Here is a 53896-nt window from a genome sequence, read left to right on the forward strand (position 1 = left end):
TTCCAGGCGCACCACCTCGACCTGCATGCCCGGGATGGTCTGGGCGCGCGCCCAGGACTCCATCAGCTTGACCGCGTCGTCCATGTAGCCGTGCTGGACCCAGTCCGCGTCGAACATCGGCGATTTGTTGGGAATACGAATGTATTCAACCAGTTGCGGGACGATTTCGTCGTCCCATTTTTCGCCGACGTAGCGGTCGACCTTGCTGGCGTCCATCGAAGGGCCTCGAGCTGGGGGTGAGACCCGCAAGTTTACGCCTCCCGGCCCTGTAGGACTTTTCCTACCCTGCGACGCGGCATCCGCTGGCTTTTTCCGCAAGGCCGCGGCGATACGCTGACCCCATCGAGTCGCGGAGACCGAATCCCCCGGCGGACCCTCCCACCGCCCGGTATCGGAACGGAATCCACTCCATGGAGCTGAACAAGATGAACGTCCTCGCGCTCGCCCTCCGCGCGCTGCTGCTGTCGCTGCTGTTCGCCGGCAGCGCCCTGGCCGCCGAACAGGTCAATATCAACAGCGCCGACGTCGCCACCTTGGACCGCGTCCTGCTCAATGTCGGCGCCTCCAAGGCCGAGGCCATCGTCGCCTACCGCAAGGCCAACGGCGCCTTCCGCAGCCCCGAACAGCTGGCCCTGGTCAAGGGCATCGGCCTGAAGACCGTGGAAAAGAATCGCGACCGCATCGTCATCGGCGAGGCAGCACCGGCGCGCAAGCCCGCTGCGCCGGCCGTCGGCGGCGGCAGCGCACAGCGCGCGGCCAACCGCCGCTGAGGAACCGTCGGTCCCGCATGGATGCGGTGGCTGACAACGCACGGGCAGGACGCCCGACGAATGCAGGGGGAGAGCCCTGGACAAGGATGTGAGCCGCCCGTCCACGGAAGGATCCGTGGGCGGCGGCGCTATTTGTGGCGCGCCGCCGCGGTGGCGCGCCGTAAGCGGCCCGGTCGCGGTGCCGGCTCTCGCTCGAAATCGTCGACAGGGCCTGCCGCGGCCCGCGCGCGGTCGCCGTGCTGGTTAGACTCTGCGCCATCCAGGCCGACCACAGCGATGGCGATGACAGACGAAACGGATACCGCCCAGGGCGGGCGTTGTTGGGCGATCCCGGCCAACGAATACCGGCGCGAACGCTGGCGCAACCAACTCGGCTGGACCCGCGAAATCCTGCGCCTGGATGCGGCAGCGCGCCCGGCGGACGGCGAGGACTGGGATTGGCGGCTGTCGATCGCCGAAATCGAGCGCGACGCCGCGTTCTCGGCGTTTCCGGGCATCGACCGCGAACTGGTGCTGCTCAGCGGCAACGGCCTGCGCCTGCGCTTCGACGACGGCGAGCTGCACGAACTGCTGCCGCCGCACGACAAGCTGCGCTTCGCCGGCGAGCGCGTCGTGCACGGCGAACTGATCGACGGCACCACCCACGATTTCAACCTGATGTGGCGGCGCGAGCGCGTGCAGGCGCAGCTCTGGCATCGCCCGCTGGTCGGGCCGATGGTGATCTTCGCCGAGCCCGGCCAGACCTGGGCCGTGCACCTGATCGCGGGGCAAGCCCGCTTCGCCGACGACACCGGCCTGCCGCCGCTGGCGGCGGGCGATACCGCGGTGCTGGCGGCGGGCGCTGCGCGTTTGCGCGCGGTGCTGGAGGGCGGTGGCGAGGTGTTGCTGGTGCGGGTGGCGCGGGTTGTCGAGTGATGCGTTCGCTTGGTGCGCTGCCTGAGCTGTTCGTGATGAGTTAGTCGAGCCTTGAGTGGCGAAGCTGCGCGGTTTTAAGAGCAAATCCCCCTCAATCCCCCTTTTCCAAAGGGGGAGGAAACGCGGGGCGGCGTAATGAGACGAGCCATGCAACGACACGAGTGGCGCAACGTCACGAGCCGTTGGTGGTGAGCTAGTCGAACCATGGCCGGCGATCCGCGCGAACCGCACGACCCCAGTAGCCAACAAGCGGCGCGCCACTCCACCGGGTTAGGCGCCTGAGCGACTCAGTACACGTCGCGCCTGTAACGCCCATCCAGCGCCATCGCTTCCAACGCCTCCAATCCCACGATCTCGCGCAGCACCGCATCCACCGCCGGCGCCATGCCTTCCAGGCTGCCGCAGACGTAAACCGCGGCCCCATCGTCCAGCCATTCGCGCGCGCGCGCGCTGTGCTCGCGCAGGCGCTGCTGCACGTACACGCGTTCGCTGCCGTCGCGCGAGAACGCCAGGTCGATGCGTTCGATGGCGCCATCGCGCAGCCAGGCTTCGAGCTCGTCGCGGTAGTGGTAGTCGTGCGCCGCGCTGCGTTCGCCGAACAGCAGCCAGTTGCGCGTATGCCCGGCGGCGACGCGGGCCTTCAGCAGCGCACGCAGGCCGGCGATGCCGGTGCCGTTGCCGATCAGGATCAGCGGCCGCGCATCGGCCGGCGCGTGGAAGGAGGGATTGGCGCGGATGCGTAGGTCGATACGTTCGTCGATGCCTGCGTGGGCGGTCAGCCAGCCGCTACCGCTGCCCAGGCGTCCGTCGGGCTGGCGCATCTGCCGCACTAGCAACTGCAGGCTGCCGTCGGCGGGCAACGAGGCGATCGAATACTCGCGATGCGGCAAGGCCTGCAGCGCGTCAGCGACGGCCTGCGGCGCCAGCGCCTGCATAGCGATCGCGTCCGGCAGGCGCGAGCGCCGCAACAGCGCGGCCAGCGTGTCGGCTTCGCCGTCCGCGTCGACCGTGACCGTGCCGTCCTGATTTGCGGCGAGCAGCCACGCGGCGACATCGGCCTCGCCGTTGCGCGGACCGATCTCGGCGATATCGCCGGCCTGCCATCGCAGATCGGCGGCGTGTTCCGGCGTGAGCGCGAGATGGAAAGCGGGCCCGCCGAGGCTGCCGGGATTGAGCTGCGTGCGCGCGCTCAGTCGCCACGGCCGGTAGGCGGGCGCGCTCCAGTCCGGCAGTTCGGTATGCCCCGCGAGCAGGCCCAGATGATGCTGCCAATGACGCAGCGCGCCGGGGTCGCCGTCGTCGACTTCGACCAAGTCGAACATCGGCTCGGCGCCGGCATGGCGCAGCCAATGGTCGAGGCGGTGGCCGAAACTGCAGAACTGCTCGTACTGACGGTCGCCCAGCGCCAGCACGCCGTAGCGCAGGCCTGTCAGGGCGGCGTGGGTACCCAGCACGAGGCGTACGAAGCGCGCGGCGGTGTCCGGCGCGTCGCCTTCGCCGGTGGTGCTGACCACGAACAAGACCTGGCGGTAGCGCGCGAGCGCGGCCGCATCCAAGCCGCCCAGCATGCGGATATCGGCGCCGACGCCGCTGTCGGCCAGGGTCTGCCAACTGCGGCGCGCCAGGAATTCGGCATGGCCGGTCTGGCTGGCGAACGCGATCAACCACTCATGGGCGGCGTGCGCGGAGGCCTGCGGCAGCGCTTGCGCACGCGCGCGACGCGCGCGCGCCCAAGCGACGCCACCGACGAAGGCCGCATACGCCGTCGCCAATCCCGCCGCCCACAGCAGACGCGTGCGCTCCGGCGCGAGCCAACGCACCGGCTCGGCCTGCCAGCGCAGCAGCAGATACGCCAGCACGATCAGGGCCAGCAGCACCAGCGCATTGCCGACGGTGCTGGCGTCGATACGCCTTGCGGTGGACGAGGATTCGGAAACAGACATAGGCGATTCGTGCGCGCTCAAGCCGCGCGCTGGCGCGCGATGAAGGCCGGCGTCATCCGGGTCAGGAAACCGTCGCCGTCGTGCAGCACGAACATCGCCGCGAGCTGGCGACGGTTGGCGTAGGCCATGCCGGCCTGCGGGCCCAGTACCGCGAGCACGGTGGCCAGGCCATCGGCCTGCATGCACTGCGGATGCAACACGCTGACCGAGGCCAGCGCATGCGTCACCGGCCGGCCGCTGCGCGGATCGACGGTGTGCGAGTAACGACGGCCATCGTGATCGAAGTAGCGCCGATAATCGCCCGAGGTCGCGATCGCGAAACCGTCCAGCGCCAGCACCGCGGTACCCTCGTCGCCGGCGTCGTCGTCGGGGCGTTCGACTGCGATCCGCCAGGCGCTGCCGTCGGGCTTGCGGCCGCGGCCGTAGAGTTCGCCGCCGACCTCGACCAGAAACGCGTCGATGCCGCGCTCGCCCAGCCACTGCGCCACGCGATCGACACCGTAGCCCTTGGCGATCGAAGAGAAATCCAGATAGCTGCCGCCGGCCTGGGTGGCGGTGCGCGCGTGCGGATCGAAGCCGACCCGTTGCCAGCCCACGCGAGCCTGCGCCTGGGCGATCTCGGCGTCCGACGGCGCGGACTCACGTCCGCCGTCGGGGCCGAAGCCCCACAGATTGACCAGCGGCCCGATCGTGGGGTCGTAGGCGCCGCCGCTGTCGGCGGCGAGTTTCAGCGCCGCGTCCAGCACCGCGTGGAAACCGTCGGGCAGGGGCTGCACGGTGCCGGCCTCGGCGCGGTTGTAGCGGCTGAGGTCCGAGTCCGCTTCCCAGGTGCTCATCTGGGCCACGACTTCGTCCAGACGGGCCTGGATGCCGCGCTCCAGTTCCGGCAGCGCGGCGGCATCGGCCACCAGCTTCACCGACCATTGCGTGCCCATGCTGTGGCCCGCGAGCGCGTGCACGGCGCGCGCGGCCGGCGCGCTGCCGCCCCAGCTCGTGCCGCTCCAGCTCATGCGGATCTCAGGCGGTTGCACGTCGGCCGATTTACTGCGACAGCACTTCGAACACGGCGACGTAGCTCAGACGGCGCTGCTTGGCGTCCGGCAGCGTGGTCTTGGCGTCCTCGCTGGCGGTCTCCAGCCAGTACATGCCGGCCTGCGGCCAGTTCACTTCGAACTTGCCGTCGGCGCCGCTGGTCAGGTGGATCTCGTTCTGCTGATCGCGGTAGCGGGTCGCGCCCGGCACGACTTCGATCTTCAGGCCCGCGGCCGGCTTGCCGTCCACCAGCAGTTGGAAAGTGGCCTTCTCGCCCGCGAACAAGTCGTTCGGGTGGGTCACCGGCACCAGCTCGATGCCCTTGCCGCTGGCCTTGAACACGGTGGTGGTCGGCGAGCCGACGGTGGCGAAGGTCTCGACCCGGCCCAGGCTTTCCGAGGCGCTGATTTCGGTCGCGCCGGCCGGGATGCCGGCTTTGTAGTCCTCGGCCTTGCCGCGCCAGCGCTTGGCTTCGCCGCCGAGCTTGTAGCTGGCGAACATGCCCTCGTTGACCATCGCGATCTTATAGGTGCCTTCCTGCGCCAGCTCGACGTCGAACACGCTGCGCAGCTTGCCGGTGGACGCGTTCTGCGCCTGCACCGCGCTGCCGTCCGGCGCGGTGATGCGCAGACGTTCCAGCGGCAGCGGCACGTGGTTGAAGTAAAACAGGTCGTTGGACACGGCCGCGTCGACCGTGAGCCAGGCGCCCTTGTCGGAGAACACGGTCTGCGACGGCTGCAGCCAGGCCTTGTGCGCCTGCGCCGAGGTGGCGAAACCGAGCGCGGCAATCGCGGCGGCGGCGATGAGTTTGATTTTCATGGTTGAAATCCGGGATTGGAGATTGGGGATTCGGGATTCGTAACAGCGATGGCGTGGAATGCGGGTCGAAACCGGGGACGCGATTTAGCGCTTACGCGAATCCCGAATCTCGAATCCCGAATCTCAAGGCTTAACCGCCAGACGCACCGCGCCCAGCTCGGTCTTGCCCTGCGCCGACAGGGTCTGCGCGCCGCCCTTGGCCGGCCACTGGAACGGAATGCTCAGCAGTTCGCGGCCGCCGACTTCGCGGGCGGCTTCGACCACCAGGGTGTACTGGCCCGGCGCGAGACCGGCCAGCGGCTTGCTGCCGCCCTTGAAATTCAGGCTGTGCTGACCGACCGCGCGGGTCGCGCCGCTGACGCCGTCGACCGGCATCTTCAGGCTGCGGCCGCTGCGCCGCCACCACTGGCGGATGTCCTTCAGCCACTTGGTGCCTTCGCCGTTCTTCATGTCCACGTCGTACCAGACCGCCAGGTCGGCGGCGACGCTGTTGTCGGGACGTTCGATCCAGGCCGCAACGTAGGGACGGTGGTACTCGGCGACCTTCAGGCGCGGGATTTCGATGCTGAGGTCGAGGTCGGCGGCGAACGCCGACACCGGCATCGCCAGGGCGACGATCAGTGCGGTGCGGGGCAACAACTTCATCGCGGTCTCCAGGGGTTCAATGCATGAAAAGGACGATCAGCAGCGCCGGTATCGCCACGCCCGCGGCGACCAGCGGCCAGGTCTTGCCGCGCTGGCGCGCATGCAGCTGCAGCAGCCACAGGCCGGTGAGCGCGAACAGCAGGCAGGCGACCGCGAACAGATCGATGAACCAGCGCCAGACCGCGCCGGTGTTGCGGCCCTTGTGCAGGTCGTTGAGCCAGGCGATCCAGCCGCGGCGAGTGACTTCGTATTCGATCGCACCGCTTTCGCGGTCGATGCTGAGCCAGGCGTCGCCGCCGGGACGCGGCAGCGAGACGTAGACCTCGCCGTCCGACCATTCCACGCTGCGGCCTTCGGTATTCACGCCCAGCTGCGCCTCGATCCAGTCGCGCGCGCCGGCCGGCAGCGGCGCATCGGCCGCGCGCTCGCCTTGCAGACCGCGCAGGGCGCTGGCCGGCAGGGTGTCCTTGACCGTGACCACCTGCGGCTCGGCTTCGATCTGGGCGGCATGGTTGAGGGTGATGCCGGTGGCGGCGAAGATCAGCAGCGCGAACAGGCTCAGCGCCGCGCTGATCCAGTGCCAGCGGTGCAGGATCTTGAGCCAGTACGCGCGCCGGTTCGGATCGCCGGCCTTGGCCGCGGAGTCGCGGGCGCGCGCGGTGGCGTCGTTGGCGATCAAGGCTCGCTCCAGCGACGCAGCAGGTTGTGGTACACGCCGGTCAGCTGCACCAGCGCCGGATGCTCGGGCACGTCGGCGGTGAGGCGGCGGATCGAGACGTCGAGTTCGAACATCAGCCGGCGTTGCGCGTCCTCGCGCAGCAGGCTCTGGATCCAGAAGAACGAGGCCAGGCGCGCGCCGCGCGTGACCGGGGTGACCTTGTGCAGGCTGGTGCCGGGGTAGAGCACCAGATCGCCGGCTGCCAGCTTGATGCTGTGGCTGCCGTAGGTGTCCTCGATCACCAGCTCGCCGCCGTCGTATTCCTCCGGCGCGCTCAGGAACAGAGTCGCCGACAGATCGGTGCGCACGGTGTCCATGCCGCCGCGGCTGCGGTCGTAGCGGATGGCGTTGTCGACGTGGAAGCCGAAGGCCTGGCCGCCTTCGTAGCGGTTGAACAGCGGCGGGAACACCCGCTGCGGCAGGGCTGCGGAAAAGAAGGTCGGGTTCTTGGCCAGTGCGTCGAGGATGATCGCGCCCAGCTCGCGCGCGACCGGGTCGTTCTCCGGCAGCTGCGCGTTGTCCTTGGCCTTGGCCGACTGGTAGCCGGCGGTGATGCGACCGTCGGCCCAGCCGGCCTGCGCCAGCCGCTCGCGGCAGTGCGCGACCTGTTCGGGGCTGAGGACTTTGGGCACGTGCAGCAGCATGGTCTTCCTCAATGCGGCCGCCCGGGAGGTCCCGGGCGGCGCGCGCGGACTATGGAAGTCCGGATTAGAACGTGAAGTTGGCGCTCAATACCACCTGGCGCGCCTCGCCCGGCGTCGCCCAGCCGTTGTTGCGGATGCGGGTGTAGTACTCCTCGTCGGCCAGATTGCTGACGTTGAGCTGGAGGGCGGCGTTGCGGTTGATCTTGTAATTGACCATCGCACGGTGGGTCCAATAGCTGTCCGCGGTCACCAGCGGGCCGTTGAGGTTGGTCGCGCTGTGCTGGGTCAGCCAGATCTTGCCCTGGTAGGTCGCGCCGTAGCCGATCTGCCACTTCGGCGACAGGTCGTAGGTGGTCCACAGACTGAAGGAGTGCTCCGGCACGTTCAACAGGCGATCGCCCTGGGTGTAGTCCAGGCCCAGGCCGGCCTGACGGTCGGACACGCCCTGCAGCACTTCGCTGTCCAGGTAGGCGTAGTTGGCGTAGACCGCCCAATGGTCGGTGAGCAGGCCGGACACGCCCAGCATCGCGCCGTCGACGCGCGCGCGGCCGTCGAGCTGCTGCGCGCCGGTCGGATTGTTCGGGTTGCCCGGGTCGGAGACCTTGTAGTTCTCGCGGTCGTTGCGGAACAGCGAACCGGTCAGCGCCAGACGACCCTCGAACAGATCCCACTTGGCGCCGATTTCGTAGTTGACCGCGGTTTCCGGATCGACCGTGCAGTTGGCGGTGCCGGTGGTGCTGGTCAGGGTGCAGGAACCGTTGACCGAGGCCTTGGACGGGGTCTTGGAGTTGCCGTAGGCGGCGTACACGCTGACGTTCTCGACCGGCTTGTAGACCAGGCCGGCGCGGTAGGAGAACAGGTCGTCGGTGTTCTTGGCCGGCACGCCGTAGCCGGTGACAGTGCCGATCGGCTGCGCCGGCAGCGGCGCGCCCACGGTGGTCGGCGCCAGTACCACGGTGGCGGTGTTGGTCTTGCCTTCGTTGTGCTCGTAGCGCGCGCCCAGGCTCAGCAGCCACTGCTCGCTGAACTTGATCGTATCGAAGACGTAGACGGCCTGGTTGTCGAGTTCGCCTTCGGTGCGGCCGGTCAGGGTGCGGTTGATCGGGCCGCGGTAGACGTTGTCCGGATGGAACATGTCCATCGTCGGCAAGCCGTTGATGTACGGGTTGGTGCCGTTGGCGTTGCGGAAATCGCTGGTGGTGTCGAGGTCGAAGCTCTCGTGCATCACCGAGAAGCCCGCGACCAGGGTGTGCTGCACCGAACCGGTGTTGAACTCGGTGGTCAGGTCGGTCTGGGTGTACAGGGTGGTATTGCGGGTGTCGCGGCCGAAACCGCGCGGGCCGCTGGGCAGGTAGCGGCCCGGGGCCACGCCGGCCGGGCAGGCGACGCCGAGCGGAGTCAGGCCGTTGGGCATGCACCAGGTGCCCTGCACCGCGTCCACCAGCGAGAACTGGTCGACCTGCTGCCAGCGCGTCAGGTTGCGCACCTTCATGGTGTCGCTGAAGCGGTGCTCCAGGATCGAGGTCAGCGAGTCGTACTCGATTTCCTGCTGATCGATGTTCTTGTAGCCGTAGTAGGTCGACGGATCGACGCCGGGCAACGGGCCGCCGTTGAAGAACGGCACGCCGTATTCGGGGACGTTGTCGTCTTCCTGGTGGACGTAGTTCAAGGTCCAGGTGGTGTCGCTGCCCAGGCCGAAGCTCAGCGAGGGCGCGATGCCCCAACGCTCGTTGCGCTCGACGTCGCGGCCCGGGATGTCGTTCTGGTGCGCCATCACGTTGATGCGGAACGCGCTGCTTTCGCCCAGCAGGAAGTTGCTGTCGGCGGTGACGCGGGCGTAGTCGTCGGTGCCGGCGGCGATGCTGGCGCGGTTGAATTCGGTCGCGCCGGCGGACTTGCTGACCAGGTTGATGGTGCCGGCCACCGAGCCCGCACCCGAGTAGACCGAGTTGGCGCCGTTGATGACTTCCACCGATTCCAGGTTGAACGGATCGGTGCGGCTGTACAGACCGCTGTCGCGCACGCCGTCGACGGTGATGTCGTTGCTGGCGTCGAAGCCGCGCAGGTTGATCTTGTCGCCGAAGCCGCCGCCGCCTTCGCCGGCGCCGAAGGTGATGCCGGGCAGGGTCGCGAGGATGTCCTGCAGCGACAGCAGGTTCTGGCCGTCGATGGTGCTGCGGTCGATCACGGTGATCGTCTGCGGGGTGTCGCGCAGCGGCGCGGTGTACTTGCCCGAGCTGGCCTTGAGCACCTTCACGCCACGGACTTCGACGCCGTCCAGATCCTTGGCTTGGGGATCCGGCGCCGGCGCCGCGATGGCGGGAACGCTGAGGGCGAGGGCAAGTGCACCGGCGAGCGGCGACACGACGAACTTCGTGGTCGACATGGGGGGTCCAGGGCTGACGATGGGGGAGCGGGCCAAGCAGGTCCGCGTTAACCGGGAATATTAATGAGATCGATTCGCATTTGCAACGAAAAGTGAATGCGGCGCTCGCAATTTGCGTGTGCGCTGGACGGGAACGGCGCAGCGGGCGCGGCGGGACGACCGCAGGCGGGCCTTGGGGCCGTCGGGGATCGGTCGCTCGCGCGAGGCCGCGCGGGCGGCCGTTGGACAGGGGATTGGGGCGCTGCTCAGGGCGAGGAAAGCGCCCTACGCCGCCTTAGGCGCGGTCGTCGCGGGTCCAGACCCCGTCGTTCTCGACCTTGACCGGGAACTTGGTCACCGGGCTGTAGGCGGGCGCGCACAGCGGGCGGCCGTCGCGGATGTCGAACTTGGCCCCGTGCAGCACGCACTCGACCGTGGCTTCCTCGCCGTCGTAGTTGCCGGCCGAGAGCTCGAAGTCCTCGTGCGAGCACTTGTCTTCCAGCGCGTAGTAATCGCCGTCGTAGTTGCAGACCAGGATAGGCGTGTCGCCGTCCCAGGCCACGGTGGATTCGCCCGGCAGCAATTGCGAGGTAGCGCAAACGAAGACCCAGTCGCCCATGGTTTCAAATCCGAGATTGGGGATTCGGGATTCGGGATTGGAAAGAGCGGCTCTTGCGAATCTCTAATCCCCAATCCCAGTTCTTAAAACAATTTTTCCAGAACTTCGAAACGCAGATCGTCGCGCTTGGGCAAGCCGAAGCGCGCGTCGCCGTAGGGGAACGGCTTGATGATGCCGGTGCGGCGGTAGCCGCGGCGCACGTAGTACGCGATCAGTTCCTCGCGGGCGTCGATCACGGTCATGCGCATCGCCGGCAGCTTCCAGTCCTCGCGCGCGATGCGCTCGGCCTCGTTGAGTACGATCTTGCCGATGCCGCCGCCCTGCAGGTTCGGGCGCACCGAGAACAGGCCGAAGTAGCCGGCGCCATCCTCGACCGCGACATGCGCGCAAGCCAGCAGCTCCGGCGTGCCGCCGTCGGCGCTGGCGCGCTCGGCGATCAGCAGCACGCTGTGCGCGCGGTCGATGCACTCGGAAATGTCGTCGGCGCCGGTGCGGCGGCCGCCGAGCAGGTCGGCCTCGGTGGTCCAGCCGACCCGGCTGCTGTCGCCGCGATAGGCGGACTCGACCAGCGCGATCAGGGCGTCGGTATCGGCATGGGTGGCGGGGCGGAAACTCAGGGGCGTGTCGTTCATGCGAGCAGCGTGCGTACCTTGTTCAAAGCGGCGACGAAGGCGTCGACTTCGTCGAACGTATTGTAGTAAGCCAGCGAGGCGCGGCAGGTCGCCGGCACCCCGAAATGATGCATCAGCGGGTGGGCGCAGTGGTGGCCGGAACGGATCGCCACGCCTTCCAGGTCGAGCAGGGTGGCCAGGTCGTGCGCGTGCGCGCCCTCGACCAGGAAACTGATCACCGCCGCCTTCTCCGGCGCGCGGCCGAAAATGCGCAGGCCGGGCACCTCCGACAGCGCGCGGGTGGCGTAGTCGAGCAGGGCCTGCTCGCGCGCTTCGATGTGGTTCATGCCCAGCGCCGACAGGTAGTCCACCGCCGCGCCGAGGCCGACGAAGCCGGCGATGTTGGGGGTGCCGGCCTCGAACTTGTGCGGCGCATCGTTGAACACCGTGCCTTCGAAGCGCACTTCCTTGATCATCTCGCCGCCGCCGAGGAAGGGCGGCATCTGCGCCAGGTGCTCGCGGCGCGCCCACAGCGCGCCGGTGCCGGTGGGGCCGTTCATCTTGTGACCGGTGATCGCGTAGAAATCGCAGCCGATCGCGGCGATGTCTAGCGCGCGGTGCGGCGCGGCCTGCGAGCCGTCGATCACGCTGACGATGCCACGCTTGCGCGCCTCGCGGCAGATTTCGCGCACCGGATTGACCGTGCCCAGCACGTTGGAGACGTGGGTCAGGGCCAGCAGCTTCACTTCCGGGGTCAGCAGCGAATACAGCTGGGGCAGGTCCAGCTGGCCGAGCTCGTCGATCTCGGCGACCTTGATGGTGGCGCCGGTGCGCTGGGCGACCAACTGCCAGGGCACGATGTTGGCGTGGTGCTCCATGCGCGTGAGCACGATCGCGTCGCCGGGCCGCAGCCGCGGCAGTGCCCAGGAATAGGCGACCAGGTTCAGCGCGAAGGTGGTGCCGCTGCACAGCACCAGCTCGTCGGCGCGCACGTTGAGGAACTTGGCCAGCTTGGTGCGGGCGCCCTCGTAGGCCTCGGTGGCCTCGGTGCCCAGCGCGTGCACGGCGCGGCTGACGTTGGCGTTGTGGCGGCGGTAGAAGTCGTCGACCGCCGCGATCACCGCTTCGGGTTTCTGGCCGGTGTTGGCCGAGTCGAGGTAGATCAACGGCTTGCCGTGGACTTCGCGCGTGAGCAGCGGGAAGTCGGCGCGTACGGCGTTCCAGTCGATGGCGACGGCGGGGGCGTTCATGCGGCAGCGCCCTCGTCCAGGCCGTTCAGGGCCGCGTCCAGACGCGTTTCCAGGGCGGCGCGTAGCTCGGCGTCGTCGAACACGGACAGGGTTTCGCGACAGAACGCCGCCGTCAGCAGGGAGCGCGCCTGCTCGGCGGGCAGGCCGCGCGAGCGCAGATAGAACAGGGCGTTGGCGTCGAGCTGGCCGACGGTCGCGCCGTGCGCGGCCTGGACCTCGTCGGCATGGATCTCCAGCACCGGCTGGGTGTCGATCTCGGCGCCCTCGGACAGCAGCAGGTTCTTGTTCGACAGCATCGCGGCGGTGCCGTCGGCGCCTTCGCGGATCAGGATGCCGCCATGGAAGGCGGCGCGCGAACGGCCGGCGGCCATGCCGCGCCAGACCAGGTCGCAGCGGCTGTCGCGGCCGACGTGGTCGATGCCCAGGCGGGTATCGAGGTGACGCTTGCCGGTCGCCAGCAGCACGCCGTTGGCATGCAGCTGCGCGGCTTCGCCGTGCAGGGCGACGTTGAGTTCGTGACGCGACAGCGCCGCGCCCAGTTCCAGATCGAGGCGGCGATAGACCGACTCGCGCGAGAGCACGGCGTCGGTGCGCGCGATCGACACGGCGCCAGTGGCTTCGTCCTGCACCCGCGCATGCGCGAGCGTCGCGCGCGGCGACAGATGCACGTGACTGAGGCTGTTGCCCAGGTGGCTATGCTCGCCGCCGCCGAGCTGATGCTCGATCACGCTCAGCGAAGCGCCTTCCTGCAGTTCGATCAAGTTGCGCAGATGCCAGGCCGCGTCGCCGCCTTGCGCCGGCGCGCCCACGAAGACCAGCCGTACCGTGCCGCCTTGCGCACCGCTAGCGACCTTGAGCACGGCGCCGTCTTCGGCCAGTGCGGCATTCACGCGGGCGAAGACTTCTTCCGGACGTTCGTAGCGGCGTTCAAGAAAGTTGGAGGCGCGCGCGTCCTCGTCCGCGAGCAATTGCGACAGCGGCTGCAGCGAGACCCCGGCGGCCAGACCGCTCAGGTCGGACAGCGCGTCGTCGTAGCGGCCGTTGTTGAACACCAGGCGCGGCGCCGGAATCGTCGCCAGCAGGGCGGCATCGAAGACGCCGGGCTGCGGTGCGGCATAGCGACGGCGCTCCAGGTTGCGCAGCGGGGTGTACTTCCAGGCTTCGCTGCGCGCATGCGGCAGGCCGGCTTGCAGCGCGGCTTCCATCGCCTGCACGCGGCGCAGGCCGTGGTACTGCTGGCGCGCCAGCAGCGGCGTCAGAGCGTCGGAGAAGGAGTCGAGCAGGGCGCTCATGTCAGGCCACCGCGGTCGGCGCGATGCGGTCCTTGAGCCAGGCGTAGCCGTGCGCCTCCAGCTCCAGCGCCAGCTCCGGCCCGCCGCTCTCGACGATGCGGCCGTCGGCGAGCACATGCACCACGTCGGGCTTGATGTAGTCCAACAGGCGCTGGTAGTGGGTGATCACCAGGAAGGCGCGGTCGGGCGCGCGCAGGGCGTTGACGCCCTCGGCCACGTTCTTGAGGGCGTCGATGTCCAGGCCGGAGTCGGTTTCGTCCAGGATCGCCAGCTTGGGCTCCAGCACCGCCATCTGGAAGATCTCGTTGCGCTTCTTCTCGCCGCCGCTGAAGCCTTCGTTGACGCCGCGGTTGAGCAGTTCGTCCTTCAGGTGCAGCACGGCCAGCTTCTGGCGCACCAGCTTGAGGAACTGGATCGAGTCCAGCTCGGTCTCGCCGCGGGCCTTGCGCTGGGCGTTGAGCGCGGCGCGCAGGAAATAGGTGTTGTTGACGCCGGCGATCTCGACCGGGTACTGGAAAGCCAGGAACACGCCTGCGGCGGCGCGCTCTTCCGGCTCCAGCGCCAGCAGGTCGCGGCCCTGGAAGGTGACCGAGCCCTCGACCACCTCGTAGCCCTCGCGCCCGGCAATGACGTTGCCCAGGGTCGACTTGCCGGCGCCGTTGGGGCCCATGACCGCATGCACCTGGCCCGGCTGCAATTCCAGCGAGAGGCCCTTGAGGATGTCCTTGCCGGCGACGCGGACGTGGAGGTTTTCGATCTTCAGCATCTTTTCGTATCCAGTGGTTGAGCGGCGCCCCGATTGCCGAGAGGCCGCTTTTAGCCCCTCTCCCGCTTGCGGGAGAGGGGTTGGGGTGAGGGCCGCGGGGTCCGCTTGCCCTCATCCGCCCTTCGGGCACCTTCTACCGCGGGCGGGAGAAGGGCAAAGCAACATCGTCAGCCGACCGAGCCTTCCAGGCTCACTTCCAACAACTTCTTGGCCTCCACCGCGAACTCCATCGGCAGTTCCTTGAACACCGACTTGCAGAAGCCGTCGACGATCATCGAGACCGCGTCTTCCTCGCCGATGCCGCGGCTGCGGCAATAGAACAACTGGTCGTCGCTGATCTTGGAGGTGGTGGCCTCATGCTCGACGGTGGCGTTGGGGTGGCGCACCTCGATGTAGGGGAAGGTGTGCGCGCCGCACTTCTTGCCGATCAGCAGGCTGTCGCATTGGGTGTGGTTGCGCGCGCCCTCGGCGCTGCGCTCTACCTTGACCAGGCCGCGGTAGGTGTTCTGGCCGCGGCCGGCGCTGATGCCCTTGCTGACGATCTTGGACTTGGTGCGCTTGCCGACGTGGATCATCTTGGTGCCGGTGTCGGCCTGCTGGCGGTGGTGGGTCAGCGCGACCGAATAGAACTCGCCGCTGGAGTCGTCGCCCAGCAGCACGCAGGACGGGTACTTCCAGGTGATCGCCGAACCGGTTTCGACCTGGGTCCAGCTGATCTTGCTGCGCGCGCCGCGGCATTCGCCGCGCTTGGTGACGAAGTTGTAGATGCCGCCGACGCCGTTCTCGTCGCCCGGGTACCAGTTCTGCACCGTGGAATACTTGATCTCGGCGTCTTCCAGCGCGACCAGCTCGACCACCGCCGCGTGCAGCTGGTTCTCGTCGCGCATCGGCGCGGTGCAGCCTTCCAGGTAGCTGACGTAGCTCTTGTCCTCGGCCACGATCAGGGTGCGCTCGAACTGGCCGGTGCCCATGGCGTTGATGCGGAAGTAGGTGCTCAGTTCCATCGGGCAGCGCACGCCCTTGGGGATGAACACGAAGCTGCCGTCGGAGAACACCGCCGAGTTGAGCGCGGCGAAATAGTTGTCGTGGGTGGGGACCACGCTGCCCAGGTACTTGCGGACCAGGTCCGGGTACTCGCGGATGGCTTCGGACATCGAGCAGAACACGATGCCCTTGTCGGCCAGTTCCTTGCGGTAGGTGGTGCCGACCGAGACCGAGTCGAACACCGCGTCCACCGCGACACCGGCCAGCTTGGCGCGCTCGTGCAGCGGCACGCCGAGCTTGTCGTAGGTGTCGATCAGCTCCTGCGGCACCTCGTCCAGCGAGGCGTACTTGGCCTTGGGCGCGGAGTAGTAGCTCACGCCCTGGAAGTCGATAGGGGCGATGTTGAGCTTGGCCCAGTGCGGCATCGGCATGGTCAGCCAGTGCCGGTACGCGGCCAGGCGCCATTCGGTCATCCACTCCGGTTCGTCCTTCTTGGCCGAAAGCGCGCGGATGATGTCCTCGTTCAGGCCCGGCGGCAGGCTGTCGGATTCGATGTCGGTGACGAAACCGGCCTCGTAGCGGCGGCCCAGCTGCTCGTGGATCTCGCGGTTGGCGAGATCCGCTGCGGCGGGCGCGACGGAGGTCTGTTCGATGATGTCGGTGGCCATGGGGGCTGCCTACTGTCTATGCGTTGGCCAGGCGCAAAGCGATGCGCCTGGTGTCGGGTTCGGGCGGGGGCACGGGCGGGGCCAGCATCTGCGCCAGGGTCACGCTGCGCAGGGCCTCGACCACGACGTCGTTGATGCGGCGCCAGTTGGCGCGCACGCCGCACTGCTGTTCGATGCCGCAATTGCCGGCGTGGACGCTGCACTCGGTCATGCCGAGCGGACCTTCCATGGCCTCGACGATTTCGATCAGGCCGATCTGCTCGGCCGGGCGGGCCAGGCGGTAGCCGCCGTTGGCGCCGCGGAAGCCTTCGACCAGGCCGGCCTGGGCCAGCGGCTTGAGCAGCTTGCTCACCGTCGGCGTCTCCAGGCCGGCGCGCTCGGCCAGCTCGGAAGCGCTGAGCACGGCATCGGGCACGCCGTCCAATTGGGCGGCGAGCACGGTCAGAACGACCGTCGCGTAGTCGGTGAGCTTGGTGACGCGGAGCATCGGCGTGGGTGTCGGTTTAATCCGTACCGGAATTGTACGGTTTCCGGCCCGACGGGGCCAGCGCCCGCATTCAGGCGGTTCAGGGGCGGGGGCGCGCCCCTTGCCGGACGGGGCGTTGGGGCGCTCCGGGCGGGCAGACCGGTTTGGGCGGGTTGCAGCGGGGCGGGACGTGGCGGGGCGAGGGGCGATGGAGCGGCGCTGGGACGGAGATCCGTTCGCGCCAGGTAGGGCGGCAAGCGCGCGTCGAGGCGGCGCAGCCGGGGCTTGCGGCGGCCTTGGGGATATCGACCTGGTCGACGCGACGCGGCATCCCGTGCAGGAGGCGACTCCACGGGGCCGCGCAATGCGGCTCGCGTCGCGTTCGCGCACGCGTCCGCGACCACGATGGCCGCGGACGCGCGTTTGCGGTCAAAATGCGCGGACGTCTCTTCTGGATTACCGCATGCCGCGCAAGATCGCCGCCCGTCGTTCCGCCATCCACGGCAACGGCGTATTCGCCGTCACCCCGATCGCCAAGGGCGAACGCGTAATCGAATACAAAGGCCGCCGCCGCACCCACGAGGAGGTCGACGCGGGCGATTCCGGCGACACCGACTCCGGCCACACCTTTCTGTTCACGCTCAACGACGAGTACGTGATCGACGCCAACTTCGAAGGCAACAGCGCGCGCTGGATCAACCACAGCTGCGCGCCCAACTGCGAAGCCGTGCTGGACGAGGACGAGGGCGACGACCGCCGCCAGGACCGGGTCTTCATCGAGGCCATCCGCGCGATCGCGCCGGGCGAGGAGCTGTCCTACAACTACGGCATCACCCTGGCCGAGAAGCACACCAAGCGCCTGAAGCAGATCTGGGAGTGCCGCTGCGGCTCGGAGAACTGCACCGGCACGATGCTGCAGCCGAAGAAGGACAAGAAAGACAAGAAGAAAAAGAAGAAGGACAAGGACAAGAAGAAAAAGAAGGACAAGAAGAAGTCCAAGAAGGATTGAGTGGGGCGCGCGTCAGCACGGTAGTGCCTGCTTTGGGGTAGGAGCGGCGTCCCACAGGGATTTCCTTGGGTCATGAGCCGCGACCGCGCCTCCTGACCAGCGACGAAGGCGCGATGTCGCGCCGGCACCCATGCCTGCGACGCGTTCGCGGTGTCGCGATCGCGGCTCACGCCGCTCCCACAGGAAGCGCGCTCGCCTGGCGCCGCTCCCACAGGAAGCGCGTTCGCCTGGCGCCGCTCCTGTAGAAAGCGGGCCTCGTTCCTGCGCCGGACACGTCCGCGGCGCGGGGCCGGCCGGCTGGTACCAATGGCCGATGGCCGCCCGCGCCGCGCTCGCGGGACACTGCGGTCCCGCGCCGCAACGCCGCGATAACGCAGGGCGGCGACAATGGCCGCTTTCGCGTCCGCTGCCGGCGCGCCCCCATCCGCATTCCCAGGAGTCGTCATGAGTTCGATCCAAGGCCAGGTCGCCGTCGTCACCGGAGCCGCCAGCGGCATCGGCAAGGAAATCGCCCATGAGCTGGCCCGCGCCGGCGCCGCGATCGCGATCGCCGACCTCAACCAGGCCGGTGCCCAAGCCGTGGCCGACGAGATCGTCGCCGCCGGCGGCCGCGCGATCGGCGTGGCCATGGACGTCACCGACGAGGCCGCGGTCGACGCCGGCATCGCGCGCGTGGTCGCCGAACTGGGCGGCGTCGATATCCTGATTTCCAACGCCGGCATCCAGATCGTCAATCCGATCGAGAACTACGCCTTCGGCGACTGGAAGAAGATGCTGGCGATCCACCTCGACGGCGCCTTCCTGACCACCAAGGCGGTGCTGCCGCACATGTACCGGGGCGACAAGGGCGGCATCGTGATCTACATGGGCTCGGTGCATTCGCACGAGGCCTCGCCGCTGAAGTCGGCCTACGTCACCGCCAAGCACGGCCTGCTCGGGCTGGCGCGGGTGCTGGCCAAGGAAGGCGCCAAGCACGGCGTGCGCAGCCACGTGGTCTGCCCCGGCTTCGTGCGCACTCCGCTGGTCGACAAGCAGATCCCGGAGCAGGCCAAGGAGCTGGGCATCAGCGAGGACGAGGTGATCCGCAAGGTGATGCTGGGCAACACCGTCGACGGCGTGTTCACCACCGTCGAGGACGTGGCCAAGACCGTGCGCTTCCTGTCCGAGTTCCCGAGCGCGGCCCTGACCGGGCAGAGCATCGTGGTCAGCCACGGCTGGTACATGCAGTAAGGTCGCCCGATGGCGAGTCCCCCGGGCAAGCGTTCCTCTTCGGCGCCGCGCAAGACGGCGTCGCGCAAGCGCGCGGCAAAGCCGGCCGGGCTGCCGCCGCCGCAACGCCGCCCCGAACGCACCGCTCTGGTGCTGCAGGGCGGCGGCGCCTTGGGCGCCTACCAGGCCGGGGTCTATCAGGGCCTGGACGAGGCCGGCATCGCGCCTGACTGGCTGGCCGGCATCTCGATCGGCGCGTTCAACACCGCGATCGTGGCCGGCAATCCGCCCGGGCGGCGGGTCCAGGCGCTGCGCGAGTTCTGGGACACGATCTCGCAGCCGACCCTGCTGCCGGCGACCACCTTGGGCCAGGAGGCACGCTACGCCGGTCTCGGCGACGACCTGCGCGCCTGGCTGGACACCTGGGAAGCCTGGCGCGCGCTGGTCGAGGGCCAGCGCGGCTTCTACCGGCCGCGCGGCTGGGATCCGTTGGCGGCCTCAGGTCCGGCCACGGCCAGCTGGTACGACACCGCGCCGATGATCGCGACGCTGGAGCGCATGGTCGATTTCGACCGTCTCAACGACGGCGGCATCCGGGTGTCGGTGGGCGCGGTCAACGTGCGCACCGGCAACCTGGAGTACTTCGATAACACCCAGATGCGCCTGGACGCCCGGCACATCCTGGCCTCGGGCGCGCTACCGCCGGCGTTTCCGGCGGTGGAGATCGACGGCGAGTACTACTGGGACGGCGGCCTGGTCTCGAACACGCCGCTGTCGCAGGTGCTGGCCAGCGAGCCGCGCCGCGACACCCTGGTGTTCCAGGTCGACCTGTGGAGCGCGCAGGGCGAGCTGCCGCAGACCCTGCTGGACGTGGCCGAGCGGCAGAAGGAGATCCAGTACTCCAGCCGTACCCGCCTGATCACCGACATCCAACGCGTGCAGCAGCATTACCGCCGGCTGTTGCGCGAGCTGCTGGAGGAGATCCCCGAGGACGTGCGCCGCCGCAACCCCTGGGCGCTGTACGCGGCCGAACTGGCCTGCGACCGCCGCTACAGCGTGATCCACCTGATCTATCGCGAACGCGCGCGCATCGGCCACTTCAAGGACTATCAGTTCGGCCGGGTCGCGATGCGTGAACACTGGCTGTCTGGTCAAGCCGACATCGCGCGTGCGTTGGCGCATCCGGAATGGCTGGAACTGCCGACCGGCGAGGTCGCGTTCGTATCCCACGACGCCACCGCGCCTTGAAACAAGCGCCCGCGCTCGCGCGCACCGCGACGAGGCAGGATCCGTGCCAACGACGGATGCGCAAACCCTGCCGATGGTTGCCATGACTTTTGCCATGCGGTAACCCGGCGCACGCCGTCTAGGCTTCGCCACGCTCGGGCTGCGCAACCGCCAGGGCCAGCACCACACGCAACCTTTCGGCAGGCGTTCGCATCCCATCGATGCCCGACGCCCGCGCTGCGGTTTGCGGCGGCCAACCCCATCAGTATCGAGGCATCCGCCATGCGCGCACCCCTGACCCTGGCCATCCTCGCCGCGCTCGCCGGCGCCGCGCCACTGGCGCAGGCGGTCGAAATCGACGGCCGCCTCGATCCCGCCGAGTGGGAGGGCGCGCAGCGCATCACCGACTTCCGCCTGACCCAGCCCTTGTCGCGCGCGCCCGCGCCGCAGCCGACCGAGGCGCTGCTGCTGGCCACCCCCGAGGGCCTGGCGATCGGCTTCCGCAACACCCAGCCCAGCAGCATTCCGCGCCGGCGCCAGTTCGCCCAACGCGACCAGGGCGGGCCGATGGACCGGGTCAACCTGTACGTCGATTTCGACGGCGACGGCCGCAACGGCTACAACTTCACCGTGCTGCTGTCCAACAGCATCATCGACACCACCCTCACCAACGAGAACCAGTTCAACGACGACTGGGACGGCGACTGGCGTCACGCCACCAGCGAGGACGACCAGGGCTGGTACGCCGAGATGCTGATCCCCTGGCATATCGCGCCGATGCGCGCGCCCAGCGACGGCAAGCGCACGATCGGCGTGTCGCTGGATCGCGTGATCGGCGCCACCGGCGAGCGCGCCTCGTGGCCGGCGGTGGGCTACACCGAAAGCCGCTTCCTGAGCGCGTTCGAGCGCGTCGAGGTGCCGGCCTACAGCCAGTCCCTGCTCGCGATCACGCCCTACGTGTCCGGCGTCTACGACGCGGTCGGCAAGGGCAGCGATTTCGACGGCGGTGTCGATCTGTTCTGGAAACCCAACGGCCGCTTCCAGCTCAGCGCCACGCTCAATCCCGACTTCGGCCAGGTCGAGAGCGACGAGCTCACGGTCAACTTCAGCGCCACCGAGACCTTCTTCAGCGACAAGCGCCCGTTCTTCACCGAGAACCAGGGCTTCTTCGACGTGCCCTTCGGTTCGCTCAACAACAACAGCCGTCTGATCTACACCCGTCGCGTCGGCGGCCGCAACGACGACGGCGTCGGTTCCGGCGACGTCACCGCCGCGATCAAGGTCAACGGCAGCGCCGGCGGCTTCAACTACGGCGTGTTCGCGGCCAACGAGGCCGACGAGGTCGGGCGCGACTTCTATGCGGTGCGCGCCACCCGCGACTTCGCCGAACAAGGCGTGGGCGCGATGGTCACGCGCGTGAACCGGCCCTTCCTGGACCGCGAAGCGACGGTGTACGAGTTCGACCACCGCTGGACCCCGAATTCGCAGTGGTCGATCCGCAGCACCCTGGTCGGCTCCAACGTCGATCAGGGCGGCGTCGGCGTGCGCGACAGCGGCGCCCAGTTGCGCATGGATTACGACATGGGCAATAGCTGGCGCCACCAGCTGTACATGGTGCACCTGGGGCGCGACCTGCAGCTCAACGACTTCGGCTATCTCGAGCGCAACAACTTCAACTACCTGCGCTACGACCTCGGCCGGCGCGTGACCGACCTGCCGGCCTCGTCGCCGTACGCCGGCCACGACTGGCACTACGCGGTCTCGCGCCGCTACAACGACCAAGGCGTGCACATCGCCGACGCCGGCGCGATCAACCGCCGCAGCGATCTGCGCGACGGCGGCAACCAGTTCGTCGAGATCGCGGCCTGGAGCGCCGGTCACGACGACCTGATCACGCGCGGCAACGGCGTGGTCGACGTGCCCTCCAAGCTGTACCTGTACTTCGAACGCTTCCGCCCGCGTCAGAACGACGGGCGCTGGGCCTTCTACGGCGAAGCCCAGTACGCGGCCGAGGGCCTGGGCGGCATGGACGAGGGCAAGTCGCGGCTGTACTTCGAGCCGCGCTATCACGTCAACGACCGCCTGAGCTTCTTCAGCGGCATGGAGATCTCGCACAACCCGGACTGGCTGCTGTGGCGCGGCGGCAATCTGCTCGGCAGCTTCCGCTCCGACATGATTTCGCTGAACGCCGGTTCGGTGTGGCTGATCGACGACAAGCAGGAACTGCGCGTGCGCCTGGAGGCGATCGGCCTGGACGCGCACAGCCGCCAGGCCTATCGCGTCGCCGCCGACGGCCGCCCGCTCAAGGTCAACGAGTCGATTCCGAACTTCAACCTGCGCAATCTGGGCTTCCAGATCCGCTACCGCTACGAGCTGGCGCCGCTGTCGCACCTGTACATCGCCTACGTGCGCGGCGGCGATCTGTTCGAGGAAGGCCTGAATCTGCAGGGCAGCGCCGGCAGCGAGTTCGGCGACGCCTTCGACCTGCGCGACAGCGAGCAGTTGCTGATCAAGCTGTCGTACCGCTTCGAGATCTGAGGCCCCGTCCTCAGGGCGCGGGTGCGACCGGCACCGGCTTCACCCGCAAAGCCCACAGCACGCCGGCGATCAACAGACCGATGCCCGCCAGGGTCAGCGGGCGCGGCATCGCGCCGCGCAGGATGAAGGCGTAGGCCAGCGCGAACAGGGTTTCGAACACGATCAGCTGCCCGGCCAGCGCGGTCGGCAGGCGTTGGCTGGCTTCGTTCCAGCACAAGGTGCCGACCCAGGACGCGAGCAAACCGATCGCGACCATCAGGCCGATGAAGAACGCCGGCCGCGGGCCGAACGGCATCGCGAAGTCGCTGCCGAGCGCCGCGCTGCCGCCCCACAGCGCGGCGTAACCCAGCAAGGCCAGGGGCAGGGTCGCCAGGCCCTGCGCGGTCGCCCAGGTGCGTGGGTTGCGGCCCGGATGCGCGCGCAGCCAGTCGGCGTTGCGCAGCGGGTACCAGGTCCAGCAGATCAGCGCGCCGATCGCGAGCAGGCCGCCGCTGAGATAGCGCGTGAGGTCGGCGTCCGCATCGTTGAGCAGTGCGTCGAGTTCGACCTGGTTGACGCAGGCGATGCCGGCGCCGATCAGCAGCAGCGACGGCGCCAGCCGCGCCCACGGCAGGCGGCCGTCGCGTTGCGCGTTGCGGCGATTGGCGGCGATCGCGATCACCACCGGCAAGGTGCCGATGATCATGGTCGGCAAGGGGCCGCCGGCGCGCTGGATCGCGCTGGCCAGGCACAGGTAGTAGAGCAGGTTGCCGACCGCGCACAGCTTGAGCGCCTCGATCCAGTCGGCGCGGCCGAGCTGACGCAGGGCGGCGCGGTCGAACCAGGCCAGCGGCAGGGCGATCAGGCCGAAGGCCAGATAGCGGCCGACCGACTGCAGGGCGGCCGGGTACTCCGGCAGCAGCAGCGGGCCGACGAAGACCAGGCCCCAGATCAGGCCGGCCAACAGCGCGTAGAGGGTTCCGATCAGCATGGCCGCAGCATGGCGCGCGCGGGCCGGCGATTCTTGTACGAGATTGCGGCCGCGCTCAGCCGCGCAGTTGCCTGCGATAGCGCGCTGGAGTGATGCCGTAGCGGCGCACGAAGGCGCGGGTCAGATGGGCCTGGTCGGCCAGACCGGTTTCGGCGGCGACCTGGGCCGGCGCGATGTTGTCGGCGAGCCGGCGCTTGGCCTGGTGCAGGCGCAGCGCCATCAGCATCTGCTGCGGGGTGACGTGGTAGTGGTCGCGGAAGCGGCGCAGGAAGTGGAAGGGGCTGAGGCCGGCGACGGCGGCCAGTTGTTCCAGGCTCAGGCGTTCGGCCAGATGGCAGCGCAGGTAATCCAGCACCGGCGCGAAACGCGGTGCGGCCTCGGCGCGCTCGCGTTGCGGCACCCGCGCGTGCGCGCGGAACTCGTCCAGCAGGGCCGCCAGCTGGCTGTCGAAGGCCAGCGGCTCGCGCGCCTGCCATAACGCGTCCAGGCGCGCGCCGATGCGGCGCGCGCGGGCGGGGTCGTGGCGCACCGCCTCGTCGAACCACCAGCCGCTCTCGCCGGTGACCTCCGCGGCCAGGTCGGGATCGACATAGGCCATGCGGTAACGCCAGCCGCCCTCGGTTTCGGCGCGGCCGGTGTGCAGCACGTCGGGGTTCATCAGCACCAGCGAATCCGGCGGCGCCAGGTGATCGCTGCCGCGGTAGCGGAAACGCTCCACGCCCGACTCGATCGCGCCCAGGCCGTAGGCTTCGTGGGTATGCGGCTCGAAGGCGTGGCGGACGATGTGGGCGCGGTACAGCTCGATGCCGCGGCGATGCGCGGGCTGCCGGAACTCGGCGGCGTCGTGGGCGTGGACGAATTGCTCGGGTACGCCTTGCATGGGCCGAGTATCGCATGCGCCGTCGCGCCGGCGCGTGGCGGTCGCGCGGCTAGGCGCGCGCGCTGCGGAACGCGTCCACCCCGGCCCAGGCCTGCGGCGTCATGATCTCGAACAGGCCGGCGCGCGCGTTGCGACGGCCGAGCACGGTCAGCGCATGGTCGCGGCTGAGCAGGCAGCTGGCATCGGCGGCGTACGCGAGTTCGAGGAACTTCTGATCGTCCGGGTCGGCGCAGCGCGGCAGCGCGCGCTCGGGCGGCGGGCGCCGCTCGCTGTCGGCCAGAACGCGCACCACGGCGTCGTAGGCGCGCAGTGCGTCCGCCTGCGTCTGCGCATCCAGGCCGAGCTGGGGATAGGCGAGCACGCGCTGCCATTCGTCGCGGCAGTCGGCGTCGCTGACCGCCTCGACGCGGCCGCTGGCGAGCGCGTCGGCGAGCGCGGCCGCGTGCGGGTCGCGGAACACGAACAGATCGAGGCAGACGTTGGTGTCCAACACCAGCCGCGGTCGCGGCGCCGTCATCGCGTGCGCCACCGCTTACAGATCGTCTTCGCCCGGGAACGAGACCGACAGTTCCGAGATCACGATCCACTGGCCCTGCTCGGGGTACTTGGGATCGTCGCTGGAATACGTGCCTTCGCCGACCGGCGTCTTGCCCTGCGGCACGCCCTGATCGCCGTTGTCGCGCAGGCCCAGGCTGGCGCTGCGGCCGACCTGTTCGTCCTTGCGCGCATCGAGCTTGCCGCCGTGGTAATCGACGATGGTGCCGCCGTAGTCCCACTCCAGCCCGTAGAACGAAATCGGTTTGCCGTTGAGGGCGACCATTTCGGGCAGCGGCATGCCCACGCGCAGGCCGTTGTCCAGCGTCCACTTCGATTGCGGACCGAACACGCGCACCAGCGACAGGCCCTGCAGGCTCTGCTCGTTCTGGAAGTACAGATAGGCGCGACGGGTCGGATCGTCGGGGAACAGGATCACGCCGGAGAATCCCTCGCCCTCGGCGCCGGCCACCTTGCCCAGGCGCACGTTGGCGGCGCCATAGCGCTTGCGCAGTTCGTCGGGGCCGGTGTCGGGCGCGAAATCGCCGGGCAGCACGAAGTCGGCGGCGGTGGCGCTGTCGGCCGCTGCGCTCGCGGCTTGTCCGCTCGCGGGCGCGGCCGCGGCCGGCGCGGGCTTCGCGTCGGCCTGCGCCGCGGGCGCGTTCGCGGTCGGCGCGGCACGCTCGCAAGCGCTCAGCGCCACCAGCAGCAAGGACGGGACCAGCAAGGTGCGCAGCTTCATGGCTTCACTTCCCTCAGATCGGCGCTGCCGATGCGCCAGGCGCGTTGCTCCGGGCCCGCGCCGTCGACCACGGCGCGGCGCAGTACATAGGCGCCGACATACTTGCGCTGGCTGCCGTCGCGCTGGCTCGCGGTCAGCGCCACCGGCACTTCCAGATACCGCGAGCCGGCGGCGGCATCGACACGGCCCGGCGGCAGGATCTCGACCGATACGCCGGTGGTGTCGGCGAAACCGTCGGCGAACTGCTGCGGCGACTGGCCGCTGGCGCGGCCGCCATCGGACCACAGCGCATAGGCGCGGGCGTAACTGCGTGCGTTGATCGCGGCGTAGTAGTCGCGCACCACGGCGACCGCGTCCTGCGGTGTGGGTTCGCCGGGCACGGCGGTGCCGTCCTCGACCAGCGGCGTGCCGTCGTCGGCGATCGGCAGGCTGCCGTCTTCGGGCGTGGCCGGCAGGATCGGGTTGCCGTTCTCGTCCAGCACCGGCTCCTCGACGATGGCGGCGCTGGGCGGGCCGACCTGGCCCGGTCCCGGCTGCGAGGGCATGCCGGTGACGCCGCCGCTGGCGCCCTGCGGCGCCGGCAACAGCTCGCCGGCCTCGCCGTTGGCGGTGCCGGCCTGGGGATCGTCGTGCTTGCCGCAGGCGCCTAGCGCGAATACGAGCAGGCAGGCGGCGAGCAGGCGGTGGTGGCGGGATGCGCGCATGTCAGCGATCGAGGTGGACGACGACGCGGCCGTGTTCGATCTGGGTGCTGCCGATGCGGCGCGAACCCAGCTTGTCGAGCAGGCTGTTGTCGAAGCGGTAGACGGGTTCCTGGCGCGCATAGTCGCCGAGCCAGGCGTTGAGCAGTTCGCGCGAGGCGCCGGTCATCACGCCGCCCAGCTGCGGCACGTCGACGTAGTCGATGCGCGGGTCGCGCAGGTGCAGGCCCTGGGTGGCGGCGTCGTAGCGCAGGGCGCTGGTCAGGGTGAAACGCCCGGATGGGCGCTGCGAGGAACCGCTGCCGAGCGCGGCCAGGCCGATGTCGAAGTCCAGGCGCAGGCGGTCGCCGTCGTCGGGAATCGACAGGCGCGGATTCATCAGGGTCACCGCCACCAGGCCGCCCAGCTTCTCGTAGCGCTTGGGGAAATTGCGGTTCAGGGACTGCTGCAGTTGCGGCGCGGTGAACGCGACCTCGTTGCCGAGGTAGGCGCTGACCGCATTGAGCGTGGAGCAGGCCGCCAGCGTCAGCAGCGCGGCGGCCAGCAGCAGGGAGCGCACTAGAGTGGGGCGGAGGCGGGCTCGGGCGGACATCGGCAAGTTCCGTGGGCGATGCGCGCACGATACCCGGACCGCATGAACGGCGACACAGGGGGATGGCGTGGCCCATCCCCACCCCCGGGTAGGAGCGACGCAAGCCGGCGCCGCTTGCGTTGGCGACGCAGGCGCTCGGTCGCGGCTTGCGCCGCTCCTACCCCAGGGTCTCGAGGCTCAGCCCTCGCGCGCGTCCTGCAACTGCGCTTCCAGGCGCGCCTTGAGGGCGTCGTCGATCTTGAGCTGGCGCGCCAGCTCGTCCAGGTAGGCGCGTTCCATGAAGCTCTGCTCGTCGGCCGCGAGCAGGCTGGCCAGATACATTTCCGAGGCCATCTCCGGGGAGGTGGCGGCACGCGCCACTTCGGCCGGATCCAGCGGCTTTTCGAGCTCGGCGTGCAGCCACTGACGCAGGTTCGGGTCGTTGTCGATGCGGGTGAACTCGCCTTCGATCACTTCGCGTTCGCGCGCGTCGATATGGCCGTCGGCCTTGGCCGCGGCGACCAGGGCCTGGAGGATGGCCTGGCTGTGCAGCTCGGCCTGCGGCGGCGGCAGACGGTCCACGGTCTGCGGTTCGGCGGTGCTGCCGTCCTGTTGCTTGCGGTACTCGCCGTAGGCCTTGTAGGCCAGCACGCCGACCGCGGCCACGCCGCCATACAGGGCCAGCTTGCCGCCCATCTTGCGCATCTTCTTGTTGCCCAGCAGCAGGCCGAGCGCGCCGCCGGCGAGCGCGCCCTTGCCGAAATCCGCATTCAATAGGCCACGCTTTTCTTCCTTGCCCTCGTAACGCGCCGGCGCTTTGCCGCCGCCCAGCAGACTCTCGAGCCCACCGCCGCCAAGGCTGCTCTGGGCGGTCTTCAGCAGCTGGTCGAGCAAGCCCTGGGTTTTCATGCGCGCAACTCCGTCGTTAAGGTCGTGAATTCACGACCTGAGGGCGCAGGGTGCGGGCTTCAAGCGCGCCGGCGGCGGCCGGCGCGGCGCGGTTCACCTCAGCCGCGTTGCTGCACCGCCAGGCGCAGGCCCAGGGCGATGAACACGCTGCCGGTCACGCGCTGCTTCCAGCGCCCGGCGCCGGTGGAGAATCGTCGGCCGAAGCGGCCGACCGCGAAGCTCAGCATCAGGCTGTGGCTGAAGCCGATCAGCGACAACAACGCGCCCAGCACCAGGAACTGCAGCCAGACGTAGCCGCGCTCGGGGTGCACGAACTGCGGCAGGAAGGCCAGGAAGAACAGCGCGACCTTGGGGTTGAGCACGCCGGTGATCACCGAGCGCAGGTAGATGTTGGGCTCGGCTACCGCCGGCGCATCGCTGTCGGCCGCGGGCGCGGTCTCCGCCGGCGCGCGCCAGGCCTTGATGCCCAGCCAGATCAGATAAGCGGCGCCGGCGTACTTGAGCACCTCGAAGGCCATCGCCGAGGTCGCCAGCAGCGCCGACAGGCCCAGGCTCGCGGCCAGGGCGTGGATCAGGGTGGCGGTCTCCAGCCCGAACGCGGCGCGCACGCCGCGCGCGGTGCCGCCGGTCGCCGCCTGAGTCAGGATCCAGGCCGTGCCCGGGCCGGGAATCAGCACCAGCACGGCGGCGGCGACCAGGTAAGCGGCGAGGGTGGCGGTGTCGAACATGGCGGCGGCGTTGCGGGGCGGAATCGCAGTCTGCGCTGTGCGTGGGCGCGCGCCAAGTGCGCGCGGCGGCTTGACGCAGGACTCAGCGTTGCGCACGCCGTACGTCTGTGGGGTAGGAGCGGCGTAAGCCGCGACCATGCGAGCCAGCGCAGGTTCGGTAGCAGACGTAGGTTCGTGGTCGCGGCTTACGCCGCTCCTACCCCAAAGCGGGTGCGGCTAGCCGGTGGCGGCGGTGGGTTCGGCCGCGCGCTGCTTCTCGATCGCCGCGACGAAGGCGTCGGACCCCGGCCATTGGCCGATGCGCCCCAATTTCCTAGCGCCGCGGAACACCAGGAAGGCGGGGACGCCATGCAGGCCGAAGCGCGTGCCCATCTGCGGGTCTTCGTAGACGTTGTCGTGCAGCCACTCGATATCCGGCCAACGGAAACGCTCGGGCGCCAGCAGGATCTGGCCCTTGGCGATATCGCAGTTCGGGCAGTCCTTGCCCCACAGGAACAGGATGCGCAGGCGTTCGTCCTCGGCCAGCGCTTCGTCCAACCGCGCCTCGCGCACCAGCCGCATCGGGAAGGTCCAGAAGAAGCGCGGGATGGTGGTGTCGCTCACGGGCTCATCCTACTCCCGGAATCCGACCCGCGCGCCCCCGCCTAGGGCACCGCCAGTTCGATGCCCTGGGCGCGGAATTCGGCCAGGGTGGCGTCGTAGATGTCCGACAGCAGGGCGTGCTGGCCGTTCTCGATGTCGGCGATCCACAGCTGCGCTTCCAGCACGATGCCCTTGTCGGTGACGGTGCTGACGTAGACCCCGGGTTCGGGCGTGCGCAGCACGCGCGGCTGGGCGGCGACCGCGCGCAGGAAAATGGTGCGCGCGGCCACGGTGTCGGTATCGCCCTTGACCAGCAGGGTCGAGGTCAGACGCACGTTGCGGTCCGACCACGACTGATTGAGGATGGTGTTGCCGGTCAGGGTGTCGTTGGGAACGATCGCTTCCAGGCCTTCGCGGGTGCGGATCACGGTGTAGCGCACAGTCATGCGCGTGACCTTGCCGGTCACGCCGCCCACGGACACGTTGTCGCCTACCCGCACCGACTGCTCGAACAGGACGATCAAGCCGCTGACGTAGCTGGCCGCCAGCTTCTGCAGGCCCAGGCCCAGGCCGATGCCGAGGGCGCCGCCGAACGCGGCCAGCGCGGCCAGATTGATGCCGCTGACGCTGAATATCAGCATCAGCGCGACCAGCCACACCAGCACGCCGGCGATGCGCGACAGCGCCAGGATGTGGTTGGGCGCCAGGTGCGGACTGCGCTGGATGGCCTTGTCCAGGGTCCGCGTGGCCCAGTACGAAACGATCACGATGATCACGCCGACCACCAGGCCGCTGACCACGTCCTCGGTGCTCAGCGTGATGTTGCCCAGCGTGAGCTTGGAGGCGAACAGCTTGGCGACCAGCGGGTAGCGCGCACCGAACACCGCCAGCATGGTCATGGCCCAGGCCAGCACCGTGGCCACTCGCATCAGGACCTTGAGCAAGGGCGTCGGCCGGAACAGCAACTCGACCAGGGCGCCGGGGATGCGCACCAGCACGAATACGCCCAGGGCCAGGAACACCAGCGAGATCGCGGCGCGGCCGAATTCGTTGACGATGCCCAGCGGCCCGGGGATGGCCAGCAGCAACAGCGCCAGCGTGGGCGTGAACAGATAGTCCAGCAGGATGCGCAGGCGCGGCCGCTCGCTCAGGCGCGGGCGCAGGCGCTGTTTCAGGTAGTGGGACAGCAGCAGCGCCGCGATCACCAGCGCCAGCGCGATCACCGCCTCGACCGGGTGCGCGGTCACGGACAGGGCCGTGTCCAAGGTCTTTTCGAGCTCTGGATCGACCGCCGCGGCGGGGGTGTCGGGCTTCATGCGCAGGCTCGGCTGGGGGAGGGGGCCGCGCGCGAGGCAGCGCGCGGCCTGCGGCGATTGTGAACATCGCCAGCGTCCCGCGCCAGCGCGCGGGAACGCCAGGGGGAACGCGCGCTCAGTCCTCCTCGGCCCGCGGTTTGAAGGCCTCGACCAGCTTCTGCTGCACGTTCGCCGGTACCGGCTCGTAGTGGCTGAAATCCAGCGAGTAGCGCCCGCGCCCGGCGGTCACCGATTTCAGCTCGGCCGCGTAGCCTTCCAGTTCCGACAGCGGCACCTGCGCCTTGACGATGATCTCCTGGCCGCGCGCGGCATCCGTGCCGTTGATGCGCGCGCGCTTGCTGGCCAGGCCGCCGCTGATGTCGCCCATGTGCTGCTCGGGTGCGTTGACCTCCAGGTCGACGATGGGCTCCAGCACTTGCGGGCGGGCCTTGCCGATGGCGTCGAGGAAGGCCTTCTTGCCGGCGGCCACGAACGCGACCTCCTTGCTGTCGACCGGATGGTGCTTGCCGTCGTAGACGATCACGCGCACGTCCTGCATCGGATAGCCGGCCAGCGCGCCCTGGTGCAGCACCTGGCGCACGCCTTTCTCCACCGCCGGCAGGAACTGGCCGGGGATGGTGCCGCCCTTGACCTCGTCGACGAACTCGAAGCCGCCGCCGCGCGGCAGCGGTTCGACGCGCAGGAAGACTTCGCCGAACTGGCCGGCGCCGCCGGTCTGTTTCTTGTGGCGGTGATGGCCCTCAGCCTTGCCGCTCACGGTTTCACGGTAGGCGATGCGCGGCGGGCGCGACTTCACTTCCACGCCGTACTTGTCCTTCAGGCGGTCGATGTTGATGCGCAGGTGCAGGTCGGACAGGCCGCGGATCACGGTTTCGTTGGTCTCGGTCTCGTGCTCGACGTGGAAGCAGGGGTCCTCTTCCGACAGCTTGTGCAGCGAGGTCGCCAGCTTCTGCTCCTGGCCCTTGCTGGCCGCTTCCACCGCCAGGCCGAACATGGGCTTGGGGAAGTTCAGTGGGGCCAGATGGATATGGTCCTCGTCGTGGCTGTCGTGCAGCACCGCGTCGAAGTGCAGTTCCTCGACCTTGGCCACCGCGGCGATGTCGCCGGGGATGGCCTGCTCGATCTCGACGTGGTCCTTGCCCTTGAGCTTGAACAGATGCCCGACCTTGAACGGCTTCTTGCCGTCGTCGACGAACAGCTGGGTGTCGCGCTTGAGCGTGCCCTGATAGACGCGGAACACGCCGAGCTTGCCGACGAAGGGGTCGTTGACGATCTTGAACACGTCGGCGATCACGTGCGCCTTGGGATCGGGCGCGGCCACGATCGGCTGTGCGTCCTCGCCCACGCCTTTTACGAACGGCGGCGGATTGGCCTCGGCCGGATTCGGGAACAGCGCCTCGGCCGCGTCCAGCAGTTCCTTGACCCCGACCCCGCTGCGCGCCGAACAGAACAGCACCGGCACCAGATGGCCTTCGCGCAGGCATTGCTCGAAGGCGTCGTGCAGCTCCGCGCTGCTCAGGCCGCTTTCGCCCAGGTCCAGGTAATGCTCCATCACCGTTTCGTTGATCTCCACCACCTGGTCGATGATCTTCTGGTGCCAGTCGCCGACGCTGCCCAGGTCGCTGCCCTCGGCGCTGCCGGCCGCGGAGGCGGCGTAGCAGTCGAGCACGCGCTGGCCGCGGTCGGCGGACAGGTTCAGGGGCAGGCATTCGGGGCCGAAGCTCTCGCGCAGGTCCTCGAGCACGCGCGCCGCATCGGCGCCTTCGTGGTCGATCTTGTTGACCACCAGCACCCGGCAGAGGTTGCGCGCCTTGGCGTGCTCCATCATCCGGCGGGTGCCGTACTCGACCCCGGTGTCGGCGTCGACCACGATCGCGACCGTCTCCACCGCCGCCAGCGCCGACAGAGTCGGGCCGCGGAAGTCGGGATAGCCGGGGGTGTCGATCAGGTTGACGTGGATGCCCGCGTGATCGGTGCTGGCGATGGCGGCGTCCAGCGAATGGCCGCGCTGTTTCTCGATCGGATCGAAGTCGGAGACGGTGCTGCCGCGTTCGATGCTGCCTGCCGTCTGGAGTGCGCCGCCGGCCTGCAGCAGGGCTTCGAAGAGCGTTGTTTTGCCGGCGCCGGGGTGGCCTGCCAAGGCCACGTTGCGGATGGATTGAGTGCTGTAGGACATGAGCGGACTTCTCCCTGGGTGAGGGTGGGAAGGCCGTCATGGCTGTCCGCGCTGCGCGCCCGAGCGTGGAGCGCTCGGCGGGCGGTCATGGCGGGTGCCGGCTTTCGGGGGGCCGGGAATCAAGACTCCCGCAGGCGAGGGGGCGGGTCAAGCCCGGCTTGGGTTGCGTTGCAACATGGGTCGCAGAAGCAAATCCCCTCGATCCATCCGGCCAGCGGGCACAGCCCGCTGGCGCTCAGTCGCGCACGAACCTGCGGTTCATAGGCCGCGCGCCCTCATTCCAAAGGGGGAAGACCCGCCGTTGCAAGGCAGATCAGTCTCCCCACTTCGTTGCTGGCTGTTCCCCCCTTTGCAAAGGGGGGCTAGGGAGAATTTGCTCTTAGCCGCAATACAGAACTAACACCCCCGCAGTTACCCTGACCGCCCTTCATCCTCCGGAGTCCACTCATGGGTATTTCGCGACACGCCACCGCGCATTGGGAAGGCGATCTCAAAAGCGGACAGGGCCGTCTCAGCAGCCAGAGCGGCGTGCTGGACAACACCCGCTATGCCTTCAACACCCGCTTCGGCGACGAGAAGGGCACCAACCCGGAAGAGTTGATCGCGGCCGCGCACGCGGGCTGCTTCACCATGGCGCTGTCGGCCAAGCTGACCGAGGCCGGGCATCCGCCGGCGCGCCTGGACACCCGCGCCGAAGTCGATCTGTCGATGGAAGGCGGCCCGAACTTCTCGCAGATCCGGCTCAAGGTCAGCGCCGACGTGCCCGGCATCGACGCCGCCAAGTTCCAGGCCATCGCCGAGGACGCCAAGGCCAACTGCCCGGTGTCGAAGGCGCTGAGCGCGGTGCCGATCAGCCTGGAAGCGACGCTGGCTTGAGTCCGCGCGCGACGCCCGCGACGCGCGGTCTGCGTTGATGTCCGCGCGCGAACCCATCCGCCACGTCCTGCTAATCCACGGCGCGGGCGGCGGCGCTTGGGAATGGAACCGGTGGTGCGAAGTCTTGCGCGCGCGCGGCTTCGATGCGCATGCGCCGGACTTGCAAGCCACGGACGCCGGTTTGGCCGCGACCGGTTTCGACGACTATGCGGCGCAGGTGCGCGCCGCGTTCGTGCGCCTGCCGCGTCCGCGCGCGCTCATCGGCGCCAGTCTCGGCGGGCTGCTGGCCTTGCCTTGCGCCGACGCGGCCGACGCCCTGGTGCTGATCAATCCGTTGCCGCCTGCGCCTTGGGCAGCGCGCCTGCCGGCGCGCGAATGGCCGCCGATCGTGCCCTGGCGGCGCGAGGCCCGTCTGGCCTCGACCCGGCGCGCACTGGCGGATGCCGACGAAGCCGCCGCGCTTTACGCCTACCGGCGCTGGCGCGACGAGTCCGGGGCGGTGCTGCGCGCCGCGCAGGACGGGATCGCCGCCGTCGCGCCGAGCTGCGCCAGCTTGTTGGTCGCATCGGCGCAGGACGAGGATGTCCCGCCCGAGCTCACCGCCGAATGGGCCGCGGCCTGGGGTGCCGACTGCCTGCGCGCACCGTCGCCCAGCCACGTCGGCCCTCTGCTGGGGCGCGGCGCGGCCGAATTGGCGGGGCGCGTCGCCGACTGGCTGTCGGCCAGGTAAACGCCGCCAGGGCCGGCACCGAAACCGGGCCCGGATTCAGCCGGCGTTGACCGCGCCGACCCGACGATGCGATCCACGCCATCCCGGCGTGTGGAGCCCGCCATGAAGCGCCTGTCCGTCACCGCCCTTAGCCTGGTCCTCGCCGCCGCCACCGGCGTCGCCTCGGCGCAGTCCTATCCGCAGAACGGCTACGGTTCGGCCTATCCGGCCTCTACCGGTTCGCAGGTCGACTATGCGCGCGTGCTGCGCGTCGATCCGGTGTTCGATTCCTACAACAGCGGCCAGTACGGCGCGCAGCGTTGCTACGAGCGTCCGACCTACGTCAACGGCGGCGGCACCTACGACGGCTACGACGACCGCGGCTACGACGACAACTACCGCCGCGACGACGGCTACACCGACCAGTACGGCAACTCCCGCCACTCGGCCGGCACCGAAACCGGCCGCACCGTGGCCACCGTGATCGGCGGCATCCTCGGCGCCGCGGTCGGCAGCCAGGTCGGCGGCGGCAGCGCGCGCTACGCGACCTCGGCAGTCGGCTCTATGGTCGGCGGCATGGCCGGCCGCAGCGTGTACGAACAGAGCAAGCGCAACAGCAACCGCGATCGCGTCGGTTCGGTGCGCGTCTGCGACCCGGTCCAGAACACCGGCTACGGCAACACCGGCTATGGCGGCGACGATCGCGCGGTCAGCGCCTACGACGTGACCTACGAATACGGCGGCCGCAGCTACCGCACCCGCACCAACTACCACCCCGGCGACAAGATCCGCGTGCGCGTGGACGTGCGTCCGGAGTAAACGCGCCTACGGTCGCGCGGCAACTTGAACGACCGCGGCGATAAACAACAGCAAGAGGACCGGCGAGAGCTGGTCCTCTTTTTTTGTGCCTTAGATATGCCGCCGCGCACTCTTCGCCCAAGTGCTAGCATTTTTCTGCCCGCTGGGGCTAACAGAAGGAGCGAAGGAATGAGCAAGCGCATAGGGAAATTCGCGATCGCCGCGGTGTTGTTGTTTACGGCCGGTGCGGCGCTGGCAACAGAAGTGTTCGACGTGTGGGGTTATGGCATCAGCCCTGGCGCGGCACGCGACGATGCTTTTTCACTCGGCCGCCAGCTATGCATCGGCAACGGTTATTTCGGAGCCTCGGTGGAAGAGGTGCAAACCTACCAGTCCGGCGGTGGCTACATCACCTACGGCATCGCGCAGTGTTACTGATCTGAACGCTGGGTTGGGGCGGCGACGCTTTGGCCCAGTTTCTCGTACTGCGGCCGGTGGGCCCGGCAAGCGCGATCGATCCGAGTAAAGCACCCTCTCGTTCGCGTGTCGCCTAGTCCAGTTGCGACAGCAGCCAGATCACCGGAATCGCGAGCATCCCTGCTCCCGCTCCCGCCATTTCTCCGGGGATCCGATACCGGAACAGTGCCAGTGTGCGCGCCGCCATCAGTGAAGCCATGCTGATCATGATCACAACGATGCAGACGATGCCGGTGGTCCCGTAGCGAAGCGTCCCTGACGCCAGAAGGATGGCGCACTTGGCCGCGGCGGCAAAAAAGCCGCAATACATGACGAACGTGACGAGAAACGCCCCAGGTTTGCTCCTGAACGTCATGCTGTCCCGTTGGCTGCTCACCAATCGATATGCCCGCTCACGATCGGATGCACCTGACCGCCCGACCAGACGTCGCCGTCGGCATCCACGCGCAGTTGCAGGCGCGCGTCGAAACCGACTTCGCGGCCCTGGCTGACGGTGTAGCGGCCGTCGCGGCCGGGCAGGGCGTGGTTGTGCTGCAGCCAGGCCGCGAGGGTGGCGTTGGCGGCGCCGGAGGCGGCGTCTTCGAACTGCGCGGGCGCGCCGACGAAGGCGCGCACCACCAGATCGTAATCCTGGCCCGCATCGGCGCGCGCGAATGCGCACAGGCCCATGCTCTCGGTGCGTTCGGCGAGTTCGCCGATCGCGTTCCAGTCAGGCGTCGCGGCGCGCAGTGCGGCTTCGTCGCGCAGTTCGGCCAGCCACCAGCGGCGGCCGCCGTCCATCAGCGCCGGCGGCAGTGCGCCCAGGGGCAGAGCGTTGAGGGCGGCGCTCAGGCGCGGATCCTCGGCGCCGGCGGTTTCCAGCACGCGTGCGCGCGGCGTGCGCACCGCGATCGTGCGCATGGCGCCTTCACCGTCCACCGCCAAGGGCAGCAGGCCGGCCACGCCTTCCTGCAGCAGTCGGCCGTCGACGGGCGCGGCCAGGCCGGCGTCCAGCACCACGTGCGCGGTGCCGACGCTGGGATGGCCCGCGAACGGCACCTCGCGGCGCGGACTGAACATGCGGATGCGGTAGCTCGCGCCCGGCGCGGTCGGCGCGAACACGAAGGTGGTCTCGGGCAGGCGGGTCCAGCGCGCGATCGCCTGCATGGCGGCCTCGTCCAGGCCCTCGGCATCCAGCACCACTGCGAGCGGGTTGCCGGCGCCGGGACGGTCGGCGAATACGTCCAATTGCAGGTAGCGGCGTTTCATTGTCGGATCGCGTCGCGGCGTGGGGTCCGCTGGGTCGCGCAGCTTACCAATCGGCGCGGCCGCGGATAACCGCCTGGACCCGGCCGCCGATCCAGATCTCGCCCTGCTCGTCCAGGGCGACCTCGACCCGGCCGTCGCGGCCGAGCTCGCGGCCCTGGCTGGCCACATAGCGCGTGGCCCCGCCCGGGAAGCCGCCGTCGGCGGCGAGCTGGGCGCCGATCGCGGCGTTGACGCTGCCGGTGACCGGGTCCTCGGGGATGTTGTCGGCGGGGCAGAAGGCGCGCACCGCGAGCTGGTGGTCGGGCGCCTCGGCAGGCGCGTAGACCGCCAGGCCGACCGCGGCGCAGGCGCGGGTCAGGGCCGCGATGGCGGGCAGGTCCGGCTGCAGCGCGCGCACCGCGGCGGCGTCGGTTAGCTCCAGCACCCACCAACGCGCGCCGTTGTCCCATAGCGTCGGCGCTCGCGCGCCCAGCGGCAGGGGGGCGCTCACCACGGCCAGCGCGGCCGCGATCGCCTCGGGTTCGCCCAGGCTGGCGATCTCGATGCGCTGCGCGCGCGGCGCCCGCACCGACACCAGCGCACGCGCGCCGCTGCCGGCCACGCGCACCGGCAGCAAGCCCGCCGCGCAGTCCTGGACCAGGGCGCCGTCGCGGGGGCTGGCCAGGCCGGCGTCGATCGCGGCCCAGGCCGCGCCCACACTGGGATGGCCCGCGAAGGCCAGTTCCTGGCGTGGGGTGAAGATGCGCACCCGGTAGTCGGCGCCTTCGACCGGCGGCAGCAGGAAGATGGTTTCGGACAGGTTGGTCCAGGCCGCGAAGGCCTGCATCGCCGCGGTGTCCAGACCGTCGGCGTTCAAGACCACGCCCAGCGGATTGCCCGCTCCCGGCCGGTCGGCGAATACGTCCAGTTGCAGATAGCGGCGCAGGGTCATGGCGATCTCGTACGCGGGGCGGGCGGGTCAGTAGAACCGTTCCGCCACGGTCGTTCCAGTGTTGCGCGCGCCGCCGGCCTGCGCCGGTGCTTTCCCGTTTAGAATCGCAGCTTCATGCCCGCGGCGCGGGCGAGCGCGACTCTTCAGACCCGGCTTCGGCACGTCCGTGGGCCCGGTCGTCGCGCCCGGCGGCCGCGGCATGGTTCCCAAACACACGCCCGGCCGCGGCCGGGCATCGATTAGAGCGCGACAACAGACCGGAGACAGTGGCGGTGGCGGAAGCATCTCGTTGGGTAGTACTCAAGTTCGGCGGCACTTCGGTGTCCCGCCGCAACCGTTGGGACACCATCGGACGCCTCGCTTCCAAACGCATGCACGAGGACGGCGTACGCGTCGTGGTCGTGGTCTCGGCCCTGTCGGGCGTCACCAACGAACTGCAGGCGATCGCCAGCGCGCCCGAAGGCGCGCAGGACGAGATCGCGGCGCGCGTGCACGCCCTGGTCGAACGCCATCGCGCGTTCTGCGCCGAACTCGACCTGAACGCCGACGCGGTGCTCGGCGAGCGCCTGGCCGCGCTGCAGGCGCTGGCGGTCGATCCGCGCATGGCCAGCCGCGCGCTGGATTGGCAGGCCGAGGTGCTGGCCCAGGGCGAACTGCTGTCCTCGACCATCGGCACGGCCTATCTGCGCAGCCAGGGCCACGATTTCGGCTGGTGCGACGCGCGCGATTGGCTGGACGCGGTCTCGCTGCCGAATCAAAGCGCCTGGGCGCGGCGTTTGTCGGTGAACTGCCGGCGCGAACCCGATCCGGAGTTCGCCGCGCGCTTCGCCCGCCAGGCCGCGCCCATGCTGCTGACCCAGGGCTTCATCGCCCGCCACGACGACGGCGGCACCGCGATCCTGGGCCGCGGCGGTTCGGATACCTCGGCGGCGTATTTCGGCGCGCTGCTCAAGGCGCAACGGGTCGAGATCTGGACCGATGTGCCCGGCATGTTCAGCGCCAATCCGCGCGAAGTGCCGGACGCGCGCCTGCTGACCCGCCTGGATTACGCCGAGGCGCAGGAAATCGCGACCACCGGCGCCAAGGTCCTGCACCCACGTTCGATCGCGCCCTGCCGCGACGCCGGCGTGCCGATGGCGATCCTCGATACCGAGCGCTTCGATCTGCCGGGCACCCGCATCGACGCCAGCGCGGCGACCGTGCCGGGCGTCAAGGCGATCAGCCGCCGCAACGGCATCGTGCTGGTGTCGATGGAAAGCATCGGCATGTGGCAGCAGGTCGGCTTCCTCGCCGATGTGTTCGAGCGCTTCAAGCGCCACGGCCTGTCGATCGACCTGATCGGTTCGTCGGAAACCAACGTCACGGTGTCGCTGGATCCCAGCGAGAACCTGGTCAACAGCAACGTGCTGGAAGCGCTGTCGGCCGATCTGGCCGAGGTCTGCCGGGTCAAGGTGATCGCACCCTGCGCGGCGGTCACCCTGGTCGGGCGCGGCATGCGTTCGCTGCTGCATCGCCTGTCGGACATCTGGGCCGCGTTCGGCCGCGAGCGCGTGCACCTGATCTCGCAGTCCTCGAACGACCTCAACCTCACCTTCGTCATCGACGAAGCCGATGCCGATGGCCTGCTGCCGCATCTGCACCACGAGTTGATCCGCGGCGGCGCGATGCCGGTGCGCGACGACAGCGTGTTCGGCCCGAGCTGGCGCGAGATAGCGCACGGCAAGCCCACGCGTGCGCCGGCCTGGTGGCGCGGCGCGCGCGAGCGTCTGCTCGACGTCGCGACGGCCGGCACCCCGCGTTACGTCTACGACCTGGAGACCGTGCGCGCACGCGCGCGGTCGCTGCGCGATACGCCGGCTATCGATCGTTGCTACTACGCGATCAAGGCCAATTCGCATCCCGAGATCCTGCGCGCCATCGCCGACGAAGGCTTCGGCCTGGAATGCGTGTCGTTGGGCGAGATCGAACGCGTGTTCGAAACCCTGCCGCAGCTCGATCCGGCGCGCGTGCTGTTCACGCCCAGCTTCGCGCCCAAGCGCGAGTACGTCGCCGCGTTCGCGCGCGGCGTCACCGTCACGCTGGACAACCTCGAAGCCTTGCAGAACTGGCCCGAGGTGTTTCGCGACCGGTCGATCTGGCTGCGCATCGATCTGGGCCACGGCGAAGGCCATCACGAAAAGGTCCGCACCGGCGGCGTCGCCGCCAAGTTCGGCCTGCCGATGTCGCGTTTCGACGCCTTCGTCGAGCACGCGCGCCGTCTCGGCGTGCGCATCGCCGGCCTGCACGCGCACCTGGGCAGCGGCATCGACGATCCGCGCCACTGGCGCGGCGTGTACGCGCAGCTCGCCGGCTTGGCCGACGGCATCGGCACCATCGAGACCATCGACATCGGCGGCGGCCTGCCGATCGCCTACACGCCGGAGGCGCCGGCGTTCGATCTCGCCGCCTGGCGCGCCGGCTTGGCCGAGATCAAGGCCGCGTACCCGCGCTACGGCTTGATCGTCGAGCCGGGCCGTTACCTGGTCGCCGAGAGCGGCGTGCTGCTGTTGACCGTCACCCAGGTGGTCGAGAAGGACGGCGTGCGCCGGGTCGGCGGCGACGCCGGCATGAACGCGCTGATGCGTCCGGCCATGTACGAGGCCTATCACGGCATCCACAACCTCAGCCGCCTGGACGACGCCGACAACGTCGCCTTCGACGTGGTCGGACCGATCTGCGAGAGCAGCGACGTGCTCGGCCGCGGCCGCCCGCTGCCGCGCGCGACCGCCGAGGGCGACGTGCTGCTGGTCGCCGACGCCGGCGCCTATGGCATGGCGATGGCGCATACCTACAACCTGCGGGCGCTGCCCGCCGAGCAAGTACTGCAAGAAGGTGATCTGTAATGACTGATTGGCGTTTCCAGCGCGATGCGATCCGCGCGTTCCGTTTCGTGCGTTGCGGTTTCGACGCGGCGAGCGGCGTGGCGCAGCTGGTCTACGCGTTCGACGACGGCCCGGAGCTGATCGAAACGATCACCGTGCCGGGCGCGCCGTTCCAGTTGGACACGCAGCGCGCGGCCGCGGTCGAACGCGCGCTGCGGCTGCTGCATCTGATCGCGGGCGTGAGCTACTACAAAGCGGCGGTGCCCGAGGACATCCGCATCGATTCCTACGAGATCGATGCCGACACCGCGGCGCTGCTGGAGCTCATCTACGTCAACGGCCTGGGCGAGTTCGCCTATCGCAACGGTCTGAACCTGCACGGCCGCATCCGCTTCCCGCATACCACGGCGGCGACGCCGGTGGCGCCGTCGCTGGGCCTGAGCGCGCACGCGCTGGTCGCGATCGGCGGCGGCAAGGATTCGCTGGTCAGCATCGAAGCCCTGCGCAGCCTGGGCGAGGAGCAGACCGTGACCTGGATCGGCGGTTCGCAGCTGATCGCCGCCTGCGCGCAGCGTACCGGCCTGCCCACGCTCAACCTGGGCCGCGCGCTCGCGCCGCAGTTGTTCGACTACAACCGCGAAGGCGCCTGGAACGGCCACATCCCGGTGACGGTGGTGAACTCGGCGATCATGGTGCTGGCGGCGCTGCTGCACGGCGTCGATCAGGTGGTGTTCTCCAACGAACGCTCGGCCAGCTACGGCAGCCTGATCGAAGGCACCGGCGAGGTGAATCACCAGTGGTCCAAGGGCTGGGCCTGCGAGCAGGCGTTCGGCGACCACGTGCAGCGCCAGGTCGCGGCCGACCTGCAGTACTACTCGCTGCTGCGTCCGCTCAGCGAGCTCGCGGTCGCGCGCCAGTTCGCGCGCAGCGACCGCTACGACGCCCACTTCAGCAGCTGCAACCGCAACTTCCATATCCTCGGCGAACGCCCGGCCAACCGCTGGTGCGGCGTGTGCCCGAAATGCCACTTCGTGTTCCTGGCGCTGGCGCCGTTCATGCCCAAGCCGCGCCTGGTCGGCATCTTCGGCCGCAACCTACTCGACGATGCCGGCCAGATCGGCGGCTACGACGCGCTGCTGGAGTATCAGGACCACAAACCCTTCGAATGCGTGGGCGAAGGCCGCGAATCGCGCGCCGCGATGGCCGCGCTGAGCGAGCGCCCGGAGTGGCGCGAGGACACCTTGGTCGAACGTTTCGCGCGCGAGATCCGGCCGCAGTTGAGCGCCGAGGATCTGCGCATCGAACCGCTGCTGGTGCTGGACGAGGAACAGCGGCTGCCGCCCGCCTTGTGGGAGCGCCTGCGTGCGCATTTCGCAGCTTGACGGACGCCGCGTAGCGCTTTGGGGCTGGGGCCGCGAAGGCCGCGCCGCCTACCGGCTGCTGCGCGAGCGCCTGCCCGAGCAGACCCTGACCCTGTTGTGTTCGCAGGACGAGGCCGCCGATGCGCGCGCGCTCGGCGATACGCGCCTGCTGATCGAGACCGCCGCCAGCGCCGAGCGCCTGGGCGCGTTCGAGTTCGTGATCAAGTCGCCGGGCATCAGCCCTTACCGCGCCGAGGCCGTGGCCGCGACCGAACAGGGCGCGCGCTTGCTCGGCGGCACCGCGCTGTGGTTCGGCGAACACCCCGAAGCGCGCACGGTCTGCGTGACCGGGACCAAGGGCAAGAGCACCACCACCTCACTGTTGGCCCATTTGCTGCGCGCGGCCGGTCATCGCACCGCTTTGGCCGGCAACATCGGCCTGCCGCTGCTGGAGCTGATGGCGCCTGAGCAAACGCCGGAATTCTGGGCGATCGAGCTGTCCAGCTATCAGACCGGCGACGTCGCCGTAGGCGGCGTGCGGCCCGAGGTCGCGATCGCGCTCAACGTGTTCCCCGAACACCTGGACTGGCACGGTTCGCATGCGCGCTATGTCGAGGACAAGCTGCGCCTGTTGACCGAAGCCAAGCCGCGTATCGCCGTGCTCAACGCCAACGACGCCACCCTGGCCGCATTGGCGCTGCCCGACAGCGAAGTGCGCTGGTTCGGGCGCGAAGACGGCTGGCACCTGCGCGGCGATGCGCTGTATCGCGGCGATGTCGAGATCATGGATACCTCGGCGCTGCCGCTGCCGGGGCGCCACAACCGCGGCAATCTGTGCGCGGTGCTGACCGCGATAGAAGCGCTGGGTCTGGACGCGGCGCCGCTGGCCGCGCACGCGGCGAGCTTCCGTCCGCTGCCGCACCGTCTGCAGCCGATCGGCACGCGCGACGGCATCGCCTACGTCAACGATTCGATCAGCACCACGCCGCACGCCAGCCTGGCCGCGCTGGATTGTTACGACGGCCGTCGCATCGCGATCCTGGTCGGCGGCCACGACCGCGGGGTGGAGTGGGGGGTGTTCGCCGATGCGATGCGGCGCAAGGCGCCGGTGGCGATCGTGACCATGGGCGAGAACGGCCCGCGCATCCATGCCTTGCTGTCGCCGCTGGCAGCGCAGGCGGATTTCCGCCTGAGCGCGGCACAGGATCTGGCCGAGGCGATGGCGCAGGCGCGCGCGGCCCTGGCCGGCGAGGGCGTGATCCTGCTGTCGCCGGGCGCGCCCAGCTTCGGCCCCTATCGCGATTACGTCGCGCGCGGCCGCCATTTCGCCGAGCTCGCGGGCTTCGACCCCGACGCGATCAGCTCGATCCCGGGCCTGGGTGTGGCTTAGGGCAGGAGTGAGGAGTGAGGAGTGAGAAAACCAGGGCGCGAACGCTTTGGCTCCCGCTCACTACTCACTACTCACTTCTCTACGCTCACTGCTCGCTTGCCCCCTTTCTCCCGATCGTCACGCCGAAGCACTACGCTGCCCGGACACCCGTCCAGGAGCCCCGCCATGCGCCGTCGTCTCGTAGCCGCTATCGTCCTCGTCCTGTGCGCCTCGCCGGCGCTGGCCGCGATGCAGGCCAAGCCGGTGAAGTGGAAAGTCGGCAAGGATGCCTTCACCGGGGTGCTGGTCTACGACGACGTCAACGCGATCAAGCGCCCGGGCCTGGTGATGGTGCCGAACTGGAAGGGCGTGACCCCGGCCGCGATCGAGCGCGCCAAGCTCATCGCAGGCGACGATTACGTGGTGCTGGTCGCCGACGTCTACGGCAGCAAGATCCGGCCCAAGAACGACAAGGAGGCCGGCAAGGTCGCCGGCCCGCTGCGCGCCGACCGTCCCAAGTTGCGCGCGCGCATCCAGGAAGCGGTGAAGGTGCTCAAGGCCCAGGCCGGCAAGGCGCCGGTGGACGCGGGCAAGATCGGCGCGCTGGGCTACTGCTTCGGCGGCAGCACGGTGCTGGAACTGGTGCGTGGCGGCAGCGAACTGGCCGGTGTGGTCAGTTTCCACGGCGGCCTGTCCACCGATCTGCCGGCCCAGGACGATGGCGCGCGCACGCCGGTGCTGGTGCTCAACGGCGCCGACGACCGCGGCATCACCGATCAGGACATCGCCAGCTTCGAGAAGGAAATGGACGCGGCCGGCGCCGACTGGCAGTTCGTCAATTTCAGCGGCGCGGTGCATTGCTTCGCCGAGCCGGAAGCCAACAATCCGCCCGGTTGCGTCTACAACGAACGCGCCGCCAAGCGCGCCGAGCGCATGATGCGCGACTTCTTCGCCGAGCGTTTCGCGGCGGAGTGAGCGGTGTGCGGGTAAGTGGGGGTGTGTCCTTCGAGCGGAAAGCAAATCTCCCCTAACCCCTCTTTTGCAAAGAGGGGGACTGCATTCGAAAGAGGGGGCGCACTCGAAAGAGGGCTGCATTCGAAGCGGGATGCGTACGAAGCGGGATGCGTACGAAGCGGGGCTGCATTCGAAGCGGGACTGCATTCGAAGCGGAGCTGCATTCGAAGCAGAAGCCGCGCGCGACGGTATCGAAGCGCACCGCTCTTAACCTCCCCCTTTGAAAAAGGGGGATTGAGGGGGATTTGCTTCTCCCCCCAGCGGATTCAATGATCGCGGCTGACCGCGTACCTCGCCAGCCCGCGCAGCGCCGCCGTGTAGTCATTCTCGTCCAGGCCTTCCAGTGCGGTCTCGGCGGCGTCGGCGTAGTCGCGCGCGCGCTGGCGGCTGTAGTCCAGGCCACCGGTGGCCTGGATCGCGGCCATCACGTCCGGCATCGCGTCGGTGTCGCCGTGCTCGACCGCCGCGCGCAGGCGCGCGCGCACCGCGTCGTCGCTGTGCGCGATGGCGTGGATCAGCGGCAAGGTGGCCTTGCCCTCGGCGAGGTCGTCGCCGAGGTTCTTGCCCAGGGTCTGCGCGTCGGAGGCGTAGTCGAGCACGTCGTCGGCGATCTGGAAGGCGTAGCCCAGGGCCATGCCGTAATCGTGCAGGCGCTGCTGGGTGGCCGGGGCGGCGCCGGACAGCAGCGCGCCCAGGCGGGTCGCAGCGGCGAACAACACCGCGGTCTTGCGCTCGATCACGCGCAGGTAGGCGGCTTCGTCGGTATCCGGGTTGCGCACGTGCAGCAGCTGCAGCACCTCGCCCTCGGCGATGGCGTTGGTGGTGTCGGCCAGGATCTTCATCACTTCCATGCGGTCCAGTTCGACCATCAGCTGGAAGCTGCGCGAATACAGGAAGTCGCCGACCAGCACGCTGGCGGCGTTGCCCCAGACCGCGTTGGCGGTCTTGCGGCCGCGGCGCAGGTCGGATTCGTCGACCACGTCGTCGTGCAGCAGGGTGGCGGTGTGGATGAACTCGACCACCGCCGCCAACTGGTGCGCGTCCGGGCCGCGGTGGCCCAGGGCGCCGGCCGCCAACAGCAGCAGCATCGGCCGCAGGCGCTTGCCGCCGGCGCCGACGATGTACTCGGCGACCTGGTTGATCAGGACCACGTCCGAGGCCAGCCGGCGCCGGATCAGGGCATCGACCGCCGCCATGTCGTCTCGGGCCAGGGATTGGATGGTCGCCAGGTCGGGGACGGACAGGGACGGTGCGCTGGAGGGCATGGGACGGCCGATGCGGTGGGGATGGAAAGTATAGGGCGCGGCCGTGTTCGGCCGAATGCCCGGTGTTTTTCAGCGTAGGTCGGATGGGCGCATCGGGGGCGAGGGGCCGCCCGGCGAATGCGCATAAAAATCACACTTTATATGTGTGTTTTAAGCCACGCACTTTGCGCAATCAGTGGTTTATAGGGGATTTCCCTATTCAATAGGTCACAAAAGTGACGTACAACGGCGGCATCTGACCTGTGCGTCTGGCACACCTGACGGTGACTCCAGCGGAAGGTTAGTGTGCGCTTGGTTGCAGGTGTTGTGTGATGGGTGGCACACTATTTGCAACGTACTCCCGGAAGCCAAGGCCGACGGGGGCGCGTAGTGCGGAAGGGGAGACAGGGACAGGTCGCTCATTGCGTCCGCGCGAACCGGGGCTCAGGCAAAGGGCTGAGCACGGAATTGGCACATGTTGGGTACCTATTTGGTACCTGGGGGCTTCAACCAAAGTCACGCAGCTCGAGTACGCACGACGAGGAGTCGGGCGTGGTCGGCGCGATGGCGCGCAGCGCACGAAATCTCATGACCGAAGCAATGCCTACTTGCGTCGTAACGCGCGACAGCGCCCGCCGCATCCGTCGTTCGCTCGCGCTATGCGCGTCGTGGGCCTTGCTGTGGGTCGCCGGCTCGGTATCCGCCGCGACTACCGGCACTTGGGCGACGCCCGGCAACTCGGCCAACGCGACCGCGGCGGGCGTCACCGTGAACTGGGCCGGTGCGATCGGCGGCGGCAGCCCCTACGGCAACGACACGTTCAACACCACCAACTTCTGGAACAACCCCTACACGGGTACGGTCGCCGGCGCCAACGCGCTGCTCATGACGATCCCTCCCAACACCTACACCATCACCGTCACCTTCAGCAAAGCCGTGGACAACCCGGTGCTGCATATGGACCGCATCGGCGGTTCCTCGGGCGGCCTGAACAACTCCTCCTTGTGGACCCTGAGCAGTAGCGTGTCCACCGGCGGCACCGTCGGTCTGACCCGACTCAGCGGAAACTCGGTCTTCACCGTTACCGGCAACAGCTTCCAGCGCACGACCGGTGGCGTCGCCGCCGCAAGCACCGAATGCAGCACCACCGCCGCCAACGGCACCGGTTGCGGTTCGATCCGCTTCGACGGCACCGGCATCACCAGCCTGACCTTCACCGTTTCGGCCATCGATCCGGGCGGCGGCAGCGCTGGCGACGGCCTGGAAGTGATCTGGTCGCTCGCCGGCTCCGACCTGCGCATCGTCAAGCAGACCCTGGCCAACACCGGCAGCTTCCCCTTCACCGGCACCAATGGCGTGGGCTCGCCGACGCTCAACACCGCGACCCTCAATCCTCAGACCTCGGCGGTGTTTCCGATCACCAATCACGCCGCGGCGATCAGCGTCACCGAAACCGCGGTGGCCGGCTTCGTTCTGCAGTCGGCGACTTGCCGCGATCAGAGCAACGCGGTGGTGACCTCGTCCCTGGCCGGCAACGTGCTGACCATCGCCACGGCCAACTACCGCGCCAACCAGAACATCACCTGCACCTTCGTCAACGCGACCACGTCCGATCTGACGATCGCCAAGAGCGATGTCGCCACCAGCTACACGCCGGGCGGCACCACCAGCTACACGCTGATCGCGCGCAACTTCGGCGCGCTGACGATCACCGCCGCACAGATCGCCGACACGCTGCCTGCCGGCGCGACCTTGTCGGGTCCGTGGAGCTGCGCCGCCAGCGCGGGTTCCAGCTGCAGCGTCGCCAACGGCGGCGCCGTCGGCGGCAATACCGTTTCGCTCACCGTGAACCTGCTTGCCAACGGCACGGCCACCATCACCGTACCGGTGGCGTTCAACGCCAACGCCGGCGCTTACTGACCCTGTCTGGGCCTACGCATGAAGACTGCCAACACCCGCCCGCTCGCTCGCCCGCTGCATAACCGCCGCGAGGAGGGCGTGGGAACGCGTCTGTCCCGGACCGTGTCGCGTATCGCGCTCGCCGCGATGCTGCTGCTCGCGGCCCCGCTGGCGTTGGCCCAGGTCTTCCCGCCGTCGCTGAGCAACACGGCGTCGATTTCGCCGCCCAGCGGCGTCACCAACAGCGGCGCTTCGTGCACCGGCGCCGGCCGCAGCTTCAGCGCCGGCGTCTGCTCTTCCACCGACACCAATACCCTGGCGGCCTCGTCCGATCTGGCGATCAGCAAGACCGGCACCGCCGCCGTCAATCAGGGCGGCACGGTCACCTACACGATCCGCGCCTGGAACAACGGCCTCAGCGGCTCGCTGGCCGCGACCATCGCCGACACCGTGCCGGCCAATCTGACCTCGGTCAGCTGGACCTGCGCCGGCACCGGCGCGGGCTCTACCTGTAGCGCGGCCAGCGGCACCGGCAACACCATCAGCCTGACCGCCAACCTGCCGGTCGACACCGGCGCGACCACCACGCCGGACACCGCTTTCGTCACCGTCACCGTCACGGGCACCGCGACCACGCCGGGCGCGATCATCAACACCGCGACGATCGCCGCGCCGGCCGGCGCCACCGACCCGACCCCGGGCAACAACAGCAGCTCCGCCAATACCACGATCACCGCGCTGAGCGATCTGGCGATCAGCAAGACCGGCACCGCCACCGTCAATCAGGGCGGCGCGGTCAGCTACACCATCCGCGTCTGGAACAACGGCCCGAGCGCCGTCACCGGCGCCAGCATCGCCGATACCGTGCCGGCCAATCTGACCTCGGTCAGCTGGACCTGCGCCGGCACCGGCGCGGGCTCCACCTGCAGCGCAGCCAGCGGCACCGGCAACACCATCAGCCTGACCGCCAACCTGCCGGTCGACACCGGCGCGGCCACCTCGGCCGACACCAGCTTCGTCACCATCACCGTGACCGGCACGGCGACCACGCCGGGTGCGATCACCAATACCGCGACGGTGGCGGCCCCGGCCGGCACCAGCGATCCGACCGCCGGCAACAACAGCAGCGCGGCCAACACCACCATCGTGGCGCTGGCGGATCTGGCGATCACCAAGGGCGTGTCCAACAGCACCCCGGCCGTGGGCACCAACGTCACGTTCACGCTGACCGTCACCAACAACGGCCCGTCCGCCGCGGCTGCAGTGTCGGTCGCCGACCTGCTGCCGGCCGGCTACACCTATGTGTCCGATAACGGCGCGGGCGCCTATGTGTCCGGCACCGGCGTGTGGACCATCGGCTCGCTCAACAACGGCGCCAGCGCTTCGTTGCAGATCGTGGCGACCGTGCGCGCGACCGGGCCCTACGCCAATACCGCGACGGTCACCTCGACCACCAGCGATCCGACCCCGGGCAACAACACCGCGACCTCGACGCCGGTGCCGGTGGCCTCGGCCGACCTGTCCATCATCAAGGGCGTGTCCAACAGCACGCCGGCCGTGGGCAGCAACGTCACGTTCACCCTGACGGTCACCAACAACGGCCCGTCCGCCGCCGCCGCCGTGTCGGTCGCCGACCTGCTGCCGGCCGGCTACACCTATGTCTCGAACAACGGTGGCGGCGCTTATGTGCCGGGCACGGGCGTCTGGACCATCGGTACGCTCGCCAACGGCGCCAGCGCTTCGCTGCAGATCGTGGCGACAGTGCGCGCGACCGGGCCCTACGCCAACACGGCGACGGTGACCTCGACCACCAACGACCCGACGCCTGGCAACAACACCAGCACCTCGACGCCGGTGCCGGTCGCTTCGGCCGACCTGTCTATCGTCAAGGGCGTGTCGAACAGCGCGCCGGCCGTGGGCACCAACGTCACGTTCACCCTGACGGTCACCAACAACGGCCCGTCGGCCGCGGCCGCGGTCTCCGTTGCCGACCTGCTGCCGGCTGGCTACACCTATGTGTCGGACAACGGCGCGGGCGCTTATGTGCCCGGTACCGGTGCCTGGACCATCGGCTCCTTGGCCAATGGCGCCAGCGTTTCGTTGCAGATCGTCGCGACCGTGCGCGCGACCGGTCCGTACGCCAACACGGCTACGGTCAGCTCGACCACCACCGACCCGACCCCGGGCAACAACACCAGCACCTCGACGCCGGTGCCCGTGGTGTCGTCCGACCTGTCCATCGTCAAGGGCGTGTCCAACAGCACCCCGACCGTGGGCAGCAACGTCACGTTCACGCTGACCGTCACCAACAACGGTCCGTCGCCCGCGACGGGCGTGTCGGTCGCCGACCTGCTGCCGAACGGCTACACCTATGTGTCCGACAACGGCGCGGGCGCTTACGTGTCCGGCACCGGCGTGTGGACCATCGGCAACCTGGCCAACGCCGCTTCGACTTCGTTGCAGATCGTGGCGACCGTGCGCGCGACGGGCACCTACGCCAACACGGCGACGGTGTCCTCGACCTCCAACGACCCGACCCCGGGCAACAACACCAGCACCTCGACGCCGACCCCGGTGGCTTCGGCCGACCTGTCCATCGTCAAGGGCGTGTCGAACAGCACGCCGGCCGTGGGCACCAATGTCACCTTCACCCTGACCGTCACCAACAACGGTCCCTCGGCCGCGGCCGCGGTCTCCGTCGCCGACCTGCTGCCGGATGGCTACACCTACGTGTCGGACAACGGCGCGGGCGCTTATGTGCCCGGTACCGGCGCCTGGACCATCGGTGCGCTCGCCAACGGCGCCAGCACCTCGCTGCAGATCGTCGCGACCGTGCGCGCGGCCGGCCCGTACGCCAACACAGCCACGGTCAGCTCGACCACCAACGACCCGACCCCGGGCAACAACACCAGCACCTCGACGCCGGTGCCGGTGGCCTCGGCCGACCTGTCCATCGTCAAGGGCGTGTCCAACAGCACGCCGGTGGTGGGCAGCAACGTCACCTTCACCCTGACGGTCACCAACAACGGCCCCTCGGCCGCCGCGGCTGTTGCCGTCGCCGATCTGCTGCCCAGTGGTTACACCTATGTCTCCGACAACGGTGCTGGCGCGTACGTGTCCGGCACCGGTGTGTGGACCGTCGGCAGCCTGGCCAACGGCGCCAGCGCTTCCTTGCAGATCGTGGCCACCGTGCGCGCCACCGGCACCTACGCCAACACCGCGACCGTGTCGTCGACCACCAACGACCCGACCCCGGGCAACAACACCTCGACCTCGACGCCGACGCCGGTGGCCTCGGCCGACCTGTCCATCGTCAAGGGCGTGTCGAATAGCACGCCGATCGTGGGTACGAACGTTACCTTCACCCTGACCGTCACCAACAACGGTCCGTCCAGCGCGGCCGCTGTGTCGGTCGCCGACCTGCTGCCGAACGGCTACACCTACGTGTCCGACAACGGGGGCGGCGCATACGTGCCGGGCACCGGTGCCTGGACCATCGGCACGCTCGCCAACGGCGCTAGCGCTTCGCTGCAGATCGTGGCGACCGTGCGAGCGACGGGCACCTATGCCAACACCGCAACGGTCACCTCGACCACCAATGATCCGACGCCGGGCAACAACACCAGCACCTCGACGCCGACGCCGGGCGCCTCGGCCGACCTGTCCATCGTCAAGGGCGTGTCGAACAGCGCGCCGGTCGTGGGTACGAACGTTACCTTCACCCTGACCGTCACCAATAACGGTCCGTCCAGCGCGGCTGCGGTGTCGGTCGCCGATCTGCTGCCCAACGGCTACACCTATGTGTCGGACAACGGTGGCGGCGCATACGTGCCTGGCACCGGTGCCTGGACCATCGGCACGCTCGCCAACGGCGCCAGCGCTTCGCTGCAGATCGTGGCGACCGTGCGCGCGACGGGCACCTATGCCAACACCGCAACGGTCACCTCGACCACCAACGATCCGACACCGGGCAACAACACCAGCACCTCGACTCCGGTCCCGGTCGCTTCGGCGGACCTGGTCATGGTCAAGTCCGTCGACAATGCGACCCCGACGGTAGGTAACAACGTCGTGTTCACGCTGACGGTCACCAACAATGGTCCGTCCGCCGCGACGGCCGTCTCGGTCGCCGACCTGCTGCCGAGCGGCTACACCTACGTCTCCGACAACAGCGCAGGCGCTTACGTCTCCGGCACTGGCGTGTGGACGATCGGTAGCCTGGCCAACGGCGCGTCTGCTTCGTTGCAGATCACCGCAACGGTCAATGCGACGGGCGCCTACGCCAACACCGCAACGGTCACCTCGACCACCAACGATCCGACGCCGGGCAACAACACCAGCACCTCGACGCCGACCCCGGTCGCGTCCGCCGACTTGGTCATGGCCAAGTCGGTCGATAATGCGACTCCGACGGTGGGTAACAACGTCGTGTTCACGCTGACGGTCACCAACAATGGTCCGTCCGCCGCGACGGCCGTCTCGGTCGCCGACCTGCTGCCGAGCGGCTACACCTACGTCTCCGACAACGGCGCGGGTGCTTACGTCTCCGGCACTGGCGTGTGGACGATCGGCAACCTGGCCAACGGTGCGTCGACCTCGTTGCTGATCACCGCAACGGTCAACGCCACCGGCACCTACGCCAACACCGCGACGGTCACCTCGACCACCAACGATCCGACGCCGGGCAACAACACCAGCACCTCGACGCCGACCCCGGTCGCGTCCGCCGACTTGGTCATGGCCAAGTCGGTCGATAATGCGACCCCGACGGTAGGTAACAACGTCGTGTTCACGCTGACGGTCACCAACAACGGCCCGTCGGCTGCGGCTGGCGTCTCGGTCGCCGACCTGCTGCCGAACGGCTACACCTACGTCTCCGACAACGGTGCGGGCGCTTACGTCTCCGGCACTGGCGTGTGGACGATCGGCAACCTGGCCAACGGTGCGTCGACCTCGTTGCTGATCACCGCAACGGTCAACGCCACCGGCACCTACGCCAACACCGCGACGGTCACCTCGACCACCANCCTACGTCTCCGACAACGGCGCGGGTGCTTACGTCTCCGGCACTGGCGTGTGGACGATCGGCAACCTGGCCAACGGTGCGTCGACCTCGTTGCTGATCACCGCAACGGTCAACGCCACCGGCACCTACGCCAACACCGCGACGGTCACCTCGACCACCACCGACCCGACCCCAGGCAACAACACGTCGACCTCGACCCCGACCCCGGCGGCTTCGGCCGATCTGGCGATCGTCAAGGGCGTGTCGAACGCCAACCCGAATGTCGGCGACAGCGTCACCTTCACCCTGACCGTCACCAACAACGGTCCGTCCGCCGCCACCAGCGTGTCGGTGACCGACCTGCTGCCGGCCGGCTACACCTACGTGTCCGACGACAGCGCGGGCGCGTACGTGCCGGGCACCGGCGCCTGGACCATCGGCAACCTCGCCAACGGCGCCAGCGTCGCGCTGAACATCGTGGTCACCGTCAACGCCGCCGGCCCGTACGCGAACACCGCGACGGTGACCTCGGCCACCAACGATCCGACCCCGGGCAACAACACCAGCACCTCGACGCCGGGCCCGGTCCCGACCGCCGACCTCGCCATCGTCAAGGGCGTGTCGAATGCGAACCCGGTCGTGGGCACGAATGTCGTGTTCACGCTGACGGTCACCAACAACGGCCCGTCGCCGGCGGCGGCGGTGTCGGTCGCCGACCTGCTGCCGAACGGCTACACCTACGTCTCCGACAACGGTGCAGGCGCTTACGTGTCCGGCACCGGCGTGTGGACGATCGGCAACCTGGCCAACGGCGCCAACGCTTCGCTGCAGATCACCGCGACGGTCAACGCCACGGGTACCTACCTCAACACCGCGACCGTTTCGTCCACTACCAACGATCCGACCCCGAGCAACAACACCGGTACGGCCACGACCACGCCGGTCGCCTCGGCCGATCTGATCATGGCCAAGTCGGTCGATAACGCGACTCCGACGGTGGGCACCAACGTCGTGTTCACCCTGACGGTGACCAACAACGGTCCGTCGGCCTCGGCCGGCGTCTCGGTCGCCGACCTGCTTCCGAACGGTTACACCTACGTCTCCGACAACGGTGCAGGCGCTTACGTGTCCGGCACCGGCGTGTGGACCATCGGCAGCCTGGCCAACGGCGCCAGCGCTTCGCTGCAGATCACCGCGACGGTCAACGCCACGGGTACTTACCTCAACACCGCGACCGTTTCGTCCACCACCAACGATCCGACCACGGCCAACAACACTGGCACGGCCACCACGACCCCGGTCGCCTCGGCCGATCTGGTCATGGCCAAGTCGGTCGATAACGCGACCCCGACGGTGGGCACGAACGTGGTGTTCACCCTGACGGTGACCAACAATGGCCCGTCGGCTTCGGCCGGCGTCTCGGTCGCCGACCTGCTTCCGAACGGTTACACCTACGTCTCCGACAACGGTGCAGGCGCTTACGTGTCCGGCACCGGCGTGTGGAC

At 69.0% G+C, this 53896-nt stretch carries 44 protein-coding genes and 1 pseudogene (1 of these 45 running past the window's edge); 15 read left to right on the top strand and 30 right to left on the bottom strand.

Translation table 11 applies throughout. The annotated features are described in order from the left end of the window. On the bottom strand, positions 1-216 hold the 5' portion of the coding sequence (locus ASD69_RS20220) for a M20 family metallopeptidase (RefSeq protein WP_056182909.1). Its footprint begins 1275 nt before the window's first position; 216 of the gene's 1491 nt are visible here — the first part of the coding sequence; its start codon is at positions 214-216; its stop codon lies off the left edge, out of view. A gap of 194 nt (positions 217-410) precedes the next feature. Between ASD69_RS20220 and ASD69_RS20225 the strand changes: the two genes are divergently transcribed. Then, positions 411-770, top strand: coding sequence for a helix-hairpin-helix domain-containing protein (locus ASD69_RS20225; protein WP_235567278.1), 360 nt, complete (start codon positions 411-413; stop codon positions 768-770). Positions 771-1052: 282 nt separating this feature from the next. Next, entirely contained in the window at positions 1053-1685 is a 633-nt protein-coding gene (locus ASD69_RS20230) for a HutD family protein (RefSeq protein WP_056183220.1), read from the top strand. A gap of 287 nt (positions 1686-1972) precedes the next feature. On the opposite strand, the gene ASD69_RS20235 is transcribed toward ASD69_RS20230, so the two are convergent. The 14 genes from ASD69_RS20235 to ASD69_RS20300 all read right to left on the bottom strand — a co-directional run bounded on the left by ASD69_RS20235 (position 1973) and on the right by ASD69_RS20300 (position 16528). Next, entirely contained in the window at positions 1973-3628 is a 1656-nt protein-coding gene (locus ASD69_RS20235; RefSeq protein ID WP_082576665.1) for a sulfite reductase subunit alpha, read from the bottom strand. A gap of 17 nt (positions 3629-3645) precedes the next feature. Beyond that, positions 3646-4638 (bottom strand): FAD:protein FMN transferase, encoded by a 993-nt coding sequence (locus tag ASD69_RS20240; protein ID WP_056182911.1) that lies wholly within the window; start codon positions 4636-4638, stop codon positions 3646-3648. A gap of 31 nt (positions 4639-4669) precedes the next feature. Beyond that, the gene (locus ASD69_RS20245; RefSeq protein ID WP_056182916.1) at positions 4670-5479 is read right to left on the bottom strand and encodes a DUF4198 domain-containing protein; all 810 of its coding nucleotides are present in this window, start codon (positions 5477-5479) and stop codon (positions 4670-4672) included. A 123-nt stretch (positions 5480-5602) separates the two neighbouring features. Next, positions 5603-6124 (bottom strand): DUF2271 domain-containing protein, encoded by a 522-nt coding sequence (locus tag ASD69_RS20250; protein ID WP_056182919.1) that lies wholly within the window; start codon positions 6122-6124, stop codon positions 5603-5605. Positions 6125-6140: 16 nt separating this feature from the next. Next, a complete protein-coding gene (locus ASD69_RS20255; RefSeq protein WP_235567283.1) occupies positions 6141-6719 on the bottom strand; it encodes a PepSY-associated TM helix domain-containing protein in 579 nt (192 codons plus the stop codon). An 80-nt stretch (positions 6720-6799) separates the two neighbouring features. Continuing rightward, a complete protein-coding gene (locus ASD69_RS20260; protein ID WP_056182921.1) occupies positions 6800-7486 on the bottom strand; it encodes a Fe2+-dependent dioxygenase in 687 nt (228 codons plus the stop codon). A gap of 64 nt (positions 7487-7550) precedes the next feature. Continuing rightward, the gene (locus tag ASD69_RS20265) at positions 7551-9872 is read right to left on the bottom strand and encodes a TonB-dependent siderophore receptor (protein ID WP_056182924.1); all 2322 of its coding nucleotides are present in this window, start codon (positions 9870-9872) and stop codon (positions 7551-7553) included. Between the two features lie 274 nt (positions 9873-10146). Beyond that, positions 10147-10470 (bottom strand): non-heme iron oxygenase ferredoxin subunit, encoded by a 324-nt coding sequence (locus tag ASD69_RS20270; protein ID WP_056182927.1) that lies wholly within the window; start codon positions 10468-10470, stop codon positions 10147-10149. An 83-nt stretch (positions 10471-10553) separates the two neighbouring features. After that, positions 10554-11102 carry a GNAT family N-acetyltransferase gene (locus ASD69_RS20275; RefSeq protein WP_056182930.1) on the bottom strand — a complete coding sequence of 183 codons (549 nt, stop codon included), beginning with the start codon at positions 11100-11102 and terminating at the stop codon, positions 10554-10556. Further along, the gene (locus tag ASD69_RS20280; protein ID WP_056182932.1) at positions 11099-12331 is read right to left on the bottom strand and encodes a cysteine desulfurase; all 1233 of its coding nucleotides are present in this window, start codon (positions 12329-12331) and stop codon (positions 11099-11101) included. The genes ASD69_RS20275 and ASD69_RS20280 overlap by 4 nt, the downstream gene beginning before the upstream one ends. Next, complete coding sequence (gene sufD / locus ASD69_RS20285) at positions 12328-13536, bottom strand: Fe-S cluster assembly protein SufD (RefSeq protein ID WP_235567284.1); 1209 nt, start codon at positions 13534-13536, stop codon at positions 12328-12330. Before sufD ends, ASD69_RS20280 begins: the two co-directional genes overlap by 4 nt. Before the next feature lie 88 nt (positions 13537-13624). Further along, positions 13625-14389: a Fe-S cluster assembly ATPase SufC gene (gene sufC, locus ASD69_RS20290; RefSeq protein ID WP_056182938.1), complete on the bottom strand. Its 765-nt coding sequence runs from the start codon at positions 14387-14389 to the stop codon at positions 13625-13627. Positions 14390-14556: 167 nt separating this feature from the next. Continuing rightward, entirely contained in the window at positions 14557-16041 is a 1485-nt protein-coding gene (sufB, locus tag ASD69_RS20295; RefSeq protein WP_056182942.1) for a Fe-S cluster assembly protein SufB, read from the bottom strand. Positions 16042-16057: 16 nt separating this feature from the next. Beyond that, positions 16058-16528: an SUF system Fe-S cluster assembly regulator gene (locus ASD69_RS20300; protein ID WP_056182946.1), complete on the bottom strand. Its 471-nt coding sequence runs from the start codon at positions 16526-16528 to the stop codon at positions 16058-16060. A 442-nt stretch (positions 16529-16970) separates the two neighbouring features. On the opposite strand from ASD69_RS20300, the pseudogene ASD69_RS20305 reads away from it, so the two are divergent. From ASD69_RS20305 to ASD69_RS20320, 4 genes and pseudogenes are all read left to right on the top strand, one after another. Then, positions 16971-17435 (top strand): annotated as a pseudogene (locus tag ASD69_RS20305) (SET domain-containing protein-lysine N-methyltransferase); the annotation flags it as partial. 525 nt (positions 17436-17960) lie between these two features. After that, on the top strand, positions 17961-18746 hold the full coding sequence (locus tag ASD69_RS20310) for a 3-hydroxybutyrate dehydrogenase (RefSeq protein WP_056182948.1): 786 nt from the start codon (positions 17961-17963) through the stop codon (positions 18744-18746). Between the two features lie 9 nt (positions 18747-18755). Beyond that, on the top strand, positions 18756-19973 hold the full coding sequence (locus tag ASD69_RS20315) for a patatin-like phospholipase family protein (protein WP_056182953.1): 1218 nt from the start codon (positions 18756-18758) through the stop codon (positions 19971-19973). 261 nt (positions 19974-20234) lie between these two features. Then, positions 20235-22490: a DUF5916 domain-containing protein gene (locus tag ASD69_RS20320; RefSeq protein WP_056182955.1), complete on the top strand. Its 2256-nt coding sequence runs from the start codon at positions 20235-20237 to the stop codon at positions 22488-22490. A 10-nt stretch (positions 22491-22500) separates the two neighbouring features. On the opposite strand, the gene ASD69_RS20325 is transcribed toward ASD69_RS20320, so the two are convergent. The 11 genes from ASD69_RS20325 to fusA all read right to left on the bottom strand — a co-directional run bounded on the left by ASD69_RS20325 (position 22501) and on the right by fusA (position 32599). Continuing rightward, on the bottom strand, positions 22501-23460 hold the full coding sequence (locus ASD69_RS20325; protein ID WP_056182957.1) for a DMT family transporter: 960 nt from the start codon (positions 23458-23460) through the stop codon (positions 22501-22503). 55 nt (positions 23461-23515) lie between these two features. After that, the gene (locus ASD69_RS20330; RefSeq protein WP_056182960.1) at positions 23516-24340 is read right to left on the bottom strand and encodes an AraC family transcriptional regulator; all 825 of its coding nucleotides are present in this window, start codon (positions 24338-24340) and stop codon (positions 23516-23518) included. Between the two features lie 49 nt (positions 24341-24389). Then, a complete protein-coding gene (locus ASD69_RS20335; protein WP_056182963.1) occupies positions 24390-24857 on the bottom strand; it encodes a putative toxin-antitoxin system toxin component, PIN family in 468 nt (155 codons plus the stop codon). A 15-nt stretch (positions 24858-24872) separates the two neighbouring features. Next, entirely contained in the window at positions 24873-25616 is a 744-nt protein-coding gene (locus ASD69_RS20340) for a hypothetical protein (RefSeq protein ID WP_056182966.1), read from the bottom strand. Next, positions 25613-26320 (bottom strand): hypothetical protein, encoded by a 708-nt coding sequence (locus tag ASD69_RS20345; RefSeq protein ID WP_056182969.1) that lies wholly within the window; start codon positions 26318-26320, stop codon positions 25613-25615. Before ASD69_RS20345 ends, ASD69_RS20340 begins: the two co-directional genes overlap by 4 nt. Position 26321: 1 nt before the next feature. Beyond that, complete coding sequence (locus tag ASD69_RS20350) at positions 26322-26909, bottom strand: DUF1439 domain-containing protein (RefSeq protein ID WP_056182974.1); 588 nt, start codon at positions 26907-26909, stop codon at positions 26322-26324. 177 nt (positions 26910-27086) lie between these two features. Beyond that, complete coding sequence (locus ASD69_RS20355) at positions 27087-27797, bottom strand: tellurite resistance TerB family protein (protein ID WP_056182977.1); 711 nt, start codon at positions 27795-27797, stop codon at positions 27087-27089. Positions 27798-27895: 98 nt separating this feature from the next. Next, the gene (locus ASD69_RS20360; RefSeq protein WP_056182981.1) at positions 27896-28525 is read right to left on the bottom strand and encodes a LysE family translocator; all 630 of its coding nucleotides are present in this window, start codon (positions 28523-28525) and stop codon (positions 27896-27898) included. Between the two features lie 216 nt (positions 28526-28741). Next, complete coding sequence (locus tag ASD69_RS20365; protein ID WP_200944039.1) at positions 28742-29128, bottom strand: thioredoxin family protein; 387 nt, start codon at positions 29126-29128, stop codon at positions 28742-28744. 41 nt (positions 29129-29169) lie between these two features. Further along, positions 29170-30423 (bottom strand): mechanosensitive ion channel domain-containing protein, encoded by a 1254-nt coding sequence (locus tag ASD69_RS20370; RefSeq protein WP_056182984.1) that lies wholly within the window; start codon positions 30421-30423, stop codon positions 29170-29172. Between the two features lie 115 nt (positions 30424-30538). Beyond that, positions 30539-32599: an elongation factor G gene (gene fusA / locus ASD69_RS20375; protein ID WP_056182989.1), complete on the bottom strand. Its 2061-nt coding sequence runs from the start codon at positions 32597-32599 to the stop codon at positions 30539-30541. Between the two features lie 447 nt (positions 32600-33046). Here fusA and ASD69_RS20380 point away from each other — a divergent pair, with 447 nt between their 5' ends. The 4 genes from ASD69_RS20380 (at position 33047) to ASD69_RS20395 (ending at position 35420) form a co-directional block, all read left to right on the top strand. Next, positions 33047-33475 (top strand): OsmC family protein, encoded by a 429-nt coding sequence (locus ASD69_RS20380; protein ID WP_056182992.1) that lies wholly within the window; start codon positions 33047-33049, stop codon positions 33473-33475. Positions 33476-33512: 37 nt separating this feature from the next. Continuing rightward, on the top strand, positions 33513-34205 hold the full coding sequence (locus ASD69_RS20385) for an alpha/beta fold hydrolase (RefSeq protein WP_056182995.1): 693 nt from the start codon (positions 33513-33515) through the stop codon (positions 34203-34205). Positions 34206-34307: 102 nt separating this feature from the next. After that, positions 34308-35003 (top strand): hypothetical protein, encoded by a 696-nt coding sequence (locus ASD69_RS20390; RefSeq protein ID WP_056182998.1) that lies wholly within the window; start codon positions 34308-34310, stop codon positions 35001-35003. Between the two features lie 168 nt (positions 35004-35171). Then, positions 35172-35420, top strand: a complete 249-nt coding sequence (locus ASD69_RS20395) for a hypothetical protein (RefSeq protein ID WP_056183004.1) — start codon at positions 35172-35174, stop codon at positions 35418-35420. 112 nt (positions 35421-35532) lie between these two features. On the opposite strand, the gene ASD69_RS20400 is transcribed toward ASD69_RS20395, so the two are convergent. From ASD69_RS20400 to ASD69_RS20410, 3 genes are read right to left on the bottom strand one after another with little or no spacing between them, the layout of a single operon-like run. Then, the gene (locus tag ASD69_RS20400) at positions 35533-35814 is read right to left on the bottom strand and encodes a hypothetical protein (RefSeq protein ID WP_157499369.1); all 282 of its coding nucleotides are present in this window, start codon (positions 35812-35814) and stop codon (positions 35533-35535) included. A gap of 17 nt (positions 35815-35831) precedes the next feature. After that, complete coding sequence (locus ASD69_RS20405; protein WP_056183011.1) at positions 35832-36707, bottom strand: PhzF family phenazine biosynthesis protein; 876 nt, start codon at positions 36705-36707, stop codon at positions 35832-35834. Positions 36708-36750: 43 nt separating this feature from the next. Then, the gene (locus ASD69_RS20410) at positions 36751-37638 is read right to left on the bottom strand and encodes a PhzF family phenazine biosynthesis protein (protein ID WP_056183015.1); all 888 of its coding nucleotides are present in this window, start codon (positions 37636-37638) and stop codon (positions 36751-36753) included. Between the two features lie 272 nt (positions 37639-37910). On the opposite strand from ASD69_RS20410, the gene ASD69_RS20415 reads away from it, so the two are divergent. From ASD69_RS20415 to ASD69_RS20430, 4 genes are all read left to right on the top strand, one after another. After that, the gene (locus ASD69_RS20415; RefSeq protein ID WP_235567279.1) at positions 37911-40520 is read left to right on the top strand and encodes a bifunctional aspartate kinase/diaminopimelate decarboxylase; all 2610 of its coding nucleotides are present in this window, start codon (positions 37911-37913) and stop codon (positions 40518-40520) included. Then, positions 40520-41881, top strand: a complete 1362-nt coding sequence (gene murL / locus ASD69_RS20420; protein WP_056183021.1) for a UDP-N-acetyl-alpha-D-muramoyl-L-alanyl-L-glutamate epimerase — start codon at positions 40520-40522, stop codon at positions 41879-41881. The genes ASD69_RS20415 and murL overlap by 1 nt, the downstream gene beginning before the upstream one ends. Beyond that, positions 41862-43250 carry a UDP-N-acetylmuramoyl-L-alanine--D-glutamate ligase gene (murD, locus tag ASD69_RS20425; protein ID WP_056183024.1) on the top strand — a complete coding sequence of 463 codons (1389 nt, stop codon included), beginning with the start codon at positions 41862-41864 and terminating at the stop codon, positions 43248-43250. The genes murL and murD overlap by 20 nt, the downstream gene beginning before the upstream one ends. Before the next feature lie 165 nt (positions 43251-43415). Then, positions 43416-44204 carry a dienelactone hydrolase family protein gene (locus tag ASD69_RS20430; RefSeq protein WP_056183032.1) on the top strand — a complete coding sequence of 263 codons (789 nt, stop codon included), beginning with the start codon at positions 43416-43418 and terminating at the stop codon, positions 44202-44204. Between the two features lie 305 nt (positions 44205-44509). On the opposite strand, the gene ASD69_RS20435 is transcribed toward ASD69_RS20430, so the two are convergent. After that, entirely contained in the window at positions 44510-45508 is a 999-nt protein-coding gene (locus ASD69_RS20435; protein WP_056183036.1) for a polyprenyl synthetase family protein, read from the bottom strand. A 567-nt stretch (positions 45509-46075) separates the two neighbouring features. On the opposite strand from ASD69_RS20435, the gene ASD69_RS20440 reads away from it, so the two are divergent. Beyond that, complete coding sequence (locus ASD69_RS20440; RefSeq protein ID WP_162250683.1) at positions 46076-47407, top strand: DUF11 domain-containing protein; 1332 nt, start codon at positions 46076-46078, stop codon at positions 47405-47407. Positions 47408-53896 lie beyond the last annotated feature (6489 nt).

It is taken from the genome of Lysobacter sp. Root604, from assembly GCF_001427505.1.
Taxonomy (GTDB): domain Bacteria; phylum Pseudomonadota; class Gammaproteobacteria; order Xanthomonadales; family Xanthomonadaceae; genus Lysobacter.

Excerpts from the sequence above, each read along its gene's own strand:
- ASD69_RS20225 (WP_235567278.1), top strand. The coding sequence starts at position 411 with ATGGAGCTGAACAAGATGAACGTCCTCGCGCTCGCCCTCCGCGCGCTG.
- ASD69_RS20230 (WP_056183220.1), top strand. The coding sequence starts at position 1,053 with ATGACAGACGAAACGGATACCGCCCAGGGCGGGCGTTGTTGGGCGATC.
- ASD69_RS20235 (WP_082576665.1), bottom strand. The coding sequence starts at position 3,628 with ATGTCTGTTTCCGAATCCTCGTCCACCGCAAGGCGTATCGACGCCAGC.
- ASD69_RS20240 (WP_056182911.1), bottom strand. The coding sequence starts at position 4,638 with ATGAGCTGGAGCGGCACGAGCTGGGGCGGCAGCGCGCCGGCCGCGCGC.
- ASD69_RS20245 (WP_056182916.1), bottom strand. The coding sequence starts at position 5,479 with ATGAAAATCAAACTCATCGCCGCCGCCGCGATTGCCGCGCTCGGTTTC.
- ASD69_RS20250 (WP_056182919.1), bottom strand. The coding sequence starts at position 6,124 with ATGAAGTTGTTGCCCCGCACCGCACTGATCGTCGCCCTGGCGATGCCG.
- ASD69_RS20260 (WP_056182921.1), bottom strand. The coding sequence starts at position 7,486 with ATGCTGCTGCACGTGCCCAAAGTCCTCAGCCCCGAACAGGTCGCGCAC.
- ASD69_RS20265 (WP_056182924.1), bottom strand. The coding sequence starts at position 9,872 with ATGTCGACCACGAAGTTCGTCGTGTCGCCGCTCGCCGGTGCACTTGCC.
- ASD69_RS20270 (WP_056182927.1), bottom strand. The coding sequence starts at position 10,470 with ATGGGCGACTGGGTCTTCGTTTGCGCTACCTCGCAATTGCTGCCGGGC.
- ASD69_RS20275 (WP_056182930.1), bottom strand. The coding sequence starts at position 11,102 with ATGAACGACACGCCCCTGAGTTTCCGCCCCGCCACCCATGCCGATACC.
- ASD69_RS20280 (WP_056182932.1), bottom strand. The coding sequence starts at position 12,331 with ATGAACGCCCCCGCCGTCGCCATCGACTGGAACGCCGTACGCGCCGAC.
- sufD (WP_235567284.1), bottom strand. The coding sequence starts at position 13,536 with ATGGAAGCCGCGCTGCAAGCCGGCCTGCCGCATGCGCGCAGCGAAGCC.
- sufC (WP_056182938.1), bottom strand. The coding sequence starts at position 14,389 with ATGCTGAAGATCGAAAACCTCCACGTCCGCGTCGCCGGCAAGGACATC.
- sufB (WP_056182942.1), bottom strand. The coding sequence starts at position 16,041 with ATGGCCACCGACATCATCGAACAGACCTCCGTCGCGCCCGCCGCAGCG.
- ASD69_RS20300 (WP_056182946.1), bottom strand. The coding sequence starts at position 16,528 with ATGCTCCGCGTCACCAAGCTCACCGACTACGCGACGGTCGTTCTGACC.
- ASD69_RS20310 (WP_056182948.1), top strand. The coding sequence starts at position 17,961 with ATGAGTTCGATCCAAGGCCAGGTCGCCGTCGTCACCGGAGCCGCCAGC.
- ASD69_RS20315 (WP_056182953.1), top strand. The coding sequence starts at position 18,756 with ATGGCGAGTCCCCCGGGCAAGCGTTCCTCTTCGGCGCCGCGCAAGACG.
- ASD69_RS20320 (WP_056182955.1), top strand. The coding sequence starts at position 20,235 with ATGCGCGCACCCCTGACCCTGGCCATCCTCGCCGCGCTCGCCGGCGCC.
- ASD69_RS20325 (WP_056182957.1), bottom strand. The coding sequence starts at position 23,460 with ATGCTGATCGGAACCCTCTACGCGCTGTTGGCCGGCCTGATCTGGGGC.
- ASD69_RS20330 (WP_056182960.1), bottom strand. The coding sequence starts at position 24,340 with ATGCAAGGCGTACCCGAGCAATTCGTCCACGCCCACGACGCCGCCGAG.
- ASD69_RS20335 (WP_056182963.1), bottom strand. The coding sequence starts at position 24,857 with ATGACGGCGCCGCGACCGCGGCTGGTGTTGGACACCAACGTCTGCCTC.
- ASD69_RS20340 (WP_056182966.1), bottom strand. The coding sequence starts at position 25,616 with ATGAAGCTGCGCACCTTGCTGGTCCCGTCCTTGCTGCTGGTGGCGCTG.
- ASD69_RS20345 (WP_056182969.1), bottom strand. The coding sequence starts at position 26,320 with ATGCGCGCATCCCGCCACCACCGCCTGCTCGCCGCCTGCCTGCTCGTA.
- ASD69_RS20350 (WP_056182974.1), bottom strand. The coding sequence starts at position 26,909 with ATGTCCGCCCGAGCCCGCCTCCGCCCCACTCTAGTGCGCTCCCTGCTG.
- ASD69_RS20355 (WP_056182977.1), bottom strand. The coding sequence starts at position 27,797 with ATGAAAACCCAGGGCTTGCTCGACCAGCTGCTGAAGACCGCCCAGAGC.
- ASD69_RS20360 (WP_056182981.1), bottom strand. The coding sequence starts at position 28,525 with ATGTTCGACACCGCCACCCTCGCCGCTTACCTGGTCGCCGCCGCCGTG.
- ASD69_RS20370 (WP_056182984.1), bottom strand. The coding sequence starts at position 30,423 with ATGAAGCCCGACACCCCCGCCGCGGCGGTCGATCCAGAGCTCGAAAAG.
- fusA (WP_056182989.1), bottom strand. The coding sequence starts at position 32,599 with ATGTCCTACAGCACTCAATCCATCCGCAACGTGGCCTTGGCAGGCCAC.
- ASD69_RS20380 (WP_056182992.1), top strand. The coding sequence starts at position 33,047 with ATGGGTATTTCGCGACACGCCACCGCGCATTGGGAAGGCGATCTCAAA.
- ASD69_RS20385 (WP_056182995.1), top strand. The coding sequence starts at position 33,513 with ATGTCCGCGCGCGAACCCATCCGCCACGTCCTGCTAATCCACGGCGCG.
- ASD69_RS20390 (WP_056182998.1), top strand. The coding sequence starts at position 34,308 with ATGAAGCGCCTGTCCGTCACCGCCCTTAGCCTGGTCCTCGCCGCCGCC.
- ASD69_RS20395 (WP_056183004.1), top strand. The coding sequence starts at position 35,172 with ATGAGCAAGCGCATAGGGAAATTCGCGATCGCCGCGGTGTTGTTGTTT.
- ASD69_RS20400 (WP_157499369.1), bottom strand. The coding sequence starts at position 35,814 with ATGACGTTCAGGAGCAAACCTGGGGCGTTTCTCGTCACGTTCGTCATG.
- ASD69_RS20405 (WP_056183011.1), bottom strand. The coding sequence starts at position 36,707 with ATGAAACGCCGCTACCTGCAATTGGACGTATTCGCCGACCGTCCCGGC.
- ASD69_RS20410 (WP_056183015.1), bottom strand. The coding sequence starts at position 37,638 with ATGACCCTGCGCCGCTATCTGCAACTGGACGTATTCGCCGACCGGCCG.
- murL (WP_056183021.1), top strand. The coding sequence starts at position 40,520 with ATGACTGATTGGCGTTTCCAGCGCGATGCGATCCGCGCGTTCCGTTTC.
- ASD69_RS20430 (WP_056183032.1), top strand. The coding sequence starts at position 43,416 with ATGCGCCGTCGTCTCGTAGCCGCTATCGTCCTCGTCCTGTGCGCCTCG.
- ASD69_RS20435 (WP_056183036.1), bottom strand. The coding sequence starts at position 45,508 with ATGCCCTCCAGCGCACCGTCCCTGTCCGTCCCCGACCTGGCGACCATC.
- ASD69_RS20440 (WP_162250683.1), top strand. The coding sequence starts at position 46,076 with ATGACCGAAGCAATGCCTACTTGCGTCGTAACGCGCGACAGCGCCCGC.